49 protein-coding genes are annotated in these 53,169 nt (G+C 53.5%); 28 read left to right on the top strand and 21 right to left on the bottom strand.

The genetic code is table 11. From position 1 onward, the window contains the following. Window positions 1-418: transposase (locus RQ738_RS03330; protein WP_314161997.1), on the top strand; the 418-nt coding region annotated here is incomplete at its 5' end. A gap of 235 nt (window positions 419-653) precedes the next feature. On the opposite strand, the gene RQ738_RS03335 is transcribed toward RQ738_RS03330, so the two are convergent. After that, complete coding sequence (locus RQ738_RS03335) at window positions 654-2,054, bottom strand: aspartate ammonia-lyase (RefSeq protein ID WP_314161998.1); 1,401 nt, start codon at window positions 2,052-2,054, stop codon at window positions 654-656. A 137-nt stretch (window positions 2,055-2,191) separates the two neighbouring features. On the opposite strand from RQ738_RS03335, the gene RQ738_RS03340 reads away from it, so the two are divergent. From RQ738_RS03340 to RQ738_RS03360, 5 genes are all read left to right on the top strand, one after another. After that, a complete protein-coding gene (locus tag RQ738_RS03340) occupies window positions 2,192-2,692 on the top strand; it encodes a TlpA disulfide reductase family protein (protein ID WP_314162000.1) in 501 nt (166 codons plus the stop codon). A gap of 65 nt (window positions 2,693-2,757) precedes the next feature. Further along, window positions 2,758-3,246 (top strand): thioredoxin family protein, encoded by a 489-nt coding sequence (locus RQ738_RS03345; protein ID WP_314162001.1) that lies wholly within the window; start codon window positions 2,758-2,760, stop codon window positions 3,244-3,246. Window positions 3,247-3,281: 35 nt separating this feature from the next. Beyond that, window positions 3,282-4,604 carry a TolC family protein gene (locus RQ738_RS03350; RefSeq protein WP_314162002.1) on the top strand — a complete coding sequence of 441 codons (1,323 nt, stop codon included), beginning with the start codon at window positions 3,282-3,284 and terminating at the stop codon, window positions 4,602-4,604. Window positions 4,605-4,660: 56 nt separating this feature from the next. Beyond that, window positions 4,661-5,383 (top strand): efflux RND transporter periplasmic adaptor subunit, encoded by a 723-nt coding sequence (locus tag RQ738_RS03355; RefSeq protein ID WP_314162004.1) that lies wholly within the window; start codon window positions 4,661-4,663, stop codon window positions 5,381-5,383. Further along, entirely contained in the window at window positions 5,380-5,655 is a 276-nt protein-coding gene (locus tag RQ738_RS03360; protein ID WP_314162006.1) for an acylphosphatase, read from the top strand. The genes RQ738_RS03355 and RQ738_RS03360 overlap by 4 nt, the downstream gene beginning before the upstream one ends. Before the next feature lie 168 nt (window positions 5,656-5,823). Here RQ738_RS03360 and RQ738_RS03365 read toward each other — a convergent pair whose 3' ends face one another. The 3 genes from RQ738_RS03365 to RQ738_RS03375 form a co-directional block, all read right to left on the bottom strand. Continuing rightward, window positions 5,824-6,456, bottom strand: a complete 633-nt coding sequence (locus tag RQ738_RS03365; RefSeq protein WP_314162009.1) for a lytic transglycosylase domain-containing protein — start codon at window positions 6,454-6,456, stop codon at window positions 5,824-5,826. A 27-nt stretch (window positions 6,457-6,483) separates the two neighbouring features. Then, on the bottom strand, window positions 6,484-8,193 hold the full coding sequence (locus RQ738_RS03370) for a proline--tRNA ligase (RefSeq protein WP_314162011.1): 1,710 nt from the start codon (window positions 8,191-8,193) through the stop codon (window positions 6,484-6,486). A gap of 170 nt (window positions 8,194-8,363) precedes the next feature. Beyond that, a complete protein-coding gene (locus RQ738_RS03375) occupies window positions 8,364-8,636 on the bottom strand; it encodes a DUF4124 domain-containing protein (RefSeq protein WP_314162012.1) in 273 nt (90 codons plus the stop codon). 391 nt (window positions 8,637-9,027) lie between these two features. Here RQ738_RS03375 and RQ738_RS03380 point away from each other — a divergent pair, with 391 nt between their 5' ends. Continuing rightward, complete coding sequence (locus tag RQ738_RS03380; protein ID WP_314162013.1) at window positions 9,028-10,152, top strand: MBL fold metallo-hydrolase; 1,125 nt, start codon at window positions 9,028-9,030, stop codon at window positions 10,150-10,152. Between the two features lie 256 nt (window positions 10,153-10,408). Beyond that, the gene (locus RQ738_RS03385) at window positions 10,409-10,633 is read left to right on the top strand and encodes an acetyltransferase (protein WP_314162014.1); all 225 of its coding nucleotides are present in this window, start codon (window positions 10,409-10,411) and stop codon (window positions 10,631-10,633) included. Window positions 10,634-10,712: 79 nt separating this feature from the next. Here RQ738_RS03385 and RQ738_RS03390 read toward each other — a convergent pair whose 3' ends face one another. Next, the gene (locus tag RQ738_RS03390; protein WP_314162016.1) at window positions 10,713-12,488 is read right to left on the bottom strand and encodes a GspE/PulE family protein; all 1,776 of its coding nucleotides are present in this window, start codon (window positions 12,486-12,488) and stop codon (window positions 10,713-10,715) included. A 437-nt stretch (window positions 12,489-12,925) separates the two neighbouring features. Between RQ738_RS03390 and RQ738_RS03395 the strand changes: the two genes are divergently transcribed. Further along, window positions 12,926-13,519 (top strand): class I SAM-dependent methyltransferase, encoded by a 594-nt coding sequence (locus tag RQ738_RS03395; RefSeq protein WP_314162017.1) that lies wholly within the window; start codon window positions 12,926-12,928, stop codon window positions 13,517-13,519. Window positions 13,520-14,051: 532 nt separating this feature from the next. Here the strand turns inward: RQ738_RS03395 and RQ738_RS03400 are convergent. Then, complete coding sequence (locus RQ738_RS03400; RefSeq protein ID WP_314162018.1) at window positions 14,052-14,516, bottom strand: DUF4124 domain-containing protein; 465 nt, start codon at window positions 14,514-14,516, stop codon at window positions 14,052-14,054. A gap of 348 nt (window positions 14,517-14,864) precedes the next feature. Here RQ738_RS03400 and RQ738_RS03405 point away from each other — a divergent pair, with 348 nt between their 5' ends. From RQ738_RS03405 to pssA, 6 genes are all read left to right on the top strand, one after another. Then, entirely contained in the window at window positions 14,865-15,152 is a 288-nt protein-coding gene (locus tag RQ738_RS03405) for a hypothetical protein (protein WP_314162020.1), read from the top strand. A gap of 266 nt (window positions 15,153-15,418) precedes the next feature. Beyond that, window positions 15,419-17,131 (top strand): acetolactate synthase 3 large subunit, encoded by a 1,713-nt coding sequence (locus RQ738_RS03410; RefSeq protein ID WP_314162021.1) that lies wholly within the window; start codon window positions 15,419-15,421, stop codon window positions 17,129-17,131. Next, on the top strand, window positions 17,131-17,625 hold the full coding sequence (gene ilvN, locus RQ738_RS03415) for an acetolactate synthase small subunit (RefSeq protein ID WP_314162022.1): 495 nt from the start codon (window positions 17,131-17,133) through the stop codon (window positions 17,623-17,625). Before RQ738_RS03410 ends, ilvN begins: the two co-directional genes overlap by 1 nt. 35 nt (window positions 17,626-17,660) lie before the next feature. Next, window positions 17,661-18,677 (top strand): ketol-acid reductoisomerase, encoded by a 1,017-nt coding sequence (gene ilvC / locus RQ738_RS03420; RefSeq protein ID WP_314162023.1) that lies wholly within the window; start codon window positions 17,661-17,663, stop codon window positions 18,675-18,677. A 70-nt stretch (window positions 18,678-18,747) separates the two neighbouring features. Next, entirely contained in the window at window positions 18,748-19,392 is a 645-nt protein-coding gene (locus tag RQ738_RS03425) for a phosphatidylserine decarboxylase (RefSeq protein ID WP_314162024.1), read from the top strand. 21 nt (window positions 19,393-19,413) lie between these two features. After that, on the top strand, window positions 19,414-20,202 hold the full coding sequence (pssA, locus tag RQ738_RS03430) for a CDP-diacylglycerol--serine O-phosphatidyltransferase (RefSeq protein WP_314162026.1): 789 nt from the start codon (window positions 19,414-19,416) through the stop codon (window positions 20,200-20,202). A 95-nt stretch (window positions 20,203-20,297) separates the two neighbouring features. On the opposite strand, the gene RQ738_RS03435 is transcribed toward pssA, so the two are convergent. Next, the gene (locus tag RQ738_RS03435; protein ID WP_314162028.1) at window positions 20,298-22,352 is read right to left on the bottom strand and encodes an HD domain-containing phosphohydrolase; all 2,055 of its coding nucleotides are present in this window, start codon (window positions 22,350-22,352) and stop codon (window positions 20,298-20,300) included. Window positions 22,353-22,918: 566 nt separating this feature from the next. On the opposite strand from RQ738_RS03435, the gene RQ738_RS03440 reads away from it, so the two are divergent. Together RQ738_RS03440 and RQ738_RS03445 are read left to right on the top strand one after the other, a co-directional pair. After that, entirely contained in the window at window positions 22,919-24,202 is a 1,284-nt protein-coding gene (locus RQ738_RS03440) for a hypothetical protein (protein WP_314162029.1), read from the top strand. Window positions 24,203-24,251: 49 nt separating this feature from the next. Then, window positions 24,252-25,562 (top strand): hypothetical protein, encoded by a 1,311-nt coding sequence (locus RQ738_RS03445; protein ID WP_314162030.1) that lies wholly within the window; start codon window positions 24,252-24,254, stop codon window positions 25,560-25,562. A gap of 145 nt (window positions 25,563-25,707) precedes the next feature. Here RQ738_RS03445 and RQ738_RS03450 read toward each other — a convergent pair whose 3' ends face one another. Then, a complete protein-coding gene (locus RQ738_RS03450) occupies window positions 25,708-26,223 on the bottom strand; it encodes a transglutaminase-like cysteine peptidase (protein ID WP_314162032.1) in 516 nt (171 codons plus the stop codon). Between the two features lie 652 nt (window positions 26,224-26,875). Here RQ738_RS03450 and RQ738_RS03455 point away from each other — a divergent pair. The 6 genes from RQ738_RS03455 to RQ738_RS03480 all read left to right on the top strand — a co-directional run bounded on the left by RQ738_RS03455 (window position 26,876) and on the right by RQ738_RS03480 (window position 34,787). Next, the gene (locus RQ738_RS03455; protein ID WP_314162033.1) at window positions 26,876-28,420 is read left to right on the top strand and encodes a 2-isopropylmalate synthase; all 1,545 of its coding nucleotides are present in this window, start codon (window positions 26,876-26,878) and stop codon (window positions 28,418-28,420) included. Further along, the gene (locus RQ738_RS03460) at window positions 28,420-29,208 is read left to right on the top strand and encodes a uracil-DNA glycosylase family protein (RefSeq protein WP_314162035.1); all 789 of its coding nucleotides are present in this window, start codon (window positions 28,420-28,422) and stop codon (window positions 29,206-29,208) included. Before RQ738_RS03455 ends, RQ738_RS03460 begins: the two co-directional genes overlap by 1 nt. Next, window positions 29,205-29,684, top strand: a complete 480-nt coding sequence (gene rimI, locus RQ738_RS03465; RefSeq protein WP_314162036.1) for a ribosomal protein S18-alanine N-acetyltransferase — start codon at window positions 29,205-29,207, stop codon at window positions 29,682-29,684. The genes RQ738_RS03460 and rimI overlap by 4 nt, the downstream gene beginning before the upstream one ends. Before the next feature lie 60 nt (window positions 29,685-29,744). Next, entirely contained in the window at window positions 29,745-31,325 is a 1,581-nt protein-coding gene (locus tag RQ738_RS03470; protein ID WP_314162037.1) for a peptide chain release factor 3, read from the top strand. A gap of 142 nt (window positions 31,326-31,467) precedes the next feature. Next, the gene (locus tag RQ738_RS03475; protein WP_314162039.1) at window positions 31,468-34,164 is read left to right on the top strand and encodes a VWA domain-containing protein; all 2,697 of its coding nucleotides are present in this window, start codon (window positions 31,468-31,470) and stop codon (window positions 34,162-34,164) included. After that, a complete protein-coding gene (locus tag RQ738_RS03480; RefSeq protein ID WP_314162041.1) occupies window positions 34,161-34,787 on the top strand; it encodes a hypothetical protein in 627 nt (208 codons plus the stop codon). The genes RQ738_RS03475 and RQ738_RS03480 overlap by 4 nt, the downstream gene beginning before the upstream one ends. A 135-nt stretch (window positions 34,788-34,922) precedes the next feature. Here the strand turns inward: RQ738_RS03480 and RQ738_RS03485 are convergent, their stop codons facing one another. The 9 genes from RQ738_RS03485 to RQ738_RS03525 form a co-directional block, all read right to left on the bottom strand. Continuing rightward, entirely contained in the window at window positions 34,923-35,690 is a 768-nt protein-coding gene (locus RQ738_RS03485; RefSeq protein WP_314162042.1) for a sulfite exporter TauE/SafE family protein, read from the bottom strand. Between the two features lie 17 nt (window positions 35,691-35,707). After that, window positions 35,708-36,196: a FixH family protein gene (locus RQ738_RS03490; RefSeq protein ID WP_314162043.1), complete on the bottom strand. Its 489-nt coding sequence runs from the start codon at window positions 36,194-36,196 to the stop codon at window positions 35,708-35,710. Window positions 36,197-36,198: 2 nt separating this feature from the next. Beyond that, window positions 36,199-37,593, bottom strand: a complete 1,395-nt coding sequence (gene ccoG, locus RQ738_RS03495) for a cytochrome c oxidase accessory protein CcoG (protein ID WP_314162044.1) — start codon at window positions 37,591-37,593, stop codon at window positions 36,199-36,201. Between the two features lie 91 nt (window positions 37,594-37,684). Then, complete coding sequence (locus RQ738_RS03500) at window positions 37,685-37,936, bottom strand: hypothetical protein (RefSeq protein ID WP_314162046.1); 252 nt, start codon at window positions 37,934-37,936, stop codon at window positions 37,685-37,687. 48 nt (window positions 37,937-37,984) lie between these two features. Further along, window positions 37,985-38,896 (bottom strand): cytochrome-c oxidase, cbb3-type subunit III, encoded by a 912-nt coding sequence (ccoP, locus tag RQ738_RS03505; RefSeq protein WP_314162047.1) that lies wholly within the window; start codon window positions 38,894-38,896, stop codon window positions 37,985-37,987. Next, window positions 38,889-39,065: a cbb3-type cytochrome c oxidase subunit 3 gene (locus RQ738_RS03510; protein WP_314162048.1), complete on the bottom strand. Its 177-nt coding sequence runs from the start codon at window positions 39,063-39,065 to the stop codon at window positions 38,889-38,891. Before RQ738_RS03510 ends, ccoP begins: the two co-directional genes overlap by 8 nt. A 12-nt stretch (window positions 39,066-39,077) precedes the next feature. After that, entirely contained in the window at window positions 39,078-39,695 is a 618-nt protein-coding gene (ccoO, locus tag RQ738_RS03515) for a cytochrome-c oxidase, cbb3-type subunit II (protein WP_314162049.1), read from the bottom strand. A 10-nt stretch (window positions 39,696-39,705) separates the two neighbouring features. Continuing rightward, window positions 39,706-41,133 (bottom strand): cytochrome-c oxidase, cbb3-type subunit I, encoded by a 1,428-nt coding sequence (ccoN, locus tag RQ738_RS03520; RefSeq protein WP_314162050.1) that lies wholly within the window; start codon window positions 41,131-41,133, stop codon window positions 39,706-39,708. A 37-nt stretch (window positions 41,134-41,170) separates the two neighbouring features. Next, window positions 41,171-41,803, bottom strand: a complete 633-nt coding sequence (locus tag RQ738_RS03525; RefSeq protein ID WP_314162051.1) for a Yip1 family protein — start codon at window positions 41,801-41,803, stop codon at window positions 41,171-41,173. 328 nt (window positions 41,804-42,131) lie between these two features. Between RQ738_RS03525 and RQ738_RS03530 the strand changes: the two genes are divergently transcribed. From RQ738_RS03530 to RQ738_RS03540, 3 genes are all read left to right on the top strand, one after another. Next, a complete protein-coding gene (locus tag RQ738_RS03530) occupies window positions 42,132-44,585 on the top strand; it encodes a heavy metal translocating P-type ATPase (protein ID WP_314162052.1) in 2,454 nt (817 codons plus the stop codon). A gap of 1 nt (window position 44,586) precedes the next feature. Next, window positions 44,587-44,745: a cbb3-type cytochrome oxidase assembly protein CcoS gene (gene ccoS / locus RQ738_RS03535; RefSeq protein WP_314162053.1), complete on the top strand. Its 159-nt coding sequence runs from the start codon at window positions 44,587-44,589 to the stop codon at window positions 44,743-44,745. A 403-nt stretch (window positions 44,746-45,148) separates the two neighbouring features. Continuing rightward, window positions 45,149-45,355, top strand: a complete 207-nt coding sequence (locus RQ738_RS03540) for a DUF2970 domain-containing protein (RefSeq protein WP_314162061.1) — start codon at window positions 45,149-45,151, stop codon at window positions 45,353-45,355. An 11-nt stretch (window positions 45,356-45,366) separates the two neighbouring features. Here the strand turns inward: RQ738_RS03540 and RQ738_RS03545 are convergent, their stop codons facing one another. From RQ738_RS03545 to RQ738_RS03560, 4 genes are all read right to left on the bottom strand, one after another. Beyond that, the gene (locus RQ738_RS03545; RefSeq protein ID WP_314162054.1) at window positions 45,367-48,198 is read right to left on the bottom strand and encodes a valine--tRNA ligase; all 2,832 of its coding nucleotides are present in this window, start codon (window positions 48,196-48,198) and stop codon (window positions 45,367-45,369) included. Between the two features lie 100 nt (window positions 48,199-48,298). Then, window positions 48,299-48,784, bottom strand: coding sequence for a hypothetical protein (locus RQ738_RS03550; protein WP_314162055.1), 486 nt, complete (start codon window positions 48,782-48,784; stop codon window positions 48,299-48,301). Window positions 48,785-48,792: 8 nt separating this feature from the next. Next, complete coding sequence (locus tag RQ738_RS03555) at window positions 48,793-49,224, bottom strand: DNA polymerase III subunit chi (protein ID WP_314162056.1); 432 nt, start codon at window positions 49,222-49,224, stop codon at window positions 48,793-48,795. 10 nt (window positions 49,225-49,234) lie between these two features. Then, on the bottom strand, window positions 49,235-50,725 hold the full coding sequence (locus tag RQ738_RS03560) for a leucyl aminopeptidase (RefSeq protein ID WP_314162058.1): 1,491 nt from the start codon (window positions 50,723-50,725) through the stop codon (window positions 49,235-49,237). Window positions 50,726-50,916: 191 nt separating this feature from the next. Here RQ738_RS03560 and lptF point away from each other — a divergent pair, with 191 nt between their 5' ends. Beyond that, entirely contained in the window at window positions 50,917-52,026 is a 1,110-nt protein-coding gene (gene lptF / locus RQ738_RS03565) for an LPS export ABC transporter permease LptF (protein WP_314162059.1), read from the top strand. Beyond that, the gene (gene lptG / locus RQ738_RS03570; protein ID WP_314162060.1) at window positions 52,023-53,084 is read left to right on the top strand and encodes an LPS export ABC transporter permease LptG; all 1,062 of its coding nucleotides are present in this window, start codon (window positions 52,023-52,025) and stop codon (window positions 53,082-53,084) included. Before lptF ends, lptG begins: the two co-directional genes overlap by 4 nt. Window positions 53,085-53,169: the final 85 nt, after the last annotated feature.

Raw genomic sequence — 53,169 nt, forward strand, 5'->3', positions numbered from 1 at the left:
GTATCGTCATCGCTGGGAGATTGAACTGGGCTACCGGGAGATGAAACAGTATCTGCTGCAGAATCGGCTAACACTGCGCAGCCGAAAACCGGAGATGGTGCGCCAGGAGTTATGGGGCGTGTTGCTTGCCTATAACCTGCTGCGCTTTCAAATGGCACAGATGGCCTATTCGCTAAAGGGGGTGGAGCCGAATCAGCTGAGCTTTAGCCAGGCAACGGCTTTTCTCATCAAAGAACTGATGATGTTGCCCGCTGTCTCGCCGGGACGTATACCGGAAGTGCTCAATCATATCACCGCCATGGCTCAGGCTTTTGTCTTGCCTCAGCGAAGGGAGCGGGCCTATCCACGTGTCGTTAAAAAACGACCTCAGCGCTACCCTATTGTTAAAACTAAAAAAAGAAATGCCGGTCAGTCTTAACTGACCGGCATTACGGCATTGCCGGGCGTTTTTTTTGGATTGATGATCGCGGAATGATGATTGATGATTTTCTAAATTCATCGGTTATGGCTTAAACGAATGTGCTCATGTAGATATGGGCACAGGATTACATTTCATAGCCTGAACTGACCCACGCATTCATCGCTCATAGAACCCTTTCAGGGTTCATTATGAGTACCTCACCCTTCGGGTCGAGGCAATCATCAATCATCAATCACTCCACAATCCCATCCCGTGCAGCCTTGAGCACAATGGCATCAAAGTCTTTGATATCCATGATATTTTTCTCGGCAACGATATCCCGCACCGGTTTACCACTTTTTTCCGATTCCTTGGCTATCTCGGCGGCCTTTGCATAACCAATGTGCGTGTTGAGCAGGGTGGCGAGACCGACACTGCTGTGGAGGAAGACCGCGCATCGCTCACGATCAATGCTGATGCCTTTGAGGTTTTTATCGGTGGCAGCGTTTACAGCATTGGTTAACCACTCCATCGCATCGAACAGGGCCGAACCGAGCGCCGGCATCATGACATTGAGCTCCAGCTGTCCCGCCTGGGTCATGAGTGCGATGGCATGGTCCTGTCCGAGCACCTGGTAGCAGACCTGGTTGAGCATCTCGAACATGACCGGGTTGATCTTGCCTGGCATGATGCTGGAGCCGGGTTGTACCGGTGGTAACATGATTTCGCCGAGTCCGGTACGCGGACCCGAGGCGAGCAAGCGCATATCGTTACTGATGCGGGTCAACTCCAGGGTCAGGCCGCGAATTGCCGCAGACAGGTTTTGCACATCGCCCATGGATTGCATCTGCGCGGCGAGATCATCGGCCGGGCGAATCGCCTCACCGCTCAAGCGGGCCAGCTCCCGGGCGACGTTTTCGATGTAGCCGGGTGAGGTGTTCAGACCGGTGCCGGCGGCAGAGCCACCGAGGCCGATTTCACATAGCGGGTTGCGGCAAGCGACAATCTGCCTGGCAACACGGCGCAGGGTAAAGGCATAAGCACCAAATTCACGGCCGATGGTGGTCGGCACGGCATCCTGCAGATGGGTGCGGGCACTCTTGACGGTATCGACCTCCCGCTTGGCAATGCGGGCAAATTCGCTGGCCATGGATTCGATGGCCTCGAGCAGACGCGGCAACTTGGCAAGCGCCGCCAGGCGAATGGCGGTGGGGATAGTGTCATTGGTGCTCTGTCCCATGTTGACGTCATCATTCGGGTTTACGGGGTGGTAGGCGCCACGCTCACCGCCGAGGGCAACATTGGCCAGATTGGCCACGACCTCGTTGCTGTTCATGTTATGGCTGGTGCCCGCGCCCGCCTGGAAGCGGTCGACCACGAACTGGTCCATGTATTGGCCACCGAGGATCTTGTCACAGGCCTCGATGATGGCATCCCGTTGTTGCTCGGTCAGCCAGCCCGGCTGGCAATTGGCAACCGCGGCGGCGCGCTTGATGCGAATATGGGCATGGACAAAGTCGGGGTCAGGGCGGCGTCCACTGATAGGGAAGTTTTCAATGGCACGGGCGGTCTGTATGCCGTACCAGGCATCGGCAGGCACCTCGAGTTCACCAAGGCTGTCCTTTTCCATACGGGTCTTGTTATGATTAGCCATCTTGAAGGTCTCGTATACTTTAAAGTGATATATAATACAATTATCCCACAACCCGGCGTCGAACTCAGCCGTTGCGTGGAACAGATGTCGGTTTTCCTGGTCAGACTAGATAGAAACCCGGGTACCAGGAGGACTTAATGCGTTTTGCGGTAAACAAAATGATTTTGGCACTTTGTGCTCTTGGCCTGTTGATGGGGAATGCACAGGCGGTGGACTTTTCCATTGAGGACATCCATGGCAAAACCCACAAGCTTTCCGATTACCGCGGCAAGTGGGTAGTCGTGAATTACTGGGCCACCTGGTGCCCGCCATGCCTCGACGAGATCCCGGATCTGGTCGAGTTTCACGACAAGCACAGGGAGAAGGATGCCGTGGTGCTGGGCATCAATACCGAGGCCCTGACAGCAGATCGCCTGCGCGATTTTGCGGATAGCTATTTTGTCAGCTACCCGGTGCTCATCGGTGAACCCGTCGCCGATGCTGACTATATGCTTGGTCCTATCCCTGGATTGCCGACGACCTATATTGTTTCGCCAAAGGGTGAGGTGTTGACCCGGAACGTCGGGCCATTAACTGGTAGTATGATCGAAGACTATATCACTGAAGCCTGCAAGGATAAAAAATACGACGTCTGCTAAAGGCAGAACAGAGAGATAAAATTATGTGTTTTAAACGTTCATTCCTGTTTTTACTGGTAGCCTTCATGAGTCTGGGTATGGCCCAGGCAAGCTCGCCGCGCGACCCTTATATACATTTCTTCCAACAGTCGCTGGGCGATTTTTCCGAGGAGTTGCAGGTCGCGAAGGAAGACGGCAAGAAGGCCGTGATGCTGTTTTTTGAACAGGACGAATGCCCGTTCTGTCATTACATGAAAAATACGGTACTGAACCAGCCCGAAGTACAGGAGTACTTTCGAAAACACTTTGCCCTGTTTGCCATCGACATTGAGGGTGACATTGAAATGACCGACTTTGAAGGTCAAACCATGAAAATGAAGGATTTTGCCTTCAAACTGAATCGCGTGCGTGCTACACCGGTGATCGCCTTCTACGATATGGAAGGTGAGCGTGTGGTTCGCTATATTGGCAAGACCTCGGATGCGGATGAATTCATGTTGCTGGGACACTTCGTTGCTGAAGGGAAATATAAAGACATGCGTTTTACCAAATACAAGCGCGAACAACGAAAATAATGAGATTATAAAAAGCGTTCAGATAGGCTCTGTTTATGTCAGTAACTGGAATGGTTTGTGGCGGGTTGCTGCTTGTTCTTGCGGGCACGTCCGCCCTTGTTAGCGCTGAAGATGAAGCGTTTACCATGCCGGCGACTATCACCCTCGATTTTGCCCTGCAACAGGCCGATAGTACCCATCCCGAACTTGAACAGGCCCGTGTGGCTATTGAACTGGCTGAATCGGAGCGCCTGAATGCCGAGGCGCTGACCGGCACCAATGTCTCCATTGATGCACAGTTAATCTACGTTAACCCAAACAGCAGCGCACAGGATCAAAGGCATGATGATCATATTGTCAGTTTGCTGGCGAGTAAGAATCTCTATGACTTCGGCCGTAGTGCGGCTGCTGAGAAAGCCGCGGCGGCGGCCGTGCAAGGCGAGCAGAAGAACCTCATTGATGTGCGTAATCAGCGTCGCCTGGAAATCATGCAACGTTATTTTGATACCCTGCTCGCTGATCTGGCCTATCTGCGCGATAACGAGGATATGGCCGTGGCCTTTATTCAGTTTGACAAGGCGCGCGATCGTCGCGAGGTCGGGCAGGTCTCCGATATTGAAGTCCTGAATGAGCAAAATGGCTATCAGCAGATCCGCTTGAAGCGTTATCGCAGCGAGGCCAGGCAACGCAGTGCACGGGCACGCCTGGCGCTGGCCATGAACCGTCCCAATCAGTTGCCTGCCAATCTGCAAACCCCCGAGTTAAGTGACCTGCAGCGTGAACGTCCTGAGCTGGAAGTGCTGCAGGAACAGGCCAGAAAGAATAACCCGCTCCTGCATGCCGCCAGGGCACGGCTCGTGGCCGCGCAGGCTCGCGTTGACGAGGCGCACGCGAGTGATAACCCGGTGCTGAGTGGTGAGTTTGAGGCCAGTGATTACAATCGTGCCTTTGGTTCCCGCGATGATGTCCGGATTGGGCTGCGCCTGAATATCCCGTTAACAGACGGGGGCCGCAACAAGGCCGACGTCGCCAAACAGCGTGCCAGGCTGCGGCAGGCGCGGGCAAGTTATGCCGAACAGCAACGGAAGCTGGAACAGGTCATACTGGAAACGTGGCTGGAACTGGGGTCATTAAGTGCCCAGCTTGATCAGGCCACTGCGCAACTGAATTACACGGAATTATACCTGGATCAGCGTCGGGCGCTTTATGAACTTGAGGCCCAGGCAAATCTTGGTGATGCCATGGTGCAGATTTCAGAAGCACAGCGTTATATGGCTGAAACGCGATTTAAAACGGCAATGGCATGGGCGCGTCTCGATGCCCTGTTGGGCAATACGGTCTACGCACAGGCACCGGTCGCAACCGGAGAGGGCAAATAATAATGATCTGTTTACGTAATTTTCTCTTGGCGGCTGTTAGCGGTATGTATCTGCTGATGAACATGAATATAGTGCTGGCTGCGAATATTGATGCCACGGTAAACTGGTCACAGCGTGTGGAAATGAGCACCGGGGTATCGGGCACGGTCGCTAGCGTAAATGTAAAAGCCGGCGATCGGGTTGAACCGGGCCAACTGTTGCTGGCACTGGATGCGACACGCTTCAAGGCCACCTTGCAAGCAGCAAAAGCGACACAACGGTCTGCTCGCTATGCACTGGATGAAGCCAGGCGGGAATGGGAACGGGCCGAGGAACTCTATGAACGCACAGTGCTTGCAGATCGCGATTTGCAGCTGGCTGAAAATGCCTACGTGGCGGCACAGGCAAACATGGCCCGAGCCGATGCAGCATTGGCGAATGCCGGGAAAGACCTTGGCGAAAGCATGATCCGGGCACCGTTTGCCGCGGTAGTGGTGTCACGCCAGGCCGAGATTGGTCAGACCGTGATTACCCAGTTACAGGCCGTACCGATGCTGACTGTGGCGGCAAGTGATTACTACCTTGCGCATGGCTTGCTGGGGCTGTCTGATCTGAATGCGCTGCGTGTGGGTCAGGCTGTCGATGTCAGTACAAGTGGTGAGCGTTTCCCGGGGGAGATCGTGAATCTCGGTCTGGAGCCGGTCGATGTCAAGCAGGGCCTGTATGCTGTAGAAGTACGGTTTGCGGCGCCGGATAGCATCGTCCGGGCCGGACAACACGCGGTGCTGCATTTGCCATGAAGCAATGTGTCCACTGTATTGTGAGTGGGCATGTGCAAGGGGTTTTTTATCGTGCCGCGACAGAAGAGCAGGCAGGACGTCTGGGCCTCAGCGGCTGGATAAAGAACCTGCCTGATGGCCGGGTCGAAGTCACCGCCTGCGGTACCGAACCACAACTCAAGCAACTTCAAGCCTGGCTCTGGCAAGGCCCGACGCATGCGCAGGTTAGTGAGGTTGCGTGTGAAGAAATCGCTGCCACTGATGTGGGCGACGACTTCGAGGTACGGTATTAAGGGATTGATGATTGCAGATTGATGATTTAAAAATCAGTGTTCGTAAGTCAGATTAGTGCTGTATGCAAAATATGACCTTCTTTTCTGAAAAACCAATTAACTGCAAAGTTCGCATAGAGTACATTACAGATTTTAAACATTCATCAATCATCAATCTGCAATCATCAATTATCTCCTATACCAGCGCCTGGCCAGCGCATCCAGTACCTTGTCGGAATAACGGGTGCTACCGAGGCTGCCGTTATAACGTGCCAGGCCACGGACCAGGTTGCCTTTTTCCTTCTGGATATAGTGTCGCAGGATGGTGCAGCCCATACGCAGGTTGGTGCGCAGGTGAAACAGGTTGTCATCCGGTTTGCCGATCTCCTTCAGCCAGAAAGGCATGATTTGCATCATGCCACGAGCGCCGACACGCGAGATGGCGAAACGATCAAAATTACTTTCGATATGAATAACAGACAATACCAGCTCAGGCGGGAGCTCGGCACGACGCGCCTCGTAATGCACCTGCTTGAGAAGATGTAGGCGTTTTTTTGTATCCGGAATACGCCTTTCCAGGCGGGTCGACATGTCCAGCAACCATACTTCGGCATCAAAGCGGTCTTCAAAACTGTCGGCGCTGTTAATAGCCTCGCTTAACAGGGTGCGGAGCTCATCATCGGGACGTTCCTGCGTGGCGGCTTGTACGCCAGACATCCCGAACAGGAACAACAACAGCATGCCAAGGAGGCGCCCGGCATGTCGCAACCGCGCGACCACAATATGGCAAGGGCAAGCGAGAAAGGTATGTCCTGTTATCATCTTTGCCTGTCTTGTTCAGAATGTTGGTCAGTTACCGAGTTGCTCTTTCAGGAAATTGATGACGTTATCCAGAGCGATCTCGGTCTTTTCCGTGTCGCGCCGGCCTTTGTATTCCAGAGTGCCTGCATCGAGGCCTTTCTCGCCAATCACGATACGGTGCGGGATACCCACCAGTTCCATGTCCGCAAACATGACGCCGGGACGCTCTTTGCGATCATCGAACAGCACATCAAACCCGGCATCCTGTAACTGAGTATAGAGGGTTTCCGTGGCTTCGCGAACGCGCTGTGACTTGTGCATGTTCATCGGCAGCAAAGCAACGTTAAACGGCGCAATGGTATCCGGCCAGATGATGCCGTTGTCATCATGGTTCTGCTCAATGGCAGCGGCCACGACGCGGGTCACGCCGATGCCATAGCAGCCCATGGTCATGGTCTGTTGCTTGCCGTTTTCATCCAGCACGTTAGCATTCATGGTGGCACTGTATTTCTGGCCGAGCTGGAAGATGTGGCCTACCTCGATACCGCGGGCGATCGACAGCGTGCCCTTGCCGTCCGGGCTCGGGTCACCGGCAACCACATTACGTATGTCCACTATAGCCGCCGGTTCCGGCAGGTCGCGGTCCCAGTTCACATTTTTCAGGTGTTGGTCTTCTACATTGGCACCGCAGACAAAATCGGCCAGCGCCGCCGCGGCGCGATCGACCATGAGCGGAATCTCAAGCCCAACCGGGCCGAGCGAGCCGACCTTGCAACCGACGGCCCTTAGGATCCTGTCCTCCTCCGCCAAGCACAAGGGCGCGGCTACGCCGTCGAGTTTTTCGGCCTTGATGCTGTTGAGTTCGTGATCGCCGCGCAAGACGAGCGCGACAAGGCCGTCTTCCTCGCCCTCGACAATGAGGGTCTTGATGCATTGTGCGGCATCAACCTTGAGAAAGCGGCTGACTTCTTCAATGCTGTATTGTCCGGGGGTATCGACCGTGCTCATTTCTGCAGAGGCAGGCGGCCGCCTGATCGTACAGACGGCCTCGGCCAGCTCGACATTGGCGGCGTACTCGCTGCCGTCACTGAAGGCAATGGCATCTTCACCGGAGGCAGCCAGTACATGGAATTCGTGTGAGACGGCACCACCGATGCTACCGGTATCGGCATGTACCGGACGGAATTCGAGTCCCAGACGCGTGAAGATGCGGGTATAGGCCTCGTGCATGACCGCATACGTCTCGCTGAGCGAGTCCTGGTCGAGGTGGAACGAATAGGCATCCTTCATTGTAAACTCGCGGGCACGCATGACCCCGAAGCGCGGACGGATCTCGTCGCGGAACTTGGTCTGGATCTGGTAAAAATTGGCTGGCAACTGCTTGTAGCTGCGCAACTCATGGCGAACCAGATCAGTGATGACCTCTTCATGGGTCGGGCCGAGACAGAACTCGCGATGGTGGCGATCATGAATGCGCAGCAGCTCCGGACCATATTGCTCCCAGCGGCCGGATTCCTGCCATAGCTCGGCAGGCTGGACTACCGGCATAAGCACTTCCTGGGCACCGGCGCGATCCATCTCCTCACGGATAATGGCCTCGACCTTGCGCAGCACACGTAGCCCCAGTGGTAGCCAGTTATAGAGGCCGGCGGCCATTTTGCGGATCATGCCCGCGCGGAGCATGAGCTGGTGGCTGATCACCTCGGCATCGGCCGGAGTTTCCTTGACGGTGGCAAGCAGAAATCTGGAAGTACGCATAGTGTTGTTCTTCTGTCTAAGTAAGGGTCAATAAAACAGGCCTCCCCGCAGGGCAGCCCCGGCTGGAGGTAACCAGCCAGGCATCTGAATATATGGCGTTATTGTAGCAGAGCTTGGCTCAAGGGTTGAGTCGGCTCGCGGGTCAGACGGGGAGATAAGACCAGATTGCCCTAATCCTCGCGCTGGAGTGCCTCTGGCAAGGGCAGGATATTCACATCGCTTCGGACCTCGACCCGTTCAAAGGGGGTGCCCGCAGGCGGCGGGGTCTGGGTGTATTGCCACTGGCCGCTGGCGGAACGCCATTTATAGACGGTGGTGGTGTCGGTTTGCAGACCCGAGGATTGCAACAGGCCCTGGGCCTCGTGACGCAGTGCCGGACTCAGGTGCAGGGCCGCAGCAGCCGTGATCGCGAGTAAGAGGAGGATGTACAGGAGCATTTTCATGCGCTCATTATAAGCGGTTGACAGCCTGTGCATAGTGACTTTTGCGACGCCTGTATCAAGCCGGTTCTCTTTGCCGTTGTCAGCGACCTGCACCGGTCGCACTGCCCGTTGTAACGTGAACATTGCAACGGACGTGATCAGTGACGTAAATATTATTCCGGATACGCGCGTGCCAACAGGGATAAATTGCGGGCCGTGTGCCCGGCATTCATCTGAGGGTTTAGTGCCCGGAAATTGAGTGAGGAGATTTGGCAGTTGTCTTTTGCGATGCTAATGTTATTTATAGTAATCCTGAATGCGCGTGATGGAGCCCCCCCCGGGGTTTGCGTAAATATCATCGTATGGTCGTAAATACGTAATCTGCTATTCGTTTCACATGAAGGATAGGCTTATGATTAATCGCGCAATGAAAATAGAATTTAAACGCCTCTTTAAAGCAATCTTTAAATATTTGTCAAGGCTGTTGTTTCTCTACCTGGCAGGTGTTGGTCAGATTGCCGTTGCACTGGATGGCTCGTTGGTCGAGTCGCGAAGTGTGTCGGAGAGCCTGGATATTCCGCAGCAAGCCATTGATACCAACAAAATCCCCAGTTTCACACTGAATGCAAATGCTGATGACAAACCATTACCGGTCTACAGGTTAAAAGAGAATGTGTATTTTCTGTTTGGTAATATCACAACATTAAATGAACAAAACCGGGGCTGGAATGGCAATGCCGGCTTCATTGTTACTGAAGCCGGTGTGGTCGTTATTGATAGCCTGGGGTCGCCCGCGCTGGGGCGAAGGTTAATGGCCACTATCCGCGAGATTACTGACAAGCCTATCAAATACCTGATCATTACACACAATCATCCTGACCATGCCTATGGTGCCAGTGCTTTCCGTGAACTTGATGGAGTTAAAATTATTGCCCATCAGGGTAATATCGAATATAACAATTCGACCACGGCGCAGCGTTCCATCGAATACAGAAAAAAACTACTGTCTTCGGACATGCACGGCTTCAAGCCCCTGCAGGCCGATATTTATATTAAGTCTGAACCCTTCGGCAAAAAAGAAATCACCCTGGCGGGTGCCCGGTTCCATATTTACAATACCGGCAAGCATCATTCTTATGGCGATCTTGTTGTGCACCAGGTCGAGCAGGGTATTTTGTGGATTTCCGATCTTGCTTTTAATCAGCGCACCACTTATATGGGTGATGGCGACAGCGCACAGATATTAAAGGTGCAGGACTGGCTGAGGCAGACATTTACAGATGTTGTATTAATGGTGCCCGGGCACGGCAGTGCGCAAACGCCACCCTTTCCCATGCTCGAAAAAACCCGTGATTATGTTACCCGCATGCGTGCTGCCATGCGTCAGGCAGTTGAAAATGGTGTTGATATGTATGATGCAGTAAAAAATGTGGAATTTGAAGACTGGAAGGATTCACGGCTTTATGAAGAGAATCAACGCGCAAATGCCAATTTCGTCTACCAGGAAATGGAAAAAGAGTTTTTTGGTAATTTCTGATGAGGACAGAGGTTGCAGAATGACCGCCTGTTTCGCAGGATGGTCTCCCGTGCCTTTAGAGCAGCCTTTCAGGCTGGGGATAGTGCCTATATCAAAATAATGCCTGCACGGTACAGACTTGTTTCTGAAGAAAATGCGGTGGCAAATAACCCCGGCATATGCCGGCGCAGATGATGAAAGGTGTCAGGTTTTGATTGCTTACATGGCAAGAGAATAACGACACCTTTTGCCTGGTGAATATTGACAGGAGGTAGCCGTGCTGCTCACAGAAAGAAAGACTGGCCATATGGTAGAAGTGCTTAGCTGGATCGATTTAATCAATCTGAACAGGGACGAAGTCGTTGGACGTTACCAGGAAGGCGAGGAGGTTCAGGACCCCATGCGGTTCAGGAAAAAAGATTTGATTTTCCTGTCCGGCGAAGCACTGCCACAGTGCTGGACAGACCCGCACTATCGTGATGCCGATTTAGCACGAAAATAATCAAGAGAAAACAAGGAAGCTGTTCCCCCGGGGGGATGTTTGTTCGCAAGGGTCAAAGCGACCTGGGTGGTACGGAAAATTACTCCAGCCTGATCGCAAATACTTCTTCGAGCGTGGTGATGCCGCACCGTGCGAGTTCAATACCGTTCTCGGTCAGGGTTTGCATGCCTTGCTTAATGGCGAGTTTGCGTAACTGGTCTTCCGGCGCGTGTTTATTAATCAGCTCTATCATCTCAGGTGAGATCATTAATAACTCGACAATGGTCGTGCGGCCGTGAAAGCCGCTGTTGTTACAGGTGACGCAGCCCTTGCCGTGATAGAAGACCTCGTTTTTCCTGATTTTCAGCAGCCTGTAGACATCAGGTGCAATGTCTTTTGCTTCTTCCCTGCAGTCGGGACAGATTTTTCTGACCAGGCGTTGGGCGACGACGCCGAGCACTGTTGAGGAAACAAGATACGGCTCGATGCCCATTTCAGTCAGACGCGTGATAGTACTGGGTGCATCATTGGTATGCAGCGTACTAAAAACCAGGTGGCCGGTGAGGGCGGATTTGATGGCAATATGAGCCGTTTCCAGGTCGCGGATTTCACCAATCATGATGACATCCGGATCATGGCGAAGGATATGGCGTAAGGCTTCAGCAAAGGTGTAATCAATGATATTGCTGATCTGTATCTGGTCGACATCGTCCATATCATATTCAACCGGGTCTTCCACGGTAACGATATGAGGCCCGCGCTTCTTGACCTCGTTCAGCGCAGCATAGAGCGTGGTTGACTTGCCTGAGCCGGTTGGCCCGGTGACGAGTATCATGCCATGGTTATGAGTTATCAGTTCCCTGAATTTTTCGAGATCGTTTTCCAGAAAGCCGAGTTCAGGCATGGGGCGCATGCCGACTTCTTTATCGAGGATGCGGATTACTGCGCTCTCACCCTTGATGCTCGGCATGATCGAAATGCGAAAATCAATATTATTGTTCTGATGCACAATGCGCGCGTGCCCATCTTGTGGCCGTCGGCGTTCGGCAATATCCATATTGCCAATGATCTTGATGCGGGCAACCAGTGGCATTAGCAGGGGCTTCTTGAGGCTGCGCGAGTACTGTAATACACCATCAACCCGGTACAGAATATCAGCCTGTTCCTTGCCCGGCCTGATGTGAATATCTGATGCCCCTCGCAGTACCCCCTGCAGAATGATGTTATTTAACAGGCGAACAACGGGTTTCTTGCTGGCTTCATACTCAATGGAATTTACTGACCTGTGTATGTCATCCGGCGTGACCTGTTCATCATCAATTTCCTGAATGATTTGTGCTTCACCGATTTTTCCATAGTAGGTCCCAAGCGCCTGGTTGAGTTCTTCATGTGTGGCGATGACAGGCTCGATCCGGTGGTTACTGTGAAACTGGAGTATTTCAATGGTCTTCAGATCGAGCGGATTTTCCATGGCGACAATAAGTTTATTATTAATAATCGCCAAAGGCATGACAGTGTAGACCAAAGCAATATCCGGAGATATTTCCGCCATTACCTCGGGTAACGGGACATGATGCTTGATAGAAACGCGGGGTATACCGAGTTTTCGCGCCATGGCGATATGAATATCGCTTTCTTTCACCAGTTTCATCTGCACCAGCAATTGCCCAAGTTGAATACCGGGTTGGCGCTGCTGCTTTTCGAGTGCGCTGTCGAGGTCTGACTGCACCAGAAGGCCTTCTTCAATCAGCGCTTCACCAAGATGCAGTTCATGCAATGGCCGGCTAGACCAGAGCACCTTTACAAGGTCATCTACAGAGTGAATATCAGTCGAGATATCAGCCGTTTGCCCGACTGGTAATGATCCGGTTTGCATTGAACTAGCCCCACATTGACATTGATGGAATTCCGCTTCCCCACTCATTTCCCACTTTCTAATTATAGACGAATTTCAATCACTTGTACTTATTGGCATCAAATATCCCCGGGAGCATGAGTTTTTTTTTATTATTCGGGTTATTGTCTGTTTTCAGAGTATCATGGCGTTACTCACCGGAAAGCTTTCGCTCGCTGAAATGGCCGTCAGGCAAATAATATAGGAGATTTACTGATAGCTATGCCTGTAGTTTTCATAGATATAATAATGACAGTGTTTTGCTTATTCAGGTAAGGAAATGGCAGAGCAATGGTTTAACAAGCTTCTGGATACTGATACTGGAAAGATAACCGGGATGGTTAAAAGCATTGCTTCATCGTCTTCTGTATGACCGCCTGATAATTTAACCGACATAATATCAACTCGGGAATGAACGGATGTCAAAGAAAAAAGCAATTAACCACTTGAATCATCGCCGCTTTGCCTTCATCCAGGAGTTTTTGAAACACCCCCTTCAGATTGGTTCGATTATTCCCAGTTCCCGTTTTCTGGAGCAACGCATTGTGAAGGCCGCTGACATCGCTTCAGCCGATGTGGTGGTTGAACTTGGCCCCGGTACGGGCGGTACCACCCGTGCCTTATTACGTGCCATGCCCGCACATGCCAGGCTTTTGTGTATTGAACTTAATCCCAGTTTTCATGCCCTGTTAGGCCGCATTAATGATGAACGCCTCATCACCCACCTCGGTAGCGCACGCGATCTCAGGAAAATCCTTGCCATGTACAACCTGGATGCGCCCAATGTCGTTGTTTCCGGCATTCCTTTTTCGACCATGAGTCATAGTGCAGGAACGGAAATAATTGAAACAATCTCATCCGTACTGGCGCCGAAAGGTCGTTTCGTGGCATATCAGGCGCGAGATCGAGTCGCTATCCTGTGTCGTCCCATCCTGGGCACCGGGCAGTCCGTAACGGAGCTCCTTAACATCCCGCCAATGCGTATTTACCAGTGGCAGAAGCACTTTGCTTGACGGTGTTGTGTGTCTTTAAGTATTTCTACGACTTAACCATGGCGTAGCCTGGCCGTATCATGGAGGTAATCAGGAATTATGCACTCAGGATGAGTGAGTGATAGGTAGTGACATAAACAGAAAACGGATCGTGGTCAAAGGCTGCTACTGTTTTTGTATACGTTGCTCCACGCTGTCCAATGGATATGCCTGGGGTGAGGACACAAGGATTGCGTCGGGACGGCGATAAACTTGCCATCCTGCTGTGTGAGCAGCTATCTCTCCCCGGGTATGGGCCACTTACAATGACAGCGTTTGTCTTGCAGATAAATGGCTGGAATGACGCAAGCTTTATCAGTGCCGGAGCAGCCAGGTTGTAAAACCGCATAAGCAGTTCGGAAAGAGTCCCCCTGTTTTATCTGGCGTTCCCTTGATCGCTTTGCCAGAACCAAACAGGTCAGGTACAGACCAACTATACAGGGGCTGCGGCTTTCTGCCCGCTGAATTTAAAATGTGCCGCCGCTCCAGCCCTGCATGTAGTGCGAGCATTACCTTATTTGCAGTATTTCTTGATAGCGTCGTTGGCCTGCTTGATCTTTTCCTGGCGTTGCTCTTCCGGTAGCAAGGTGGCATTACCGTCCTTGTCGATACTGCGGATCCGCGCATGGGTCTGCAGGAATGCCAGATTTTTTCGGGCCTTGTCACACTTTTGGGCCTTTTCGGCACGTTCGGCGGCCTGTTTATCCGCTTCCGCCTGATTCCTGGCAGAATCCTCCCGGCGCTGCTTGAAGGCCTCGAGGCGTTTTTGCATCTCGGTCTGCGCCTGTTGCGGGTCCACGGCGGGTTTCGGTGCCGGCTTTACATCACTGAAGTCGCCCTTCGGCGGCGGGGTCTGGGTGTACTGGGTGACGCCGTTCTCATCTACCCACTTATAGAACTTGGCCATCGCCGGGTTGGCCAGGCAGAGCAGGCCGGCGAAGAGGGCGGCGGCGATAGCGCCAGACAACTTGTTATTCATGCTTATGTCTCCTGTCCTGATATTGCTTAACTATAGCGCGAAAGTGCAAAAGGCGTTAGTGACGTCGTGCAGGTTTTTGCGACGTCGTATAGGGATTATCTATATTGAAAGTCTTGCCTCAGGCGCAGAAACTCGGAAAGACTGATGAGCATGACAAAACCACCTTCAAGGTATTACATCAAGACGTAACCCAAGTTTTGCCGTTGCCGGCTGTGTCACGAGCATTTCTATGCAGAGATAATAGCGGCAGCGCGCCTGGCGCACCCGGGTTGGAAGATAACAGCCTGCTTTTGTCCTGATTAGCCCGCACAGAGGCGCTCTGACGAGTAAGCGTAAGGAAGATTATCAATGACTACACCTCACGAACAATTGAAAAGAGCCGTCATGATTCTGGATGGAGAGGGTGACATGCGTGATCGGCTCGCCAGCGCCTATCGCTCGGAAGTACAGTATATAGGGCCGGAAGGGCTAAACGAGGAAACGCTTTACATCCTGGAGTCCATTAACGACGAGCTGACCCGGGTAGATGCAGCGGGCGATAAGGATACGATGGACATGTCGGTGGCGGCCATGACGGATGACGCCGTGTCTGAACTGGCAGAGCAGATCCGCAATCTTTTTGAGTTATCACGCTGAACTCGCCATCGGCCAGGCGCGGGCCAGCCACGTTTTCCGCTGACAAATCTGCCGAAAGCCCCGCTTTTTCAATGATATGCTTGACCCGGCGGCGCATTATAAGTATTTTCTCATATTGGTTTGGCGTATGTGAAATGCCCTGATTTCGGGCAAGTCTTCAGCCTCCCGTACTGTTTTCGCTGGTGGTAATTTTATCCGAGCGGTGACGGGCTATTAGCGCTTCTCTATATGCTTGTTAAATAAGAATTTAATCGGAGATTCAAGACGTGGAACTAAATGGTGCCGAAATCCTGACCCATTTCCTGAAGGACGAGGGCGTGGAATACGTCTTCGGCTATCCGGGTGGGGCGGTACTCTATATATACGACGAACTGTTTAAACAGAACGACGTCAAGCACATCCTGGTGCGCCACGAGCAGGGGGCGACGCATGCTGCCGATGGCTACGCCCGCTCCACGGGTAAGCCCGGCGTCGTGCTGGTGACTTCCGGTCCGGGTGCCACCAATGCCGTGACCGGTATCGCTACTGCCTACATGGATTCGATTCCCATGGTTGTGATCACCGGCCAGGTACCGACCCACGCGATTGGCTCCGACGCCTTTCAGGAAGTGGACGCGGTGGGCATCACGCGTCCTTGCGTCAAGCACAACTTCCTCGTCAAAGATGTCAAGGATCTGGCGATCACCCTGAAAAAGGCCTTTTACGTGGCGACCACCGGCCGCCCCGGCCCGGTGGTGGTGGATATTCCGAAAGATGTCACCATGGCGAAAGCCGACTACGTGTACCCGGAACAGATCGAGATGCGTTCCTATAATCCTGTTGTGGTAGGGCACCCCGGTCAGATCAAAAAGGCCGCTGAACTGCTTATAAACGCGAAACGGCCGATGATTTATTCCGGCGGCGGCGTGGTGCTTGGTAATGGCTCCAAGGAGCTGATTGACTTCACCCATCTGCTCGGCGCACCGATCACGAATACCCTGATGGGTCTCGGTGCCTATCCGGCGACTGACCAGCAGTTTGTCGGCATGCTGGGCATGCACGGTACCTACGAGGCCAATATGGCCATGCACGAGTGCGATGTGCTCGTGGCAGTGGGCGCGCGCTTCGATGACCGCGTGGTGGGCAAGATTGAGCAGTTTTGTCCGGATGCGACGATTATCCATATCGACATCGACCCTGCCTCTATCTCGAAGAGCGTGGTGGTGGATGTGCCCATCGTCGGTGACGTGGCGAACGTACTGAAGGACATGACCACCATCATGCGTGACAGCAGTCTCAAACAGGACAAGAAGGCGCTCAAGAGGTGGTGGCAGAAGATTGATGCCTGGCGGGCGGTAGATTGCCTGAGCTATGATCGTCACAGTGCGTTGATCAAGCCTCAGTATGCGATAGAAAAGCTTTACGAAATCACCGCAGGCGATGCCTATATCACCTCTGACGTCGGCCAGCACCAGATGTGGGCGGCACAATTCTACAAGTTCGATAAGCCGCGACGCTGGATAAATTCCGGTGGCCTCGGCACGATGGGCTTTGGCATGCCGGCAGCGCTGGGCGTTCAGCTGGCGCATCCGGATGCGACGGTGGCCTGTGTGACCGGTGACGCGAGTATCCAGATGTGTATCCAGGAGCTGGGAACAGCCTTGCAATATAATACACCGATAAAGATCATCAGCCTGAATAACCGCTATATGGGGATGGTGCGTCAGTGGCAGGAATTTTTCTATGATTCGCGTTATTCGCACTCTTACATGGAGACGATCCCCGACTTCGTCAAACTGACCGAGGCCTATGGGCACGTCGGTATGCGGATCGAAAAACCGGCTGACCTGGAAGACGCGATGAAAGAAGCCTTCGCCATGCGAGACCGCCTGGTGTTCATGGATATCGTTACCGATCAGGCTGAAAACGTCTATCCGATGATTGCCGCCGGCAAGGGTCAGCATGAGATGCACCTTTCACCAGAGAGGGATTTGGCCTGATGCGACATATTGTTTCTATCTTGCTGGAAAATGAAGCGGGTGCCCTGTCCCGCGTGGCGGGGCTGTTTTCCGCCCGTGGTTATAACATCGAATCACTGACGGTGGCGCCAACTGAAGACCCATCGTTGTCACGTATGACGCTGGTCACCAGTGGCTCGGATCAGATCATCGAACAGATTATCAAGCAGCTGAACAAGCTGGTGGATGTGGTAAAACTGATCGACCTGGCCGAAGGCCCGCACATCGAGCGGGAAATGATGCTCATCAAGGTACGCGCCGAGGGCAACGATGTTCGTGAGGAGGTCAAGCGCCTGATCGATATCTTCCGTGGTCACATTATTGATGTCACAGACAGTAGCTACACCCTGGAACTGACCGGTCCGGGTGAGAAGCTGGATGCCCTTATCCAGGCACTGGCCGGTACGACAATTCTTGAAACAGTACGCTCTGGTATATCGGGTATTGCGCGTGGTACCAAGAGCTTGCACATTTAACAGATTTATTTTTTACGTTATTGATTGAGGACGCCATGAATATTTATTATGACAAAGATGCTGACCTGAGCATTATCAAGGGTATGAACGTTGCCATCATCGGTTATGGTTCACAGGGACATGCACATGCCAACAACCTGAAAGACTCCGGCGTTAACGTCGTCGTTGGCCTGCGCAAAGGTTCATCCTCCGCAAGCAAGGCCAAGGATGCCGGTCTTGCCGTGAAGGAAGTGCCCGCTGCCGTTGCCGGTGCCGATATCGTGATGATCCTGACCCCGGATGAGTTCCAGTCAGCTCTTTACCGTGACGAAATCGAGCCAAACATCAAATCCGGAGCGACACTGGCCTTTGCCCACGGTTTCAGTATTCATTACAACCAGGTTGTGCCGCGTGCCGATCTTGATGTAATTATGATCGCACCAAAAGCCCCTGGCCATACTGTGCGTAGTGAATTCACTCGCGGTGGTGGTATCCCTGACCTGATTGCGATTTATCAGGATGCCTCTGGCAAGGCCCGGGAGACTGCACTGTCTTATGCCTCGGCCATCGGTGGTGGGCGTACCGGCATCATTGAAACAACCTTCAAAGATGAAACAGAAACCGACCTGTTCGGTGAACAGGCCGTATTGTGTGGTGGCGCCGTAGAACTGGTCAAGGCCGGTTTTGAAACCCTCACCGAGGCCGGTTATGCCCCCGAAATGGCCTATTTTGAATGTCTGCATGAATTGAAGCTGATTGTTGATCTCATGTACGAAGGTGGTATCGCCAACATGAACTACTCAATCTCGAATAATGCCGAGTATGGTGAGTATGTAACCGGTAATCGGGTAATCAATGAAGAGAGCCGTTGGGCCATGCGAGAAGCGCTGGAAAACATCCAGAACGGCGAATATGCCAAGCGCTTCATTCTTGAAGGTCAGGCCAATTACCCGGAAATGACCGCGCGTCGTCGTAACAATGCTGCCCATCCTATCGAGCAGACGGGTGCCAAGTTGCGTAGCATGATGCCATGGATCACGGAAAACGCCCTGGTCGACAAGAGTAAAAACTAGGTTCAAAGCAAACAAAACGATGCGGTCTTCTGACCGCATCGTCTTTTCCAGCCGGATGTCATAAATTACTGTGCAAAAGAAACATACCTTTATCGCACGGGAAGGTCGCCCGTATATCCTGTTAAGCCTTGCTGCTGTGGGGCTGGCATGGTTATATTTCGGGCTGATTGAAAGTCTGCCTCTCTGGCCTTTGCCCTTCATCGCCATTTTCCTGTTCCGCGATCGGGTGCGAACCGTCCCATCAGAGCCTCTTGCCGTTGTCAGCCCGGTTGATGCTGAAGTTACCGAGGTAGCGACGGTGCGTGACGGCTTTCTGGATCGCGATGCCATCAGGGTCGTACTGTCTATGGGGCTGACGGACATGTATTCGATTCGCAGCCCGATTGAAGGCAAGGTCATGAACCAGTGGCTGGTAGACAGGCATTTTGCCGTTGCAGATGCCGCCCGTTTTGCCCAATGGATTCAAACCGATGAAAACGACGACGTGTTAATGGCCATCTATACCCGCCTGATACCTCGTTGGCCACGCTGTTATGTGCAGGCCGGCGAGCGCGTGGGACAGGGCCAGCGCTGCGGTTTTATGAATTTTGGCGCCTGCCTAGAGGTCTACGTGCCGGTGAATAGCCGGATCGATGTCGCCGCCGGCCAGCAGGTGCGTGCCGGTGAGAGCGTGATCGCGCACTTTGTCCACCGCCAACAGTTGCGAAACCCGTAGCAAGCAGCCAAACTAGCCAGCATGAGCCAAACCCCGGACAATCCAGAGGAAGCCACGAAACGCCGTCGCGGTATTTACCTGCTGCCGAACCTGTTTACCACGGCAGGCCTGTTCGCCGGTTTTTTTGCCATTATCGCGGCGATTGGCGGGCACTTTGAAAATGCAGCTATTGCCATTTTTGTGGCGATGATCATGGATGGATTTGATGGTCGGGTCGCCCGCATGACTCATACCGAAAGTGATTTCGGGGCGGAATACGACAGCATGGCCGACATGGTCTCTTTTGGTGTAGCGCCAGCGCTGGTGGTGCACCAATGGGGCCTGAGCAGTATGGGGAATATCGGCTGGTTTGCGGCATTTGTTTATACGGCCGGTGCGGCATTGCGCCTGGCGCGCTTTAATACCCAGATCGGCATTGCCGACAAACGCTACTTCCAGGGCCTCGCCAGTCCTGCCGCGGCAGCCCTGTTGGCAGGGCTGGTCTGGCTGGGCACAGACCTGGGCTGGGAAGGTGCAGACAAGCGCATCATTACCTTCCTGCTGACCTTCTTTGCCGGGGTCCTGATGGTCAGTAACATCCGTTATCACAGCTTCAAGCAGTTCGATTTGCATGGCAAGGTGCCGTTTATCGTCATGGTTGCCATGATGCTGCTGTTTGCAGTGATTTACCTGCACCCGCCAATGGTCCTGTTTGGCGGTTTTTTCCTTTACGCGCTATCAGGTCTGATACTGACCTTGTGGCAACTGCACCGTCGCCGCACCAAACGCAAGCACGAGCATCATGCCTCTGAGAATAATCCCGATTCCTGAGCACTCCTGCATCATGGTCATTATCCCCATACGCCAGTAGAGAAGAATCTAAACGGGTTACAGTTGCGTGTCGGATACGGCGGACAGTAAATTACCTATACCCAGTCGAGCTTGTTTTCAGCCACATGCATGAGCGCGGCAACCACATGCTTGTCATACAGCTTGTCTGCTTCGGCATAAATACGATGCAGAACCTCATCAGTCATGATGGGATTACGGTAAGCTCGCGGACTGTGCATGGCGACGAAGGCATTGGCTACGGCAAGAATGCGTGCGGTCATAAGTATGCTTTCGCCAGCGAGCCCTCCGGGTCCACCACTCCCATCCACATGCTCGGTTTTCTGGGCGATGGTTTCCAGGACCGGGCCATCAAACTCGAGGCCGGCCAGTACCTTCACCGTCTGCTTACTCGAGGCCTGCAGGATGTCACGTTCCGCGGCGGATAATGGCGTGGTTTTTGTCAATATTTCCCTGGGCACGAACAATTTGCCGATGTTCGCCAGGCTCGCGGCAAGCTCAAGCGTCTCGATATCCGGCTTCGGCAGATTCATTTCGACAGCAATTGCCGTGGCTAGTCGCGTGGTTTCGGCCGAATGATTGGCGCAATTAGGGTCATAAGTATCTATCACATGGGTCAATGTCTGAACCAGGTTTTTCATCAGACGATCATGTTTGTCCTGTGCTTCCGTCAGCGCAGTAATGTCATGCAATACGATCAGAAAACTATCGTCGCCGACAGGCAAAAAACAGCTGTGAAAGGTATGCAATGCATTGTTGAGGAGGAATTTTTTCACGCCGGTAAGCACCTGACCAGTGTTGCGAACACTAAAAAGGTGCTCTTTCAGCGATTTTCCGATGTCACTCCCCAACGCGGCACTCAGCGACTTGCCGATCAGGTCAGACGACTCCAGTTGAAAAATTTCGGCTGTCGGCCTGTTCACAAATTGTATATGCATATTGTTATCGCAAAGGATAATCAGGTCACCGATATTATCCGTGACGGACTGGAGTAGTTTCTTTTGTTCAGTCAGCAGCCTGGATTGTTTTTCGAGTTCAGTGGCATGCCTGACTGCATACAGGCCTGCCCCATGCCGCCAGGAGGCAATGATGATAAAGACTAATGCAGCGAGCCCGAGTGAAAAGGAAGTGATAAGTGACGCCTGGTGTGCATCGGATTCCTTTAAGGCCTCATGCCGCGAGATCATCTGCAGCAATATCCAGTTGGTATTCTTTATCGGATGACTGAGGAAGAGGGCATCTTCGCCAGAAAAACTCTTGCGTATCCCGAAGGCCCCGGGGTTGACCAGGGCATAGGCAGCAGCCAGTGATTGGGGTTCATGCGGCAGACGCATGAACATCTGGCCGTTACGTTGGCTGAGCCGGTCAAGATAGACGACTGAACCGCGTTCGCGACGCACGAGAGTGCTTATGTCGGTATCGGTGCTGAAGATATCCTTGTGTAGTAAGGGATACAAACTCTTGCTGACGGTACGCAGACCAACAATGCTGAAACTTTCCCTCTCAACAGCACCAGTATTGGTCAGCGCAGGAACGGCCACCAGAAACCCCATTACCGGTTCAGTATGCTGGTTCATATATATATCGCGAATACGTGATATGTGGTCATTTGCTGTCTGTTTGGCATTTTCGACAGTAATGTCATCAAGCAAGGGCATCCCCGGTGTGGCGATAATGACCTTGCCCTTGTTATTTAAAATAGCAATACCAGAGTGCCTGATAACCGGGATATTTGCCTTAATGCGTGGTTCTGGTGTTTCTTCATAAAAACCATTCCTGCTGGCAGTGTTGAGCAGGAGGTTTTTGAGATAGATGCGTTGTGCGGACTCGATATCAGTCTGGCTACGACCGGCTGCCTGGGCAATATGGGAAAGGTAAAGCTGTAGTGACAGGTTTTCTGCCAGTGAATCGAGCGTTGAGTGTTGTTTGGCGAGCCAGTTATTTATCAGGTCTTCACGTACATCGGCCATCAGTGCGAGTCGTTGTTGCCAGTCTTGAATATCCCGCTTACGCTCAATGGCGGTAATCTTACTAATTAGTCCGAAACTGATTATAACGATAACCAAAAGGATCAACAGTGCGATCCATATCGATGCTTTATTCTGGAGTGCGGCAGCAACTTTCACGGACATCCATTTTCCCTGTGTCGATAATTAAAATCGTTATCTTTCATAATATAGACAGATACGTAGTCCAGGCCTGTCCATGAAGCAGGAATTCGTTAATCCGATGGCCCTGGAATAAAGTATGCCCTCGCCCTGCAATATTACCAGCCCGGACAGGGTATTCCCATCTTTGTAAAAGCTGCGTTAGTCGCCAGGTGAACATCCGGTGCCCTGTGCTTACGATCATAATATATCAGCGCAAATCCGGTAATTTGAGATCTGTGCCGATTCGTGAATATTGAAAACAACCATACATGTTGCATTGCAGCAATATCAGATTAGTTATATGACATAAGTAATATTACGCCAACACTTATTTGCCTGCGAATTATAAACCGGGAATGATTTTAATCGGCAGTATCCTAAGCGATTTTACGTATGTAAGTGCAAATGATTGAAGGTAAAATTGATCACGGTCGGTTGTGGCTTTGCCTGGCTGGCATGATGTGTAAGTGACTACCAATAAGCTTCAAGGATGATTATTGCTACTGGTCTTGTATGAATATCCAGTTTGTTTTGAAGGACGGATTCTTATGAAAAGTATGTTGCACCAGATGATTACCATATTACTCCTGGCCGGATTTTTGCTGGGTGCTGAGATGGTGCTTGCTATTGCGGAAGACCCCGAAGTTTCCTTCAAGGAAGCGATGCAGGCCAGGGAAAGTGGCGACATCCTGGGTTCAATTGAAATACTCGAATCTATAATTACCCATGAGCCGCTACTACACCGGGCGCGACTTGAACTGGCGGTTGCCTACTACCGAGCTATTCAATATGAAGAAGCCGAGCGTGAAGCGCAACGTGTACTTGATGATCCGGAGACTCCCGATGCCGTGCGACTATCCATTATCGCCTTTCTTGCCCAGATAAGAGCTGATAGTGCACGCTTTGCCGCGACCCGGCATGAATTTCATCCTTTTATATCGGTGGGCTATTTACACGACACCAACGTCAATATCGGCCCCAGCTCTGACGTAGTAAATATCGGCGCAACCGCGCTGCGTGTCGCACCGGGCTCCGTGCCGCAAAGTGATAATGCCGTTACTCTGGCTGCAGGATTCAGTCACACTTTCAAGACCGGCAAGCTTGTGAACATTGCTAACAAATCTGCCGCCTTCTTGTGGCAATCACAGGCGGCGATGTATACGCGCCAATATGAAGAGCTGGCTAATTTTAATCTTGATGTCACCAGCCTGAGTACAGGTCCAGCCTTTATTGTGCCGCGGTACTGGCGTGGCAATGTCAGTTTTCGTCTCGATAATATTGAATTGGGTCATGATCGACTGGCGCTGTACACATCTATTCTTCCAAGTATTACCTGGTTGTTAAATGAAACAACCGACCTCACGCTTAGTGCCTCACTCGCAGACCGGGATTTCTACCAGACAATTGATAAGGGTCGGGATAATGTCTATCGGGAAATCGGCATATCGTTGGGTAAACGCTATATGAACGACAGGGTCGCGATACTGGTGGGGCTTAACCTCTTTGAGGAAAGCGCTGATAACGATGTCTTTAGCCGCGATGGTACCCAGATATTTGCCGGGGTGAACTGGAATGCCTGGGAAAATGGTTCTCTCTATGCAAATTACCGGCAGCGCGATTACAAGCACGATGCACCTGAACCCCTGTTCAATGAAAAGAGAGATGAGCGCGAAGAACGATTTGCGATTGGTGCCAGCCATGAATTTAAGGACGGACTACTGAATAAATGGGTGTTGAATGGTAGTTACACCAATACTGATAATGTGTCGAATGTAGATATATATGACTTTGACCGTGAAGTCGTGAGTGCCACATTGTCCAGAACGTTTTAAGAGTCCGGGTATACATGCGTGTTCGACAATTAAAGTGGGAGGGGATGTGATGAGTATGCAAAGAATGTTTTCAATCCTGTTGGCGATCATGATTACCATTGCCGCCGCACAGACGACAGCTCTCGCCAGGACCAAAGCCAATCTTGATGACGAATACACTGATTCGGTATATAGCTGGGGGCCCTGGCTGGTACTGGTCAGACCTGCCGCTGGTCCAGCGGCGCGGGTTTTACCCCTGACAGTGGCGCTTGCACTTGGCTTTGGTGCAGGTGATGCCGGGCAGTTTACTCCTGGTATTATATTCCCGCCCGATGCCGGTGGTGGTGGCAACGGCAATGGTGGTGATAATGGTAATGGCGGGGATAATGGTGATGGCGGCAATGGCGGTGATAATGGTAATGGAGGCGGCAACGGTACCCCTCCGATTGCATCAGGCCCTTGTGATCCCGGTGCCGCATGCAGCTATGGCCTGGTTGACCAGGTTACATCAACCGGCCCGGGCGGCGAAGTCGGCACACGAACATATAATGTGATCGGCTTCCAGAACGCCAGTGTTAGCCTGAATCCGATCCCACTGGAAGACGGGAATACCAGTGGCCCTGTCACCTTGACGTTGTCCAGTAACACTGCTGTTCCAATGGAGTTAATGATAGTGGATCAGTATCAGCAGACGGGGCCGAATAAGTGGAGCACTTATGAGCGCACCAAAGTGCCGTATGCGCTCGACGGCAGTGAGGGCTTAGCGATTATCACCGAGCACATCAACGGTGTCACCATCGATGTTGCCGGTGTCCCGTTCACCTACGGGCTGGCCGATAATGATACAAGGGACTACACAGAGTCGACAGGCATTCTGACGACTGACAAAACCCGCGGTGCTTTTATACATGGTACGGCCACGGTACTCGATGATCTCGGTTCGTTGCATGCCGGAAATGTTCAGGCTACGTATGAGGGATTTACCCTCAGGGATGTGAACCCTGTCAATATAAATGTCGATTTCGGCAACCAGAGCTGGAATGGTAGCTGGAATGGTGGAACTGACTCGACAGTCACCACCTTTGTTGACAGCAATGGCGTCACCAACCTGACCGGGGGCGTCGGTTTTCAGGCCAGTGGTGTCATCAATGGCCCCAATATTGTCTCAACTGATATTTCGGCTGCGGATGCAACATCAATCTCTGGAAATGTTAACGGTTCGTTTTTCGGTGGCGATGCAGGGGTGCTTGCGGGGGCCGCAAATGTAGACAAGACAACGGTTGATTATAGTGGCAACTATCAGGATCTGTACGTGACACGGGACCCGCTCAAGGTCGGCACGTTACCCGTCCCCGACTCACTTGGCGGTGGGGTTGAATAATACTTGTTATCCATGCTCGTCAGTAACATAAAAAAGGGCTGCCGCTGGCAGCTATTTTTTAGCGGCTATGTTTTTACCGGTTGCCTGCGGAGGTCTGAAATATTGACAGAGGTCCCGCTTCTATACGATTTCTTCATGCACATCATTACGACGGCAAGTGTATCCACCACTGTTTTTCATCAAGTGAATAAATGGGGACGTAATGCAGAATGTTTTTATGTGACAGGATCTCATTGACCTGGTTATCGAGGATGACAATATCATCATCCAGATAGACCGCAAGCACGGCATGGGGAATTCCCAGATTCGTATCCTGTAAAACGACTATGCGGCTTTGTAGTTGCTGGTGTCCCAGCCAGCGCAAGGAAAGCAGTTTGGTAATGGCATAATCTTCGCAATCGCCGCCACGACGAAGAAACTCTTCTGGTATTGCCCAGTAATCCTCCAGGCCATAGTTATCTATATCCAGTATGTAATCTTTTTTGTTGGCATAAAGGTTGATTCTTTTTAATTGGTCGACAGTATCCATACCTTTAAGGCTTTGCAGGTATACCAGCCATTCATTCAGATGGCAGCGGTTAAACCGCTTGCTGTCGCAGTTGCCTTCTATAGACTCTTTGCGGACATACCGTTCCAGCACACTGAGCCATTGTGGAAACATCTCCAGATTTTCCTGGTGGGATTCGACAGAGCCAAATAATCCGGCTGCAGAGGTAAAAGACGGGAAAGTGAAGGCCAGCAGCAAGCTGGCGAGTAACAACACAGTGTTTCTGAATCGCCGAATAACGGAGATGAGGATAGAAAGTCTATAGCCCACTACATGGAGTTCCTTATGTAGTTATTGCTGCAATCTTACTTTAAAATGATTCTGCGTGCGAATGACCGGCATGAGCAAAATACACTTCTATTCATAAATTCCTGTTGAGTCGGCAGGGGTGGGACACATGCTCACAGGAGAATACGGCGAAGAAGGGCCCTATGCCACAAGCCAGTGGTCTGCCGATGGCCAGCCCCGGATGACCTGGGCGGGCACAGGGGCTTGGCAAATGTCGTCGCTACGGCTATAGTTACACCCATGAATAACTCAACATACACGTCAGCATTCCAGATGGCCCGTCCGGGTCCGGCTGCCCTGTGTCTCCAGGCACGACTCCTGCTCCTGCCGTAAGGCAGACTATTTCACCCCCTATACCCTGGCGAGGGTCAGTAGAAACGCAAAAATCAACCAAAAATCAAGAGAATACTCGTCGCCGAGCCATGCCCATTCGGGCTTGTCAGTGGTAAAATGTCGGCAACACTGCACGGAGTCAGATATGAGTGACAAGTTAATTATTTTCGATACCACCTTGCGTGATGGGGAGCAGAGCCCCGGCGCGTCGATGACCAAAGACGAAAAGGTGCGGATAGCCAGGGCCCTGGAGCGTATGCGCGTGGACGTGATCGAGGCCGGTTTCCCAATTGCCTCGCAGGGGGATTTCGAGGCGGTCAAGGCCGTTGCCGACACCATCCGGAACAGCACGATTTGCGGTCTGGCACGCGCCCTGGACAAGGACATCGACCGTGCCGGTGAGGCCCTGCAGGGGGCTAATTCGGCCCGTATCCACACTTTTATCGCGACCTCGCCGATCCATATGCAGGAAAAACTGCGTATGCAGCCGGACCAGGTCCTGGAACAGGCCGTGCGTGCCGTGAAACGCGCCCGCCAGCATACCGATAATGTCGAATTTTCCCCCGAAGACGCCGGCCGCTCGGATCTGGATTTCTTGTGCCGTGTGCTGGAGGCTGTTATCGACGCCGGTGCCACAACGCTGAACATTCCGGATACGGTGGGTTATAACCTGCCGCACCAGTTCGGCGAGTTAATCTACAACCTGCGCGAAAAGATCCCGAATTCAGACAAGGCCATCTTCTCCGTGCATTGTCATAACGACCTGGGGCTGGCCGTTGCCAATTCGCTGTCGGCGGTATTAAACGGTGCTCGCCAGGTTGAATGTACGATTAATGGTCTGGGTGAGCGCGCCGGGAATGCCGCGCTGGAAGAAATCGTCATGGCCGTGCGTACCCGGCAGGATGTCTTTAGCTGCGATAGTGAACTGGATACGACACAGATCATGACTTGTTCGCGTCTGGTTTCCGGGATCACCGGTTTCACCGTGCAGCCGAACAAGGCGATTGTAGGTGCCAACGCCTTTGCCCATGAATCCGGCATTCACCAGGACGGCGTGCTGAAAAAACGCGAGACTTACGAAATTATGCGTGCCGAGGATGTTGGCTGGGCAACCAATCGCATGGTCCTGGGCAAGCATTCCGGACGGAATGCATTTCGTACCCGTATGCAGGAACTGGGTATCAGCTTTACCTCCGAGGATGAGGTCAATGCCGCCTTTTCGCGTTTCAAGGATCTGGCAGATAAAAAACATGACATCTTTGATGAAGACCTGCAGGCATTGATGACCGAGGCTGGTATCGAGGCAGAGAATGAACGCTTCAGATTACTGGCCCTCAAGGTCTGCAGTGAGACCGGTGAGACGCCTGACGCCAATGTTACCCTCTGGGTGAATGGCGAGGAGAAGTCTGCCCATGCGCAGGGCGGGGGGCCGGTCGATGCCGCCTTCCGTGCTATTGAAGAGATCGTACATAGTGATACCGAATTGCAACTGTACTCGGTGAGCAACATCACCACCGGCACCGACTCGCAGGGTGAGGTTACCGTGCGTCTGGAAAAGGCCGGCAATATCGTCAACGGGCAGGGTGCCGATACCGATATCGTGATTGCCTCGGCCAAGGCCTATATCAATGCCTTGAACAAAATTATGCAGCCGATGGAGCGTGCCCACCCACAAGGGGCTGATGTGTAATGCGGGATCCCTATCTTCAGGCAATGGGCATTGAACAGTGGGTACGGCGCAAGCCGCACCCGCAAGCTGTGGCTGCTGCTGAAGATAAACCGGCGATAGCAGAACATGCTGTGGCAGATAGCAAAGACCATGCTACTGAACATGTTGGTCAGCCGGAAACGCAGTCATACGAAATCGAATTGACTCCACCTCGATCTGGTCAAACACATGATATTGACAGACTCGACTGGCCTGAGCTCAAGAGTCGGGTTGTTTCTTGTACGTTGTGTGATCTGCATGCGACGCGGATCAATGCTGTATTTGGTTCGGGTGATCATCATGCAGACTGGATGCTAATCGGCGAAGCCCCCGGTGCCGAGGAGGATAAGCAGGGCGAGCCCTTTGTCGGCCGTGCCGGCGAGTTACTCACCGCTATGTTACAGGCCATGAAGCTGAAGCAGGAGCAGGTGTTCATCACCAACATCGTTAAATGCCGCCCACCAGATAACCGTGAACCGCATGTGGACGAGGTGCAGAGTTGTCAGCCCTATCTGCGCCGCCAGATCGAGCTGTTGCAACCAAAGCTCATCCTCGCCATCGGCCATGTCGCGGCGAAAAGCCTGCTTGGGCGAGCCGAGCCGATGAAGGACTTGCGTGGACAGCGCTTTGAGTATGCAGATACCGGTATCCCGGTAGTGGTGACCTATCACCCGGCTTACCTGCTGCGCAAGCCTGGCGAAAAACGCAAGGCGTGGCAAGACTTGCAGTTTGCCATGCGTTTGTTCGCCGAGCAGGCAGGAATATCATGAGTGCCATTCTGCAAGAGGCGACGATAAACCTGCGCCCGATGCAGGAGACGGATATCGATGCCGTAATGGAGATCGAAAACGCTACGTATCCCTTCCCCTGGACAGCCGGCATCATGCGAGACTGTCTGCGCGTCGGTTATTGCTGCTGGCTGGCGGAACAGGACGAACAGATAGTTGGCTACAGCATCATGTCGATCGGTGCCGGCGAATCACACCTGTTGAATATCTGTGTTGACCGAGACTGGCAGCGGCAGGGAGTAGCCAGCCGGTTACTGAAACATATGCTGAATCTGGCCAAACGGCACGGTGCCGAGGTCTGCCTGCTTGAGGTACGACCATCGAATCTCAGTGCAATCGAGCTCTATGAAAAAATCGGTTTTTCCGAAGTCGGCAGGCGAAAGTCCTATTATCCGGCGAAGAACGGCCATGAAGATGCCCTTATCCTGGCCTGCCCGCTGCTGGACTATACTGAATAAGTATTTAGTCGCGGCGCCATTTCAGGTAGAATTACAGATACTGTTTCAGTAACGAAAATCATGTCCGAGATTGCAAACCAAACGGCCCTGCGCCGTACTTTCGCCATCATCTCCCATCCCGATGCAGGCAAGACCACGCTCACAGAGAAGCTCCTGCTCTATGGGGGTGCGATCCAGCTCGCCGGTACAGTGAAAGGCCGTAAATCCGATCGGCATGCCACTTCCGACTGGATGGAGCTCGAAAAACAGCGTGGTATATCGGTAACATCCTCGGTGATGCAGTTTCCGTATGCCGGCAAGATCATCAATTTGCTGGACACACCGGGGCATGAGGACTTCTCGGAAGATACCTACCGCACGCTGACCGCTGTAGATTCGGCGCTGATGGTCATCGATTGCGCCAAGGGCGTCGAAGCCCGGACTATCAAGCTGATGGATGTTTGTCGTCTGCGTGATACGCCCATCATCACGTTTATCAACAAGCTCGACCGTGAAGGTCGCGACCCGCTCGAATTGCTCGACGAGGTCGAGTCTGTTCTCAAAATCCGCTGTGCCCCGATCACCTGGCCGATTGGCATGGGCAAGGAGTTCAAGGGTGTTTTTCATTTATATAATAATTGTGTTCACCTGTTTAGTCCGACGCATAAGGGCAAGTTACAGGCAGGTGAAGTTATCGAAGGACTGGATAACCCGCGTCTGGATGTGCTGCTTGGCGACAAGGCTGCAGCGTTGCGTGAAGAGATTGAACTCGTCCGCGGTGCCAGTAACGAATTTGATGCTGAGGCCTATCTCAAGGGTGAGCTGAGTCCGGTATCGTTTGGTTCAGCGATTAATAATTTTGGCATCAAGGAATTGCTGGACACCTTTGCAGAATACGCGCCACCACCCTTGCCGCGCATGACCGATGTGCGCGAAGTGAAACCGGAAGAGGAAAAATTCAGCGGTTTTGTCTTCAAGATCCAGGCAAATATGGATCCGGCCCACCGTGACCGAATCGCCTTTATGCGTGTGACCTCGGGCAAGTTCACCAAGGGTATGAAGATACACCAGGTGCGTATCGGTCGTGATGTGCAGATTGCCAATGCAATCACCTTTTTGGCGCGCGAGCGCGAGAACGTCATAGAGGCCTATCCCGGCGATATCATCGGGCTGCATAATCATGGCACGATCAAGATCGGTGACACCTTCACACAGGGTGAGGATATGAAGTTCACGGGTATCCCGCACTTTGCGCCGGAGTTATTCCGCCGCGTGGTCCTGCGTGACCCACTGAAGATGAAGGCTCTGCAAAAGGGACTTATTCAGCTTTCCGAAGAGGGCGCGACCCAGGTCTTCCGGCCGATGAACAGCAATGACCTAATCCTTGGTGCCGTCGGTGTGCTGCAGTTCGATGTGGTGGCCTACCGGCTGAAGGACGAGTACAACGTGGAGTGTAGTTACGAACCCGTCCAGGTTGCTACCGCCCGCTGGGTGGACTGTGCAGACCCAAAGATGCTTGAGGAATTTCGCAAGAAAGCTTATGACAATCTATCCCTCGATGGCGCGGGTGAACTGACTTATCTCGCACCCAGCCGGGTCAATCTCGATCTGACCATGGAGCGCTGGCCGGAAATTAAATTCCATGCCACTCGCGAGCATTAGCAAAATAGATGCAACTGTTTGTAATATAAGAAAAAACATTAAATGATCAGGCGGTGCGGATTCACCGCTTACGATCAGACATTCTAAAGTTATTCAGTGGCTTACCGATAGTCTATCTATAGACAGGTTTTCAGGTGTAGGCATGCGCGTTTCAAACAAGAACATTACGGCTTCTCGTCTAACGGGCCTGATTATTCTGGGCCTGTCGCTCATGACAGCGAGTCTGTCGGCGGCAGAGCAGGAGGCAAAGACAGACCTGCGTGTCCTCGTTGATGTTTCCGGAAGCATGAAGCAAAACGACCCGGAAAATCTACGGCGCACGGCGCTGCGTCTATTGATCGGCCTGGTGCCGGAAGAGGCCCGGGTCGGGATGTGGAGTTTTGCCCAGTATGTGAACATGCAGGTCAAGCCGGGGTTTGCCAGCAAGGCATGGAAAAAGAATGCCCGCAATGAGGCTGACAAGATCCATTCGCGAGGCCTTTTCACCAATATTGAGGCGACACTGGATAAAAGTACCTGGGACTGGCGCAAGCCCGATACGGCCTGGAACCGTCACCTGATCCTGTTAACCGATGGCCAGGTAGATGTTTCAAAGGATAACAATAAAAACACTGCCTCACGGGATAGAATCCTCAAGGAGCTGTTGCCGAAGCTGAAGGCGGCCGGGGTAAAGATTCATACTGTCGCCCTGTCGAAGAACGCCGATCATGATTTACTGAGGACTCTTGCCACAGAGAGTGATGCCTGGTACGAGCCGGTGGAGACAGCGGAGGGCCTGCAAAAGGTCTTTCTCCGCTTGTTCGAGAAATCAACGCCTACGGATAATCTGCCCCTGGATGGCAATCGCTTTGAAGTTGATAAAAGCATAGAAGACATGACCGTGCTGGTTTTTCATGCGAAGGGTGCCAACGCCACCCGTGTTATTCGCCCGGATAACAGTAGCTTTCAGCATGGACAGATACCGAATAATGTGGCATGGCATCACGATAAAGGCTTCGACCTGATTACCGTGCATAAACCGGAGGCAGGTAGCTGGTCGATAGATGCAGAGATGGATCCCGATAATCGTGTGCAGGTAGTAACAAACCTCAAACTGCGGGTTGGCGATATCCCGAATAACATCCTGAAAGGCGAGGCACTGGATATTCATGCCGAGCTAAAAGAAAATGAAGGGCTTGTCTCCAATAAACAGATTCTCGAACTGGTTGATGTTGATATTGTCAGCAAACTTGCCAGCGCTACTAATGACCTCTCCATGCAACCTGCCGAAAAAGCCGGGACTTACAGCGTACAGCTGAACGGGCTGGATGAGACAGGTGCAATGGAGCTGACTGTTCGGGCGACAGGGCCGACATTCCGCCGTGAAAGTCGCCATTCAGTAAGAGTACATGAAAGCCCGTTACATCTGGATATCAGCGAAAAGGACGGTGGCTTTCTCATTACCGTAGCAGAGAACCAGGAACTCATTCAGAGCGGTACACTCGGGTTAACGTTGAGCCTTGATGATGAGACCGTTCCTTCCGCAATCACAAGATCCGATACAGGCACCTGGCAGGCCAGTCTTGGACAAGAGTATGCGGGACGCCATTTTACAATAGAGGCTACGGCCAGCTTGTCCGGTGACCGGCCTTTCGAAAGCCAATTGCATGGTCAGTTACCGGAACCGGAGGCCCCCTTCGTAGACCCACTTACTATCTGGGCCGAAGAACATAAGGGTGAGATTATTGTTCAAGTGCTTGAAATGCCGAATGTCCTTCAGACAGGCACGCTGGATCTGAAACTGCAATTACCGGAGATAGCCGAACTAAAGATGGCGGAGACAAAGCAGATACTCCAGGTGGAACCACACCTTTGGCGGTTGCCGATTGAGCCGGATTACGCAGAGACCGAGGTGACCATTCAGGCTAATGGCCATCTGCTTAACGGTAAGCCTTATCAGCTTGAGCATAAACTGACCTTGCCCGTGATTAGGCAGCCGGAAGTTTCACAACAGCTTGAGTCGCCAGCAGAGAATCAGGAAGAGGCGCCCAAAACCGAAGCAGGAACACCGGTAGAGAAGCAAGGGCGTAACTGGCTGGTGATCACTATCAGTCTCGTGATTATTAATGCCTTGATTGGCGTAGGCGGCTTCTTTGCCTATCGCTACTGGAAAAGGCGAGACCACCAGGTAGATGATGAACTCGGTGAGCAAGAAGAGCATGCGGAAAAGACAGCAAGTAACGAGCCAGAAGAAGAATCAATCAGTTTTGACGAGGAAGTGGATGTCATTGGTGCGGCTTCGGCTAGCGAAGCGGCTCCTCCTGCAGGCGACGATAAGCCAGGGCAAAATTTCGCCGAAGAGCGTCGCCCCCAGCCTGATACGCCTGTAGTCGATCTGAATGAAGTCGTGGAAACCGACGTCGACGATCAGGATCAGGATAATGGAATACCGACACTTACTGATACTGCAGATACATCATCTGAAGCAGGGACACCGGTCGAGAACATTGACGATGATGCTGTCGCCGATGAATGGGCCGCCGCACTGACCGAGTCGGCTGACGCGGAGACTGAAGCAGAGGCACCGGCCGAGAGCAGTGACGATGATGCCGTCGCCGATGAATGGGCCGCCGCACTTGCCGAGTCGGGTGACGCGGAGACTGAAGCAGGGGCACCGGCCGAGAGCAGTGACGATGATGCCGTCGCCGATGAATGGGCCGCCGCACTTGCCGAGTCGGGTGACGCGGAGACTGAAGCAGAGGCACCGGCCGAGAGCAGTGACGATGATGCTGTCGCCGATGAGTGGGCCGCCGCACTAGCCGAAGCAGAATCAGTCCCCTCTGGGGAAGACAAGAAGTGACCGAAACCACGCTGACCATGCTGATCCTGGGGGCGGAGCTCGGTGGCATTGTGCTGCTGGTTTTTCTCGTGTTTATGTTAGTCCTTCTGCGCCGCAAACGTTCAGATAAACAGTATGTCGCAGAATTCATCAGCAGCTATAAAAAGGCACTACCTGAACAAACACGCGATTTCAAGAATAGACTGGAAAACCATTTTTATGTCATTGGCGAGGATGCGGATGAAGTACTGAATAATCTTTCTGATACAGAAACTCGTCTGCATAAACGTATCCTGAATCTTTACCTGGGTAATCATCGCAAGTGCCTTGCTGATATTCGCAAGGATGTGACTGCCTTGAATGAAAACTGGCTGATGATTATGAATGAGAGCCTGACGAACGCCGCTGAAGTACTGGGCAAGAGCGGGGCTATTACGCAAATGCAGCAGGACTATACGGAATTAAAGAAAGAAAACATGACCATGCGAGAAGAACTGGCAGAGGCGATGAGCAGTATGGAAGAAATGCTTAAAGAATACTCGCTGCTTTATGCCGACCGCGATGATAAAAACGAGGCGATGGAAAAGTTAGCTGGTGAGTACCGGGAAATAAAGACCAAGACCGAGAGGCATGATAAGGGTTGATGATTTATGATTCCAGGTTGATGAACGGTGAGCGGTTAGTTCTGCAATAATCTTTTATTTCTATTTTTTTCGTAGACAGAAAAGTTTCTGGCTCAAAGCCTGATGCAATTGATTGCTAACAATATTCATCAATCATCAATGACCAGAACTGCACCTGTGCTCAGCATGCCCCGTAGACTGAGTTTCTTTTCCTGAATCCATTCCGTTATGGCTATGATGATCATGTGCGGCAGGCGCGAAAAGAGTATAAAGGCCAAATAACAGGATAAGCGTACCAGCCAGTTGTCTTACCAGTGGCCGACGGACAAAATTACCCAGGCGCGAGGCTGCGCTTCCCATAAGCACCAACATGGGCAGGGTGCCCAGGCCAAAGGCCAGCATGATCAGGGCTCCTTGCATGCTGTCCTGTGAACTCAAGGCGAAGGCGAGCATGGCATAGACCATGCCGCAGGGGAGCCAGCCCCAGACCAGCCCCAGACCGAATGCCTGGAGCGGATTGGTTACCGGCAGGAAGCGCTGGCCAAGCGGTTGCACGTACCGCCAGACATGATTGCCGGCCCGTTCCAGGATGGTGAGCACTTGCCACCAGCCGGCAATATAGAAACCCAGTGCAACCATGAACAGGCCACTGAGCCATTTGCCAATATAATTGCCGGATTGGCCAAACTGACTCGTAGTTTCCGAACTGAGCCAGGCGAGCAGCCCACCGGCAATGACATAACTGAGAATACGTCCACTGTTATAAAGCAACTGGTAGGGAAATAGTCGCCAGAGGCTGCCACGGGTTCTTGCCGACAAACCCATGCTTAACGCACCCACAATGCCTCCGCACATCCCAACACAGTGCAGAGAGCCGAGCAGGCCGGTCATAAAGGCAGCGATCAGGCTGATTTCGTTAGTCACTGGAAAGGAAAAACTTACTAGCCAAATTGAACACTGGAATCGCCGGGCAACATCAGGCTGCCCGTCAAGCGCCATTCCGGCGTGCTGATCTGTGCATGCCAGCGCCCCGGTTTCAGGGTTGGCAGTATGGCAAAGTAATCACCGCCCGCTGTACGTTGCAGGATTATTTCACGGTCGAAGCCGGCACGCGTGGCATGTAGCATACTCAGTTCAAGCCGGTCCGGGAGAGACACCTGTTTGCGGGATTTCAATCTCAGGTGCACGGTACCTTCTGTTTGTTCAAGCTGCAGTTTGCCATACAGCTCCAATTCTGTTGCCGCACGGTCACGTTCAATGACCAGGTTAATTTCCTTACCTTGTTTATAGTAGTCATCCTTTACCAGGCCATCATAGGTGGTGATAGCAAAATAGAGCAGGAAGCCACCCATTATGACGGCGGAAGAGGGAATGCCGATTAATAGCCAAACGTAGGGCGTGCGGTACCAGGGACGTTGTACTGTATTCATAGTTACTTTATTCCTGCCGGGGCGAGAAAGCGGCTTTGGGATTCTACCTGTATGTCGGCGTTGTCGGCTGCCTGCAATTTGAAGTTGATATTGGTGCTGCGTGACTTGAGTTCGTAAGGATCTGCCTGCACGCGTAGCGAGACATCGGCGACCTCACCGGAAGCGACCTGGATACGGGGACGATTCATGATGACCTTGATGTCCTCGATACCGGAAACAGACAGGATATAGTTATGTGTTTTTTCATCCATGTTGATGATCTTCAATGTATAGACATTTTCAATCAGGCCTTCCTGGGTCTCATTATAGAGGCGGTTGCGGTCGCGCAGAACATCCAGGCCGAGTGGCACACGGGTACCGATTGCATACACAAGCGTCGCTGCAAAACCGAGCAGGATGAGGGCATAGATAATGACGCGTGGACGCAGGATGTGCGAAGGCTTGCCCTCGTCAGCATTCTGCGTGCTGTAACGGATTAGATTCCGGGGGTAGCCCATCTGGTCCATAACGGTGTTACAGACATCGATACAGGCGGAGCAGGCGATACACTGGTATTGCAGGCCGTCACGGATATCAATGCCGGTCGGGCAAACCTGTACACACATCTGATCGTCAATACAATCGCCGAGCCCTTTTTCGCGTGGATTGACACCTTTCTTCCTTGAACCACGCGGTTCGCCTCGGTCTTTATCATAGGAAATGATCAGGGTGTCTTTATCAAACATCGCGCTCTGGAAACGCGCATAAGGGCACATATAAATACACACCTGTTCGCGAAGGAAGCCGGCATTACCCCAGGTGGCCACACTGTAGAAGATAATCCAGAACCATTCCCAGCCACCGAGTGACAGGTCAGCAATGCGGCCGGCCAGATCCATAATCGGGGTGAAATAACCCACGAAGGTGAAGCCGGTGAAGGCAGCGAACAGGATCCAGACCGTATGTTTGCTGCCCTTGACCATGAGTTTATGGGCGGTCCACGGGGCCTTGTCGAGTTTCATCTGCTTGGGCCGGTCACCTTCGATCTTGCGCTCAAACCATAAGAAGATTTCGGTCCAGACAGTCTGCGGGCAAGCGTAGCCACACCACAGACGTCCGGCGACAGCGGTGAAAAAGAACAGGGCGAGGGCCGCAAGGATCAGCAGAAGTGCGAAGTAGAAGAAGTCCTGCGGCCAGAAGGTCAGGCTGAAGATATGAAACTTTCGATTCGGCAGGTCGAGCAGCACGGCCTGGTGACCTTCCCACTGTAGCCAGGGCGTCAGGTAATAGATGCCGAGCAACATGAACACGCCCATGCTCCGCCAGAAGGCAAAAATGCCATGAACTTCACGCGGGTATATTTTCTCCCGCTTGGCATAAAGCGACGTTGATTTATCGGTGTTCTTTTCAGTACTCATATCTCTGACTCGGTAAATAAAGTTACATTTCGCCAATGCACAAGGCATTCGCAAGGCAGGACAACACGAAAAGAAAAAACGGGGGTGTTTATTACCTGGGGTTCGGGTTACAGGGCTTGCGGAAAAAACAGGTTAATGCGCAAGACGAGGTGGTCAGTAACCAGAAAAGAAAAAACCCGACAGTATAGGCACCCAGCCGAGATGTATCGGCGAAGCGTGTTTCCTGTAGCAGTGTGACGGGATCAAAGGCGGTGAAGAACAGTACCGTGGCGAGCCCGGCCATGAGAAATGCCGGCCAGAGAACAGAAATGGTCTTCTGACACTTGGGGATTTCCTGTTCCATCCTGCGCACCTCGGTACTGTCGGTTAACTGCCTATATCATACTGCTGTTTATTCGTTGTCGCCAGCCGAGAGACCGTAAACATAGGCCGTCAGCAGGTGAATCTTTGCCTCGTCGAGGAATCCCTCGTGTTTCGGCATACGACCACTGCGACCGTTGGAGATGGTCTCGATCACGGCACGTTGTGAGCCACTGTATAACCAGACATTATCAGTCAGGTTTGGGGCACCAAGTGCTTGATTTCCAGTGCCATCAGCGGCATGACAACTAACGCAAAGCTGCTGGAACTTGTCCTGGCCGAGACGGGCAGCCGTTTCGTTGACCTTGCGGCCGCTCAGGCTGAGCACATATTCGGCCACATTGAAGACACCTTCCTTGCCCAGAACCTGTTCCCAGGCCGGCATGACGCCGTTACGACCCTGCGTGATACTGGTCTTGATCGCCTCGGGATTGCCGCCATATAACCAGTCCTCGTTGGCCAGATTCGGAAAGCCGCGTGAACCGCGCGCATCAGAACCATGACAAATAGCACAGTAGGTGCTGAACAGGCGGTGGCCGGTTTTGCGGGCCTCGTCGTCCTCGCTCAGGGCAACAACATCCTGTTCGAGATAGGCGGCATAAATCGGGCCATAGATCTCTTCGGCCTTTTCCAGTTCAGATTCGTACTGCCCTGCCTGTGTCCAGCCAAGCAATCCCTTCCATGTGCCCAGGCCCGGGTAAAGCAACAGGTAAACAGCGGCAAAGATGAGAGTGAGGTAGAACATGTTTACCCACCAGCTCGGCATCGGGTTATTCAGCTCTACCAGGGTCTCGTCCCACTTGTGCTCCAGGGGCTCACCGTCGAGTGAGCCTTCTTCGGGCTTTTTCTGCATCCAGATAATCAGCAGGTACATGCTGATGAGGCCAATCACGACAGGTACATTGATGAACCAGGGCCAGAAATCACTTGTGAAATCAAACATGATCTTTTTCTCCAGAATCGACTTCAACCTTGTTCATCTCGTCTTCATCAAATGCCAGCATCGAGGCTTCATGGAACTCTTGCTGACGTTTGCTACTGAAGGCCCAGATCACGATGCCGACAAAGAGGACAAAGGCGACCAGGGTCCACATGACTTGTATGTTATTCATGTACTCCATGACTTATCTCCCTGACTTGATAGAAGTGCCAAGATTCTGCAGGTAGGCAATGAGGGCATCCAGTTCGGTTTTGCCTTCAAGTTGTTTTGGCGCATTGTCGATATCTTCCTGTGTATAGCCGTGCCCCATCATGTTCAGCACTTCCATTTTCCTGCGGATGCTGTCGGCGTCAGCGGGCGACTCGGCAAGCCATGGAAAACCCGGCATTATGGAAGCGGGCACCACGTCACGCGGGTTCATCAGGTGCACACGGTGCCATTCGTCACTATAACGGCCGCCTACACGGTGCAGATCAGGACCGGTACGTTTCGAGCCCCACAGGAACGGGCGGTCATAGACGAACTCGCCAGCCACAGAGTAGTGACCGTAACGTTCGGTTTCAGCACGGAACGGCCGGATCATCTGTGAGTGACAGGCATTACAGGATTCGCGAATATAAATATCACGACCGGTAAGCTCGAGCGCGTTATACGGTTCGAGACCGGCAACGGCTTCCGTTGTGTGCTTCATAAAGAATAACGGTACGATCTGCACCAGGCCACCCACGCTAATCACGAGGATGACGAGGATGATCATCAGGCCGATATTCGATTCAACTTTTTCGTGTCCAGTTGTTGACATGATTATCTCCTCAGTGTGCCGCAGCCGGGGCGAGTACAGGGGCATCATTGACGGCCTTGCCACTCTTCACGGTCTTGTAGACGTTGTATGCCATGATCAGCATGCCGGTCAGGAACAGGGCACCACCGACTAAGCGAACAATATAGAACGGATGCATGGCTTCAACACTCTCGATGAAGCTGTAGGTCAGGGTGCCGTCGGGGTTGACCGCGCGCCACATCAGACCCTGCATCACACCGGATACCCACATGGCAACGATATAGAAGGCGATGCCTACTGTGGCCAGCCAGAAATGCCATTCAATCAGTTTGACGCTGTGGATATCACGACCGAACATACGCGGAATCAGGTAATACATGGCGCCGATGGAAATCATGGCGACCCAGCCAAGGGCTCCGGAGTGCACGTGACCAATGGTCCAGTCGGTATAGTGCGACAGGGCATTAACAGTCTTGATCGCCATCATCGGGCCTTCGAAGGTAGACATACCATAGAAGGAGATCGAAACAATCAGGAAGCGCAGGATCGGGTCAGTGCGCAATTTTTCCCAGGCCCCGGAGAGGGTCATGATGCCGTTGATCATGCCGCCCCAGCTGGGTGCAAGCAGAACCAGGGAGAAGGCCATCCCCAGTGACTGGGTCCAGTCCGGCAGGGCGGTGTAATGCAGGTGATGCGGCCCGGCCCAGATGTAGGTAAAGATCAGGGCCCAGAAGTGAATAACCGACAGTCGGTATGAGTACACCGGGCGGCCTGCCTGCTTCGGCACGAAGTAGTACATCATGCCGAGGAAGCCCGCGGTGAGGAAGAAGCCGACGGCGTTATGACCATACCACCACTGAACCATGGCATCCTGAACACCCGCATAGGCAGAGTAGGATTTCAGCGCAGTGACAGGGATGGCGGCACTGTTAACGATGTGGAGGACGGCAACGGTCAGGATGAAACCACCGAAGAACCAGTTGGCCACATAGATATGTTTGACCTTGCGCTTCATTATCGTACCGAAGAAGACAACCGCATAGGAAACCCAGACCACGGCGATCAGGATATCAATCGGCCATTCCAGTTCGGCATATTCCTTCGAACCCGTATAACCTAAAGGCAGGGTGATCGCCGCCGAAATGATAACTGCCTGCCAGCCCCAGAACGTGAATGATGCCAGCGTGTCACTGAACAGGCGGGTGTGACATGTGCGCTGCACCGCGTAATACGAGGTGGCGAACAGGGCCGAGCCACCAAAGGCGAAGATCACGGCATTGGTATGCAGCGGTCGCAAGCGGCTGAAGGTGAGATACGGGATATCGAAGTTCATTGCCGGCCATGCCAGTTGCGATGCAATCAACACACCAACGGCCATGCCGACAATGCCCCAGATGACAGTCATGATAGCGAACTGTCGCACAACCTTGTAGTTGTACATATCTTGTGTAGCAGTCATATGCCTACCTGTCTTAGTTAACGAAAAGAAAAAGTGTTTAGCCAAAGAGATGGGGGAATGCGCCAAGGTCACTGGTGTAGACCGGACCAATCCCGTATCCCCACATGATCACAGTGGCGGCCATCACGGCAACCAGTACCACGAGGCCAACGGCCATGACGGCGCTGGCGAACAGGAAGCCCTGTTCCTTGCTAACCTGCATCATGATCGGCAGACCGGTATAGAGCAGGTAAATACTGTAGGCAAGTGCCGGCATGCCAACAATCATGTTGAGCCAGGGAATCGGGTAGAGTGCCATCAGGCCCATAAGAAACATTGGTGTGGCAGAGAAGGCGGCCAGTGCAATGCCCTGTGGCAGCTGCTGCTCGGTGCCATAGGTTTTGCCCATCCAGTAGATCATCCAGCCGATAGAGAAGACCGCGACGAGCATGGTGACATAGGTGGCTATCGAGATCATCAAGGCGCTTTCGACGGTCAGTTTGACGGGCTCGGCGGTGCCAATCTGCCAGCCGATCTGGGTGGTGCCGATAAAACCGGAAATGGCCGGAATGGCCGCCAGGAAGAGCACGTGAGAGCAGTAGCATTTACCAATTGAACAGCGTTCTTTTCGAATATCTTCCCATTCCTGGGCAGGGTGTGCGAATAATCCCCAGACGTGTGATAAAAACATTTGCGGCCCTCACCTTATTTTTGATTTAAAAAACATCCTGTTTGCCAACCGGATGCCGGACAAAACAATGGCTTATGATCCACAAATCACTTGTAACCTGCGGATTAACCTAGTAATTAAGTAAATTATAATATATTAAATTATAATAGATTACTTGGTATGATGCGAGTCTAATGACGTATAAAACAATACGCCTTGATCTGGATCAAAGCGAGAAATAGCTGACGGCAAGGCAGAGTTTGCTACCCTGCACTTTCTGCTGCCATTGTATAGGCCTTGGGGCCATGAATTAAATAACTATTATAGTAAGGAATTGGGTCGCCAAATCGTGCCAGAACTCCGCACATTACAATGTTTCCACTGTGGTTTGCCGGTACCCGAGGGCATCGACTTTACGCTATTGATAGATGGCGAGTCGCAGCCTATGTGCTGCAAGGGTTGCGAGGCCGTGGCCAAAGCCATTATCGATGCGGGGATGGGGGATTATTACAAGTTTCGGACCGAGAATGCGCCCACCGGCCGCGAGCTCGTGCCTGACTTCCTGCAGCAGATCAGCATCTACGATAATGAGACAGTGCAGGGGAGTTTTGTGCGCCGCGATACCACCGCGGCAGCAGATGAGCGCGAGGCTGACCTCATCCTGGAAGGCATCACCTGTGCCGCCTGCATCTGGCTTAACGAGCGGCACCTGGCCGCCTTGCCCGGGGTGCTCGAGGTGGCTATCAATTACACCACTCACCGGGCCCGCGTGAAATGGGATAACAGCCAGATCAGGCTTAGCGAGATCCTCGCGGCGGTGAGTCGCATCGGTTACCTGGCGCACCCCTACGACCCGAATCGTCAGCAGCAACTCCTCGAACAGGAACGGCGCCGGCACATCCGCCGTCTCGGCCTGGCCGGGGTGCTTGGCATGCAGGTGATGATGATCGCTGTGGCCCTGTACCTGGGGGCCTTCTCCGGAATCGAGGAACATTTCCGGCAGTTCTTCCACTGGGTGAGCCTTGGCCTGACCCTGCCGGTGATGCTGTATTCCGCGCAGCCGTTTTTCCGCACCGCCTGGCGTGATGTCCGGCGCCTGCAGGCCGGGATGGATGTGCCGGTCTCGATAGGCATCCTGGTGGCCTTTGCCGGTAGTGTCTATGCGACCTTTACCGGTCACGGCGAGGTCTATTATGACTCGGTATGCATGTTCGTATTCTTTTTGCTGACCGGCCGGTATTTCGAACTGGTCGCACGCAAACGCGCAGCGGAAGCATCAGAGACGCTAGTTCGCAGTGTGCCAGCAATGGCAACCCGGCTCGGGAGCAATAATGAGGAAACTCTCGTCGCCGTGGCCGAACTCATCGTCGGCGACCGGGTGCGGGTCCGTCCGGGTGAAACCGTGCCGGCCGACGGCCTGATTCTCGAAGGGCAGTCGAGCATGGATGAATCGCTGCTCACCGGTGAGAGCCTGCCGGTCAAGCGCGGTAGACACGAACGTGTCGTCGGCGGGGCCATTAATATAGAGAGTCCCTTGCTGATCCGTATCGAGCAGGTCGGACAGGACACTGTGCTGTCGAGTATTTTGCGTCTGCTGGATCGCGCCCAGACCGAGAAACCACGCATTACCCAGCTGGCGGATCGCACCGCCGCCTGGTTCGTATTTGCCGTCTTGCTGCTTGCCGGTAGCGTCGCGGCTTACTGGTGGCAGGTCGATCCGGCGCACTGGCTGCCCATCACCGTGTCAGTCCTGGTTGTGACCTGTCCCTGTGCCCTGTCACTGGCGACGCCGACGGCGGTGACGGCAGCCACTGGGAAATTGATTGTCAGTGGGCTTTTGGCCACGCGCGGGCATGCCCTGGAAACGCTGGCACGGGCCACGCATATCGTCTTTGATAAAACCGGCACGCTTACGCACGGTACGCTGAACCTGGTTGCCAGTGAGGTCAGCAAGGGTCATGATGTGGATGCGTGCCTGGCGATTGCCGCGGCACTGGAAACCGGTTCGGAACACCCGATTGCCCGTGCTATCCGTCACAAGGCGGGTACGAACGGCTTGCCGGCGGTCGAGATACGAAATACCCCCGGCGCCGGTTTGAAGGGGCAAGTTAACGGGCAGCGCTACTGGTTGGGGACGCCGCTTTTTGTCGAGCAGCAAAGTGGTCAGAAGTACGATAGCCGCGCCTTGCAAACCTTGCGGGCCAGCGGCAATACCGTCATCGCACTCGGTAACGGGCAGGCGGTACTGGCCCTGTTTGCTTTTGGTGATACGCTACGTGATGACGCCGCCGAGGCAGTGGCCGCGCTGAAGGCGGCGGGTAAACAAGTGGTCTTACTCAGTGGCGATCACCTGGCCGTCGCCCAGCACGTTGCCGGCAAAATCGGCATCGATGAGGTCTATGGTGACCTCCTGCCAGGGGAAAAACTGGCGCATGTACGCCATTTGCAGAAACAGGGTGCCGTGGTGGCGATGGTCGGTGACGGCATTAATGATGCCCCGGTGCTGGCCGCGGCACAGGTTTCGATTGCAATGGGCGGCGGCACCCAGCTGGCTGCCGCGAGTGCGGACATGCTGTTGCTTTCGGACCGGCTCACCGGCCTGGTGGAAGGCCTGAATATGGCCAAACGCATGTTGTGGGTGATCCGGCAGAATTTATTCTGGGCGCTTACGTATAATTTACTGGCCCTGCCTGCCGCGGCCGCCGGTTATATCGCACCGTGGATGGCGGCACTGGGTATGTCTGCCAGTTCGCTCATTGTCGTTGGCAACGCCTTGCGTCTGTTACGTAACAAAAGGAACTAGAATGGAAGTATTGTACTTGTTGATTCCGGTAGCGATGCTCCTCGTCGCCGTGATCGTGGCCGTGTTTTTCTGGGCGGTGCGCTCGGGGCAGTTCGATGACCTGGAAGGACCAGCGCATCGCATTATCATGGATGATGACAAACCGAAAAAAGACGAGTAGGTGGCAATACGCGTGCAGGGCACGCTACAAGCGGCCCATTAACGGCTGTATATCCCACCTATGGTATAATTATATTTTTACACTGCTGTCCCGTTAACATAAGCCTGACAAGCAGTAAGCTTCGAGAAAATAAGGTAACCAGGTTGATTGATGCGTATGAACACATGAAATTTCATCACCCTCTAATCGGCGTTATCCCTTCTCCCACAGGGAGAAGGCCAGGATGAGGGGGTAAATAAAACAAGGTGTTATCGAATCTAAATCCCCTCACCCTAACCCTCTCCCGAAGGGAGAGGGAATTAACGGGACAGCAGTGATATTTTTAATATAACGAATGAACGGGGCTGTTCTCATGCGACTGCTGACCCAGACCTGTTCGATATAGACAGCGGAAGAGAACGTGATGACAGAAAAAAAGGTTTCATTCCTTCATAGTATGAAGGCCGTATTCTGGGCCATGTTAGGTGTGCGTGCCAACAAGGGTTATGACGATGATGTGAAAAAGCTCAGTGCCAAACAGGTCATCATCGCCGGTCTGATTGGCGTTGCCGCCTTTATTACCACGCTGATTCTCGTGGTCAGGTTTGTGATCGGCAACGTCGCGGGCTAGGCAGGCAGCTTTCACATCTCGGCAATGCGTTTCTTTTCTTCCTGTAAGCGTTGCGCGGCTGATTCCAGTTCGGTGACACGTTCCCGTTCCTTGTTGACTACGGTCTCGGGGGCCTTGTCGACATAACTCCGGTTCGCGAGTTTCTGCTGGCGCATCGCCAGTTCTTTCCCGGTTTTGGCGAGTTCCTTGTCGAGGCGATTCAGTTCCGCGGCCTTATCGATGAGCCCCGCCAGCGGGATATGCAACATGCCACGAGTGCCGACCAGTGAGCTGGCAGATTCGGGCAGTGCGTCATCCACGCCGGCAAAGTCGATAGATGCCATTCGGCTGATCGAAAGACTGCAGTGCGCGGTTTCTTCAATGACGGCACGTTCGGTCTCGCTGAGATTCTGGACAATGACCGGCAGCGCTTTCCCCGGGGCAATATTCATTTCACTGCGAATACGTCGCACGCCACGGTTCAATTGCATAACCAGTTCGGTCTCGGCAAGCGCCTGTTCGTCGATTTTGCTCTTGTCACTGACCGGGTAGGCCTGCAGCATGATGGTTTCACCAGTCTGGCCGGCCAGTGGCGCAACGCGCTGCCAGATTTCTTCCGTTATATAAGGTATGAACGGGTGGGCGAGGCGCAACAGGGTTTCCAGTACCCGCACGAGTGTGCGGCGGGTGCCGCGCCGGGCGGCTTCGCTGCTGTCGTCACCTTGCAGTACGGGCTTGGACAGCTCCAGGTACCAGTCACAATATTCGTTCCAGGTAAAGTCATAGATCGCCTGCGCTGCGTGGTCGAGGCGGTAATGCTCGAGGGCATGGCTGACTTCGGCCTCGACCTGTTGCAGGCGCGAGATGATCCAGCGGTCGAAACGGTTCAGTTCGACATCATCGTTATCAATGCCGGTGTCCTGTCCCTCGGTATTCATGAGCACGTAGCGGGCGGCATTCCACAGCTTGTTGCAGAAGTTGCGGTAACCGGCGATGCGGTTCATGTCGAACTTGATATCGCGTCCGGTCGAGGCCTGCGCGGCAAAGGTAAAACGCAATGCATCCGTACCGAAGGCCGGAATGCCATCGGCGAATTCCTTGCGCGTCGCCTTTTCGATTTTCGCCGCCATCTTTGGCTGCATCAGCCCGCTGGTGCGCTTGGCCACAAGGGCTTCAAGGTCGATACCATCAATCAGGTCGAGTGGGTCGAGTACATTACCCTTTGATTTCGACATCTTCTGACCCTGCGAGTCGCGCACCAGGCCGTGGATATAGATCTCCTTGAAGGGCACCTCATCCATGAACTTGAGCCCCATCATGATCATGCGGGCAACCCAGAAGAAGATGATGTCAAAACCGGTGACCAGGACGCTGGTCGGATAATAAGTTTTCAGCGCATCGGTCTGTTGCGGCCAGCCAAGGGTGGCAAACGGCCACAATGCCGAGGAGAACCAGGTATCGAGTACGTCTTCATCCTGGCGCAGGGCAACATCGTCACCGAGGCCATGTTTCTCGCGCACTTCCTGCTCGGAGCGTCCGACATAGACATCGCCCTTGTCGTCATACCAGGCCGGGATACGATGCCCCCACCAGATCTGGCGGCTGATGCACCAGTCTTCGATGTTGTTCATCCATTCGTAATAGGTGTTCTTCCAGTTATCCGGCACGAACTTGATATCACCGTCCCGGACGGCCTTGATCGCCGGTTCGGCGAGCGGGGCGGTGCGAACATACCACTGGTCCGTGAGGAACGGTTCGATGACCGCACCGGAGCGATCACCGCGCGGCACCATGAGCTTGTGGTCGTCGGTCTTCTCCAGCAGGTCCTGGGCACCGAGTTCCTCGATAACGAGCTTGCGCGCTACGTAGCGGTCGAGGCCGTGAAAATCAGCCGGGATCAGCGCCCCGTTATCATCGTCGGCACCGACTACACAGGCATCGATGCTGAAGATATTGATAAGACCGCCATTTGGCAGGGCGGTAATCGCCGTTTCGTCACGGTGGGCTTGCCAGACCTGGTAGTCGTTGAAGTCATGGGCGGGGGTGATTTTTACGCAACCGGTACCAAACTCCGGGTCTACGTAATCGTCAGCAATGATCGGGATCTTGCGGCCGGTTAGCGGCAGTTCCACCATCTGCCCGATCAGGTGCTGGTAGCGTTCGTCGCCCGGGTGCACCGCGACTGCCGCATCACCGAGCATGGTCTCCGGACGGGTGGTGGCCACAATGACATGGCCACTGCCATCGGCGAGCGGGTAACGCATGTGCCAGAGGTAACCGTTTTCTTCCTGCGAGAGTACCTCGAGATCGGAGACCGCCGTGTGCAGCACCGGGTCCCAGTTAACGAGGCGTTTGCCACGGTAAATAAGGCCTTCTTCGTGCAGGCGCACAAAGACTTCGCCGACGGCGGTGGAGAGTTCGGGGTCCATGGTGAAACGTTCACGTGACCAGTCCAGCGAGGCACCCATGCGGCGCAACTGGCGGGTAATGGTGCCTCCCGATTCCGCCTTCCAGTCCCAGACGCGCTTGATAAAGGCGTCTCGTCCGAGGTCATGGCGAGTCTTGTCTTCGGCGGCGAGCTGGCGTTCAACGACCATCTGTGTGGCAATCCCTGCGTGATCGGTGCCGGCTTGCCAGAGGGTATTATCCCCGCGCATGCGATGGTAGCGGGTCAGGGCATCCATGATGGTGTCCTGGAAAGCATGGCCCATGTGCAGGCTGCCGGTGACATTCGGCGGCGGGATCATGATGCAGTAGGGGGCGGCACCGGCAGCGGTGCCGCTGCCGGCGGCGAAGTAGCCACGGGACTCCCAGGTCTCGTACCAGGTCTGTTCAATGGCGTTCGGTTGGTAGGTCTTGTCCATCGTCTGATCGTTTTGTTGTTGGATTCAAGGCGCGGCGCGCCACAAGCGGGGCATTATACCTAAAATCCGCATGAATACGGCCCCGAGGAGGATTCCGGTTTTAGTCAGGGTTTCTCTGGCCCAGTTCGCGCAGGAAACGCTGCAGGCTGTTTTCGGCGGGGACGGGGCTGTCACCGGATTCGAATTGCTGGCGGGCCTCGTCGACGATGTCATCGACAATCACGTCCAGTTCACTGCGTAGCTGCAGGAGCAGGGCTTCAATCTCATTACCCTGGCTGGCCGCAGCCGGGAGGTCCCTGAAGATGACATCATCCAGCACCGGGATCTGCATCTCATCCTCGACAGTATCTTCGGCGGGTAGCGGCGGGGAACTGTCTTCATCGAGGTACAGCGGGTCATCATAAAGCTCTGCAGGCTGTTCCGAAAAGGGTTCTGGCAGTGCTTCTGCGGCAGGGCCGTGGTTACTGCCTTCTTCAGCAAAAGGAAAACGCTTGTGCTCGAGTATGTTTTGCAGGGAACTCAGTACCTGCTCCAGTGACTCGGGAGGCGAGTTATGTCCCTGCGGGTTGTCATCTTGCAGGCTCATACGGTGTGTTAATTCCTCAGCTCATGGGTTTCCAGTGCATAGCCGCGGTCACGATAAAACCTGAAACGTTGCCGGGCCACCTGGCGTTCATTTTCGCTGCCACCGACAACTTCTGCAACCCGTTTGAAACGGCTAAAGCAATCCGGTACGGATTCAGCGAGATTGATCATGACATCATGGCTGGCCTCGTCCGGATGTTGATCGCCAATGACGAGCGGGTGCGCCTCCGCGTCTACCGCGTCACTCATGGAGTGGGGCAGGAAACTGCCGGGGCGGAAGCTCCATAACAGTTCGTCCAGCTGCTTTGCCAGGGCCGGTTTATCAGCATAAACAAACACGTGATGACCGAGCTGGTAAGCCTTTTCGGCCAGGCGACAGGCGGTGAGCAGTCGTTGTTGCTCATCACTGCCCCGGGTCAGGTAAAAATCCACGCGCGTCATCAGTACAGGCTTATTTCACCTTGTCGAGCAGGAACTGGGTCATGAGTGGCACTGGCCGGCCAGTGGCACCTTTTTCATTACCACTCTTCCACGCCGTGCCGGCGATGTCGAGGTGTGCCCAGTGCAATTTTTTGGTAAAGCGTGACAGGAAGCAGGCCGCGGTAATGGTGCCGGCTTCGCGGCCACCGACATTGGCCATGTCGGCAAAGTTGCTCTTTAACTGTTCCTGGTAATCATCCCATAACGGTAGTTCCCAGGCGCGGTCGCCACTGCTCTTGCCCGCACTAAGCAGGTCATGGGTCAGGCCACGATGATTGCCGAGCAGGCCGGTAGCATGGTTACCCAGGGCGATGACACAGGCGCCGGTCAGGGTTGCAACATCGACCACGGTCTCGGGATTGAAACGTTCGCTATAGGTAAGGGCATCGCAGAGGATCAAACGGCCCTCGGCATCAGTATTCAGGATCTCGATGGTTTGCCCGGACATGCTGGTAACGATATCGCCAGGCTTGACGGCCAGGCCATCCGGCATGTTTTCACAGGTCGGCACGATAACAACAACATTCAATGGCAGTTGCAGTTCGACGACTGTGTGCATGAGTCCTATCACGCTCGCCGCACCACACATATCAAACTTCATTTCATCCATTGCCGGCGAAGGCTTGATGGAGATCCCCCCGGAGTCGAAGGTGATCCCCTTGCCGACAAAGACATAGGGCTTGCTGTCTTTATCCGCGCCCCGGTATTCCATGCAGATAAGTTTCGGTGGCTGGCGGCTGCCTTTGGCAACCGAGAGCAGCGAACCCATGCCAAGTTCTTCCATGTCACTTTGTTCCAGCACCTTCACCGTCAGTTTATCCGACGACTTGCCCAGATCCACGGCCTGTTCGGCGAGATAGGACGGGGTGCAGATGTTAGGCGGCAAGTTACCGAGGCGGCGGGCAACGGCAACACCGGTGGCAATGCCGGCCCCCTCCTTGAGGGCCTGTTCGGCCCGCGACAGGTCCCGGCGGCTCGGTACGGAAAGGATCATCTTACGCAGTGGGCGGCGGGTCTTGTCCTTGTCGGTCTTGAGCTCGTCAAACAGGTAAAGCGCGCTTTCCGTGGTCTCCACGGCCTGGCGTACCTTCCAGTAGACCTCACGACCCTTGACCGGGAGTTCGGGCAGAAAGTTGACCGCATCCATGGCGCCGTTTTCATTGACCGTCCTGGCCGCCGTGGCGAGCGCCTGGCAATAGGCTGCCTCGTTGAACTCGCGCTCCTTGCCACAGCCGATCAGTAACACCCGATCGCACAGGGTATTTGGTACATTATGCAGCAGCAGGGTTTGGCCGGACTTGCCCTCGATGTCGCCACGGCGGATGATATTGGAGAGGTATGACTGGCTGACGGCATCAAGTTGCTCGGCCGCAGCAGACAGGCGACGGGGTTCAAAAACACCGACAATAATGCATGCGCTACGCTGTTTTTCCGGGTGGCCGCTTTTTATACTGAAATCCATGGGTTCTCCTGCTGAATCTGGGGCATAATGTGTGTAAGATGACATATATCGTACTACAACTACAAGTCAGGTCGCTATGCTAAGGGTTTGTTATTTAGTAAAAAGCGGCCGGGAACGAATGAAATCTTCGTGACAGTCTATCGGAAAAAATGTGATTTTGCAGCGTCTGTGCTGAATAGGCTAATTCCCGCATGATTATCAGGCGTTATATCCTGCGCGAGATCGCCCTGACCCTGTTTGCAGTGACCTCGGTTTTACTCCTGATTTTTTTCAGTACCCGCTTCGTGCGCCTGTTAAGGGATGTTGCCGAAGGCGTGCTGCCCGCCGAAATGGTCTTCAGTCTACTGGGCCTGGAGTTATTAAAAAACCTGGCCTCCATCTTGCCACTGGCGGTGTTCTTTGCGGTACTCCTGGCGCTCGGTCGTCTTTATCGGGATCAGGAAATGGTGGCCTTGAATGCCAGTGGCATCGGGCAGGCTGCGATTATGCGCATGTTGCTGGTGCTGGCACCGTTTGTCCTCGTTCTGAACGGCTACCTGGCCTTGTACGCCACCCCCTGGGCTGCCGGAAAGGCTGATCAGATTCGACATGCTGCCGAGTTTCGCTCCGAACTCAGCCTGCTCAGTGCGGGACGCTTTACTGAATCGAAAGACGGGCGTCTGATTATGTACGTCGAGGCCCTGTCCGACGATCAGCGCGAGCTTGAAAAAGTGTTTGTGCAACGCCGGGGCAGGGACAGCAAGAGCGTTCTCGCCTCCGAAACCGGCTATCGTTATATCGATGACAGCAGCGGTGATGAGTTCATGGTCATGGTCGATGGCTATCGCTATGAAGGTGAACCGGGCACGGCCGATTACCGGATTACCCGGTTTTCCAAACACGCTGTGCGCATTAGCGAGAAAAAGGCACCCGATGCCGTGCTGGATCGTGATGCCATGAGCAGCGCTGCATTGTGGCAATCAGATGCGCTGCGTGACATGGCCGAATTACAGAGCCGTATCGTTCTGCCCCTGTCGGCCGTGGCCTTTATGATACTTGCCCTGCCGATGAGCCGGGTCAATCCACGCGAAGGCCGCTATGGCCGGCTGTTCAGTGCCGTGCTCGTCTATGTCATCTATAACAACCTTATCGGCACTACTCAAAAATCGCTCGAGAGGGGCGAGCTGCCACCCTGGTCAGGGATGTGGTGGTTGCCCCTGGTGCTGCTGCTTGCTGCCGCTGCGATTGCGGCATGGCAGAGTCGTGGCCGCTTCGATTGGCAACAGTGGCGGCGCAAGCCACTGGCAGGCAAACGGGCATGAGGTTACTTGACAGGCACATCGGTATTACCGTGGCCGGCAGTATCGGCCTGGTCTTGCTGGTACTGATTTCGCTGGACAGCTTCTTCCGCCTTGCGCGTGAACTGAATCAGGTTGGCGAGGGCAATTACACCTACCTTGAGATGTTGCTGTACCTGGCGTTAACCACGCCCTATCGCATTGTTGAATTTTTCCCCATTACCGCCTTGCTGGGTACCACCATTGGCCTCGGTATGCTGGCCAGTCACAGTGAACTGGTGGTGATGCGGGCGGCAGGTATCTCGGTCCTGCGCATCACCGGTGCCGTAATGAAAACCGGCTTGTTGCTGATCATCGCCGTTATGCTGCTGGCCGAATTTGTGGTGCCGGACGCAGAACAGTTTGCAGAATCAAGGCGCACCCAGATGCTCGCGGAGCAAACCGCCCTGAAAACCGATAATGGCTTCTGGTCACGTGATCAGCGCAGCTTCCTGAACATCAGGGATATCCGTCCCACCGGCGAGATAGGTGATATCACGATTTATGAGTTTGACGAACAACATCGCCTGCGCAGCAGCACGCATGCCAACAGGGCAGTGTATGAAAACGGACAATGGGTATTACGCGAGATTACACAAAGTGATATCAGCGTCAATGCTATCAAGACCCGGACCTTTGACCAGGCGCAATGGGATTCCATCCTCAGCCCGGCCTTGTTGAACATCGTGGTGATCGACCCGTTACGCATTTCCATACGTGACCTGTACGATTATTCGGTGTATCTGCGGGCGAATAACCAGGATGCCGCACGTTACGAACTGGCGTTGTGGGCGCGCTTGTTGATGCCGGTGTCGATCGCGGTCATGTTGCTGCTCGCGGTACCGTTTGTGTTTGGTCCCTTGCGCTCGGTAGGCATTGGGCAACGTATCCTGGTGGGCTTCCTGGTCGGCCTGGCCTTCTTCCTTATCAACCAGGCGTTTAACCATCTCGGGGTGGTCTATCACATGCCGCCGTTGTTGAGTGCGGCGTTACCGCCGGGGGTATTTTTAGTGGTGGCGTTGGTGATGATGAGACGGGTTTGATCTTTTGTTTCCTCTCCCCAGATTTTGTAGATACCATCTCCCTCCACCGACCACAAACGGTATTTACAGCGCTTGTGGTTGATAT

This window comes from Sulfuriflexus sp. (assembly GCF_032250955.1).
GTDB lineage: Bacteria > Pseudomonadota > Gammaproteobacteria > AKS1 > AKS1 > Sulfuriflexus.

Bases quoted from the DNA above. Each gene is read 5' to 3' on its own strand.
- RQ738_RS03335 (WP_314161998.1), bottom strand. From the start codon at position 2,054: ATGGCTAATCATAACAAGACCCGTATGGAAAAGGACAGCCTTGGTGAA.
- RQ738_RS03340 (WP_314162000.1), top strand. From the start codon at position 2,192: ATGCGTTTTGCGGTAAACAAAATGATTTTGGCACTTTGTGCTCTTGGC.
- RQ738_RS03345 (WP_314162001.1), top strand. From the start codon at position 2,758: ATGAGTCTGGGTATGGCCCAGGCAAGCTCGCCGCGCGACCCTTATATA.
- RQ738_RS03350 (WP_314162002.1), top strand. From the start codon at position 3,282: ATGTCAGTAACTGGAATGGTTTGTGGCGGGTTGCTGCTTGTTCTTGCG.
- RQ738_RS03355 (WP_314162004.1), top strand. From the start codon at position 4,661: ATGAACATGAATATAGTGCTGGCTGCGAATATTGATGCCACGGTAAAC.
- RQ738_RS03360 (WP_314162006.1), top strand. From the start codon at position 5,380: ATGAAGCAATGTGTCCACTGTATTGTGAGTGGGCATGTGCAAGGGGTT.
- RQ738_RS03365 (WP_314162009.1), bottom strand. From the start codon at position 6,456: ATGATAACAGGACATACCTTTCTCGCTTGCCCTTGCCATATTGTGGTC.
- RQ738_RS03370 (WP_314162011.1), bottom strand. From the start codon at position 8,193: ATGCGTACTTCCAGATTTCTGCTTGCCACCGTCAAGGAAACTCCGGCC.
- RQ738_RS03375 (WP_314162012.1), bottom strand. From the start codon at position 8,636: ATGAAAATGCTCCTGTACATCCTCCTCTTACTCGCGATCACGGCTGCT.
- RQ738_RS03380 (WP_314162013.1), top strand. From the start codon at position 9,028: ATGATTAATCGCGCAATGAAAATAGAATTTAAACGCCTCTTTAAAGCA.
- RQ738_RS03390 (WP_314162016.1), bottom strand. From the start codon at position 12,488: ATGCAAACCGGATCATTACCAGTCGGGCAAACGGCTGATATCTCGACT.
- RQ738_RS03395 (WP_314162017.1), top strand. From the start codon at position 12,926: ATGTCAAAGAAAAAAGCAATTAACCACTTGAATCATCGCCGCTTTGCC.
- RQ738_RS03400 (WP_314162018.1), bottom strand. From the start codon at position 14,516: ATGAATAACAAGTTGTCTGGCGCTATCGCCGCCGCCCTCTTCGCCGGC.
- RQ738_RS03405 (WP_314162020.1), top strand. From the start codon at position 14,865: ATGACTACACCTCACGAACAATTGAAAAGAGCCGTCATGATTCTGGAT.
- ilvN (WP_314162022.1), top strand. From the start codon at position 17,131: ATGCGACATATTGTTTCTATCTTGCTGGAAAATGAAGCGGGTGCCCTG.
- ilvC (WP_314162023.1), top strand. From the start codon at position 17,661: ATGAATATTTATTATGACAAAGATGCTGACCTGAGCATTATCAAGGGT.
- pssA (WP_314162026.1), top strand. From the start codon at position 19,414: ATGAGCCAAACCCCGGACAATCCAGAGGAAGCCACGAAACGCCGTCGC.
- RQ738_RS03435 (WP_314162028.1), bottom strand. From the start codon at position 22,352: ATGTCCGTGAAAGTTGCTGCCGCACTCCAGAATAAAGCATCGATATGG.
- RQ738_RS03440 (WP_314162029.1), top strand. From the start codon at position 22,919: ATGAAAAGTATGTTGCACCAGATGATTACCATATTACTCCTGGCCGGA.
- RQ738_RS03445 (WP_314162030.1), top strand. From the start codon at position 24,252: ATGAGTATGCAAAGAATGTTTTCAATCCTGTTGGCGATCATGATTACC.
- RQ738_RS03450 (WP_314162032.1), bottom strand. From the start codon at position 26,223: ATGTTTCCACAATGGCTCAGTGTGCTGGAACGGTATGTCCGCAAAGAG.
- RQ738_RS03455 (WP_314162033.1), top strand. From the start codon at position 26,876: ATGAGTGACAAGTTAATTATTTTCGATACCACCTTGCGTGATGGGGAG.
- RQ738_RS03460 (WP_314162035.1), top strand. From the start codon at position 28,420: ATGCGGGATCCCTATCTTCAGGCAATGGGCATTGAACAGTGGGTACGG.
- rimI (WP_314162036.1), top strand. From the start codon at position 29,205: ATGAGTGCCATTCTGCAAGAGGCGACGATAAACCTGCGCCCGATGCAG.
- RQ738_RS03470 (WP_314162037.1), top strand. From the start codon at position 29,745: ATGTCCGAGATTGCAAACCAAACGGCCCTGCGCCGTACTTTCGCCATC.
- RQ738_RS03475 (WP_314162039.1), top strand. From the start codon at position 31,468: ATGCGCGTTTCAAACAAGAACATTACGGCTTCTCGTCTAACGGGCCTG.
- RQ738_RS03490 (WP_314162043.1), bottom strand. From the start codon at position 36,196: ATGAATACAGTACAACGTCCCTGGTACCGCACGCCCTACGTTTGGCTA.
- ccoG (WP_314162044.1), bottom strand. From the start codon at position 37,593: ATGAGTACTGAAAAGAACACCGATAAATCAACGTCGCTTTATGCCAAG.
- RQ738_RS03500 (WP_314162046.1), bottom strand. From the start codon at position 37,936: ATGGAACAGGAAATCCCCAAGTGTCAGAAGACCATTTCTGTTCTCTGG.
- ccoP (WP_314162047.1), bottom strand. From the start codon at position 38,896: ATGTTTGATTTCACAAGTGATTTCTGGCCCTGGTTCATCAATGTACCT.
- RQ738_RS03510 (WP_314162048.1), bottom strand. From the start codon at position 39,065: ATGAATAACATACAAGTCATGTGGACCCTGGTCGCCTTTGTCCTCTTT.
- ccoO (WP_314162049.1), bottom strand. From the start codon at position 39,695: ATGTCAACAACTGGACACGAAAAAGTTGAATCGAATATCGGCCTGATG.
- ccoN (WP_314162050.1), bottom strand. From the start codon at position 41,133: ATGACTGCTACACAAGATATGTACAACTACAAGGTTGTGCGACAGTTC.
- RQ738_RS03525 (WP_314162051.1), bottom strand. From the start codon at position 41,803: ATGTTTTTATCACACGTCTGGGGATTATTCGCACACCCTGCCCAGGAA.
- ccoS (WP_314162053.1), top strand. From the start codon at position 44,587: ATGGAAGTATTGTACTTGTTGATTCCGGTAGCGATGCTCCTCGTCGCC.
- RQ738_RS03540 (WP_314162061.1), top strand. From the start codon at position 45,149: ATGACAGAAAAAAAGGTTTCATTCCTTCATAGTATGAAGGCCGTATTC.
- RQ738_RS03545 (WP_314162054.1), bottom strand. From the start codon at position 48,198: ATGGACAAGACCTACCAACCGAACGCCATTGAACAGACCTGGTACGAG.
- RQ738_RS03550 (WP_314162055.1), bottom strand. From the start codon at position 48,784: ATGAGCCTGCAAGATGACAACCCGCAGGGACATAACTCGCCTCCCGAG.
- RQ738_RS03555 (WP_314162056.1), bottom strand. From the start codon at position 49,224: ATGACGCGCGTGGATTTTTACCTGACCCGGGGCAGTGATGAGCAACAA.
- RQ738_RS03560 (WP_314162058.1), bottom strand. From the start codon at position 50,725: ATGGATTTCAGTATAAAAAGCGGCCACCCGGAAAAACAGCGTAGCGCA.
- lptF (WP_314162059.1), top strand. From the start codon at position 50,917: ATGATTATCAGGCGTTATATCCTGCGCGAGATCGCCCTGACCCTGTTT.
- lptG (WP_314162060.1), top strand. From the start codon at position 52,023: ATGAGGTTACTTGACAGGCACATCGGTATTACCGTGGCCGGCAGTATC.